This is a genomic window from Yoonia maritima (genome assembly GCF_043641945.1).
Taxonomy (GTDB): Bacteria; Pseudomonadota; Alphaproteobacteria; order Rhodobacterales; family Rhodobacteraceae; genus Yoonia; species Yoonia maritima_B.
On record NZ_JBHZRX010000002.1, the window covers coordinates 1 to 57,393 of the forward strand.

A 57,393-nucleotide genomic window follows, 5' to 3' on the forward strand; every position below is an offset into this window, starting at 1 on the left:
GCGGCGGCCACATTGGTTAACGTATCCGCTGTGCTGCCAGAGTTCGTCGCATCCGTCAGCGCCAGATCCGCAGGGGCAGCATTGGCGCTATCAACGGTCAGCGTCAGTGGCGTTGATGGGGCCGATGTATTGCCCGCCGCATCGGTTGCGGTTGTGGTGATTGCGTTGTCGCCCGCGGCCAGATTGCCCGCCGCGAAGGGGAATTCCCACGCGCCTGTGCTTGGATCAGCGGTCACCGTGCCAACGGATACACCGCCAACAAAGACCTCGATCACCGCACCGGGTTCGCCCACACCCGCGATGGTCGGGGTCGCATTGCTGGTTAACGTATCATCCGTCGCGCCGGTGTTCGTCGCATCCGTCAGATCAATCCCAGATGGCGCATCAGGGGCTATGCCGTCTGTCGTTATCGCATTACTTGTGGTTCGTGTGTCGCTCTGCAACGGTACAACTTGGCCTGTTGGACCCGTGAAATCGTAAACTGAGGTGACCTCAAACGTGTATTCCTGTTCGTTGGTTAGCCCAGTAATAATCACTGGGCTACCAATCTCGGACGCGAGGACGATTGTTTCTGCGCCGCCCGGTTGGGTCGTCACAATATAGCTAGTTGGCGTATTCCCCGACAAAGGCGGAGAAATGATTAAGGAAGCGCTTCCGTTTCCGGCAGTTGCAACAACGCTTTCAGGTGCCTCCGGTAAGTTGGGGTTATCTACACCGCCTTGAACGTCCACCTTAAAGTCAACGGTCGTCCCATATTGATACGTACCGCACAGTGCGGGATTTGCGTTGAATTGCATGATAACTCGACCATACATTTCGCCGTTATAGGCAGTTGCAGGCAAACTCCCTAGACCAGAAAAAAGTGCGCCCGGTTCGTCAACCACAAAATCCTGTTGAAAGACTCTTTCATTAAGGTCGTCGATGTTTCCATCTTGGTTTAGATCCAGCCACACAATAACGTATTCTCTGTAAGGTGCGTAAATTCCCTTAAGATCAATTCCGACATCAACCTCGACACCAAATGTTTGCCCTGCTGTGGCAGTCGCTATTGAGTTCCCAGATCCGTCAAAATATCCGGTCTTGGCTGGAACGGCGATATCATTTCCGTCGACCCCTAGACGCGTCACCCATTCAAATGTGCTGTCAGTGCCTTCCGATGCACAAAGCACAGATTGGGCATGTGATACCGATGGCGACGCAACCGTAAGTGTAACGGTTGATATTGCGGCAATCGAACTTGTACTCAGGTATTTCCCTGATTTTGAACGCGTCGACATAGTTTATTTCCCCTACTCATGACCAGCCCGCGTATGGCGGGCAACTTGTTGACTGATAAAAACTTAACGAAATAAACTGCGTCGGTGCAGTGTGGGAAACGGCTATGTCGCTATTCAAAAGTACTAAAACACTCCCCAAAAACTAACTTACAAATCCGCAAGCTCAATCTTTGGGTGTATTGGTGAAATCAGGAAAATACGACTAAAAGTTGACAGAAATTTGAAAGCTAACTTTAGTACAGGACTCAACCTGTACCCTTATTACCTCACACAAAACAATTTTAGAGAGCGCGCTCCACCGTAATTATTAAAATTTCAAAAAGAGTTATCACGGGACGCCTATCACCATAAGCTATTGTTTAATTTAACTTAATATCCATCAAAACATGCCAAGCGAAGAAAATAAACCCGACTTCACTTCAACAGCAGCGAATTGATCAACTCATAACACCAGCCATTCATCAACCGACAGACGTGCAATGCAGGGCGACGAAATTAGATGAAAATAATTCTTAATACCCCGCAAAAACCGCGATCTAACTCTTCAAATTTGTTGTCGATATCGTGCATTTGCCACAAAGCGCTAATGCCCCGACTAAACCCCATGACCTACTATTGGGGATGTCGAATGTTAATCGCTCAGTATTGCGACAGACATGGCACCACCGACCAGTTTCTGTTTAAAATTTCAGATCAAACACAATGCATAGTAAACACAACTATAGGCTGATTAAATAAGACCTGACCATCAAGGCCCACCGAATTCAGATACTACTCGGTCAGCTTTGTTCGACCAGAATTGCTAAAAAGACTTACTCAAACTCGCTTTGGTCCAGGTGCTCAAACGAACCGCACTAAATTGTTCGTCATCAATTCGTTTATTTCACTTTCGCCTGTACAAAACAGGACTTGGCACTGGCAGTCCTGGCAACCTCGGGCAGCAAATCAGCCCGATCCATAACATTATCGGATCCGTGTAAGTGCCAGTCGCTGATGTTGATAGCAGCCTTATTGCTATGGTTTTATCAACGCCGTGACGCTCGGTCACAACTCTTGCTTTTTATCGGCCGTTGATTGCAGGAAGTCATGCGAAATAGACTGCCCCAAAAGGCTAAAAAAACCTTACAGGACTGAAAATATACAATATTTCATGTATAAAATACCGCCATTAGGGCAGTTTAGTGGCGGACAGACAGGGCGTCGACATTGCTCAACTCACGTCACGACAAGTCATTTATATCAAATAATTACATGAACCTTCCGCAATTTTCGTTGTGCGAGACATGCGGGATTTCATGAGGGAATGCTTAGTATGACATATCCACTTTTTCTCTCAGTATTTTTAACTTTGCGACGAAGTTAATAAAGACGCCTTTGTCTTCGTATCTGACCACGCGCAGGTCGTCTGATAGGCTGCGTGTATAGTATTCCACCCCCACTCTTAAGTTATCGCCGACGTGGCGGTCGGCAGCTGTATTGGGTGGTACCTCTATGTCTTCATCGTGCAGTGCCTGCCCTTCGACTAGTAGGTCACAGTTGTGCACGACCTGATAGCGGACGTTCAGCAGTGCCTCATTGCCAAAGAAAGAATCGTCGATGGCGGTTGATTCAGATATCCGGTCACCGTGTTATTTCGCCAATGTCCATTCGGTAGAAGGGTCATCGTTCACGCTAAAGATACCACTCCCGAAGCCGCGTTGAGACAAAGATGCATTGTTTGAAATTACTTGCTCAGAGCCTCTCGGCACGAGGCTTTGACCGGCAGGGAGCGGAGATCCAGATCCGCGCCGCGATCCTCAATGGCTTCATCGCACTCGGAATCCCGAAAACCGTGACGGCAGGGTAAATCCGTCTTGGGTAAGGGTAAGCACGACATTCAACTTATTTGTGAAACAAAGCCGTATGCAGGAACTCGTGCGGGATTAGGCCTAATTGCCTGAAGACAAAAAAGGTTTTGTGTATTGCATTACTTTGAGAAATGCGACGGCACTTGATTGAAACTTTATTTCACGAATTAATATAGACTGATAATATGACGTTTCATATAGAAACGTGTAGCGTATAGCATAGCTAGTTCTTTCATCATTGTGCAACAATGACGTCGTGGCCGAAATACATCAACCGCTCAGACTATTACATCTACCCTTATTAAGTCTTACAAAGCCTTCGCCAATTTGCCGCGCTTTGTGCTCCTAGGGTTGATACTAGGTTTGGTTGTTTCCATGGTGGGTTTGTTTCGTTGCTTGCGCTGATCAGTTGATCCCGCCAGCTTGCAGCGGAGTGATGTTTAACCAATCTGGCGCCAAGCACCTCGTGATCTTGTAAACCGTCAACATCGCTACAGATTACCACCCGTCCGCTGCTAATCGCTTCGATTGCGACAAGGCCATAGGCCTCCCAACGTGATGGCATGACGACTGCGTCAACCAATTCGTAAGCTTCGGTTGGTGATGCGACGAAACCCATGAAAACGATCCGATCATCGCCTTTTGCAAGTTCGCGTAGTTTTGGCTCTTCCTCTCCGGCTCCGAAAAAGAGCAGTTGTAACTCTGGATCGGTGGTCATGCGGAAAGCCTTGATCAAAGTGTCGAAGCCCTTTTGTCGATCCATGCGGCCAATCGCGCCAAATACGCTTGTTTTGCCTGATCTTCGCGGCACAGATTCGAAGGGCTTTAGGTCCACATATGAACGGATCACGGTGAGTTTCTCATCAGAAACCAGACCTTCGCTTTTTAGCCATGCGCCTTGCGCTTCGCTGACGGCGACGACCTTGTCAAATCGCTTAAACGCGGTCCGAAGCAATCTGTAAAACCTAGAAACCTGCGGGACATTATTGCGTACAAAAGCTTCGGTATAGCTATGCTCGACGTGAACAAGCTTTTTGCGCGGATAACGCAGGCGCAAAGCAATAAGTGACGGCAGTGTTCGCCAACTGATGGAAATATGTGACACGATCACATCCGCATCGATCCGTTCTCCCCAGATTGCACCACGTGGCACACATCGCACATCGTGATCCGCGTCTTTGGCCAGCTCTTTTGAGTTCGTGAGGTGGTCAAGCACGCGCATCACACCGCCAGCGGTCGTGTCATCAATCAGGTGCATAACCTTTGTTTTATGGCTTACTGGCATCATGCACGCCCAGTACGCAGTACACGTAGACCTTCAAGCGTCCGTGCTCCTACGATCCGAAGCCCGATTACTGCGGCATAGGTCGTGAACGATTTGCGTGGTTCCTCAAAAAACGGCCGCCATGATGCATGTGTCCAAGAGGCTGCAAGCGCGCATGCCTGCTGCACATCTAGGCTACTGATCGCCCGGCGGCAAAGGTAACGCAGCTGATATGCACGCGCTGAATCAACATGTTCTGCAAAGAACTCTGGGGCCATCGGTGTCAGTTTAGCTACCATTCTCTCCCATGCCTCCAGTTGATTGTCAGTTCCTGCCGAAAGGCCTTCGCCGTTGACACGGTAGCGCGTTAGCAGGCCAGGTACACCTTCCATACGCCATGGTGTCGTCAAAACGATGCGCAACCAGCACTCGATATCTTCTGACTGGCGGAAGGTTTCGTCAAAATACCAGTCGCGAACAGTCTCATGGGTTGGGCTATATGCGATGTCTTCGAATACTTCGCGACGGATCACAGCAGCAGAACCGTTACCAATCGGGTTGCGCTTTAGCACGTGGCTGGCGTCGATGTTGCGCAGACGGGGGCGTTGCGCAGTTGTCATCAGTTTACCATCGTCGGTGATCAATCGTGAGCCAGCGAAACTAATGCCAACATCAGCGTTATTCTCTAGGTGTTTTACATGTGCAGCAAGCTTATCGCGCTCCCAGACGTCATCGCTATCGCAAAACCCGATGAATGAACCGCGCGCCTCGGCAATTCCGGTATTGCGCGCACCAGCCAGACCCCGATTGCTTTGCTGGATGATCCGAAGGCGTGGATCATCTGCAAAAGACTGTGCGATCTCTAGGGTGTCATCGGTTGAACCGTCATCAACGACGATAATCTCGAACTGTGCGTATGTCTGCTTAAACAGTCCACGTAGGGTCTCGGCCAGAGTGCGGGATACGTTGAACGCGGGAACTACAATTGAAACAAGTGTCATAACAAGACCTTTCGTTACTGAGAGAAGAGCATGCGCGAACAAACGCGAGGCAGGATTAGGTTGGCGAGCGCACCGACAAAAGTCAGCGCACCACGCCGAGGAGGGTTCAAGAAGCCAGCGGGGCTTTGACGCAAACCAGCAAATGCCAGTTTCAGGGCCAATGTCCGGCCATAGTCAAAACGCAAAGCGCGTCTTGCAAGGTAACGTAAATGCACAGCGTTTGATGCAGGCTGCGGTGTCACGCCATAGCTTGCTGCTGTGGCAAGAGCATATTCGCGGCCAGCACGCATCGCGGTCAAATCCGAGGAAAGCCCACCTGCACTGCTGCGATACCAAACGTGCAAAGACTTTAGCCCAACGATGCGGCCACCCTGCCCCACGATCCGAATGAGCCATTCTAGATCTTCGTTATGCACGATTGATGGATCAAAGCCGCCAAAGCGAACAAAGATGCCTTTGCGAATGCTGAGGTTGGACATTGTGCAAACTGGGTTTTCACCCAAAAGCGTTTCGATTGTGAGCACATCGTCAGGCACAGTCGAGAACACTTTGGCGCTTGCCGGATCAGCCTTAAAGAAAGCGATTTGTCCGTAGACAGCGTCAATTTCTTTGTCAGCGAATGCAGTCTGCAGTTCTTCGAGCTTGTATGGTGCCCAAACGTCGTCGGCGTCACAAAAGGCGATGATTTTGCCTTTTGACAGTTCGCTGGCACCAAAGTTACGAGCGATGCTAGGACCTTTGCCAACGTTGCGAGCCAGCCGAATGCGAGCGTCGTTCTTTGCGGCAGCAACAACGATTTCACGTGTCTCATCTGTTGAACCGTCGTCAACGCAGATAACTTCCCAGTCGTCACAGGTTTGCGCGATGATGCTGTCTAGCGTCTCTGTCAGGGTGTTTTGCGCATTAAAGCAAGGGATCACAATCGAGAAGAGTGGCATGATTATACCCTTTCCAGTTTTGGGTTTGCGTTTTCGACGATCACCGGCAGTGACGCCATGATCATGAGGACGAAGCTGACAATGGTGTATCCGGTGGCGACAGCCATCAGCCCGTGTGGGGCAAGGATTGCGGTGCTTAGTGTTAGGCCTACGGTCAGTCCTACCGTGCTCCAAAGCTCTGTCTGGGGGCGGTTTTCACTGCGCAACCAACCAGCGGCAGCTGACCAAAGTGTCGTTGGGATGGCGACAAGGCAAAGGATCGAAACAACTGCTGATACGTCTTCCCACTTATCGCCCAGCAGAACTGGTACATAAACTGGTGCCAAGGCTGACTGCAGGAACACTGCAGGTGTGATCAGTGCCAGGCCCAGCATCATGCTTTCGCGCAATGCGACGGCTTTGTTTGCGGCTTGGCTTAGATATGGGAACAGCACTTTTGAAAAGGCTGCGGAGAATGCATTTGAAAGGCTTAGCCCCGCATTGAAGGCCATGAAGTATAGGCCCAGTGTTTCTACCCCGATCAATGCCCCCACAATGATCTTGTCTGCGTGAAAGCGTAGAGCCTTGACCACTTCGACACCCAGTACGGCCCAGCCATAGTCAAAGAACGGACGCAAAGGCGCGAAGATAGCACCGCGGTTTGGTGTCCAAGGATTCAAGCGGCGCATCGCAATGAGCCAGATTGGTGCGGCCAACAAGCGTGGCAACACAAGCGCAAAGGCTGCAGGCCAAATCAGAACAAGGACAACTGACATCAGGTTCGCACCAACCAACTGCATGCCAGCGATGGCAGCGGTTGAGCGCAACTTGCCTGCGCGCATTGCCAATGCGTTCTGAACAAGGCCAGCGGGCATAAACAGATACTCAGCTGCCAGAACAGCGATCAGCGCAAACAACATGGCGCTGCCGCCTGCCAGATAGATCGTGGCGCCGATGGCGATCTGCAAAGTGAACAGTGCCAACGACCAGCCCCAAAAGATCCGATGTGCTGTCGCGCAGGTCGCATCCAATTCATCATCTGTTGCTGAGATGATCCGTTGTCCAACACCGTTCTCGTTGACAGCCTTTAGGATATCACCTGCAGCCAGTGCCGCTGCAGCTAGACCAATCTCAGCCAGCTCCAATGTGCGCGCAACGGCAACGACCACCAGCAAACGCGACGCTTTCGCTGCGATTTCTGATGCGCCATATGCAAAAAGGTTCTGCGCGAGTGTTTTTGTATTCCAAGACATCGAAGTGGCTTTCCAACTGATCTGCCACGAAACTATCGATGTCTTGCAAGGGCGTCGCCGTCCTATTAGCTCTATCAGCCAGAGCAATGGTGTGGTCCTATATCCTATCGGGTATACTTCCAATCTGACAGCACGGTAGACGCTGTTCGTATGTTAGCTTAACAAGAACAAAGCCCTCAATACTGGCGGAGAAATATATGGCCGTTCGATCAGCAACTGCGTACTGCGCAACCCTTTTTATGCTTGCTTCGGGCTGCGCGAATTATGATGTTCCAGATAACCTGGAGCCGGTCGAAGTTGGTGATGGCTATCAGGCGCAATACCGCGCTATCGATGTTTCCCGACAGAACAATGAATTTCTGCGCTCCGCACGTATCAACGAAAGCAAATGCTTGCCCTACGGCGGTGGTGAAGGCGGTGCGGGTGGTGGTAAAGGTGCTGGGCTTGCGTCATTTGCGCTAGGCGGTGAACGTCTTACGCGTAACGATCTTGTTAATATTCGCGTCGGTGACGACGAAACCTTTAACGCAGACTATGTGATCTCGCGGGATGGAACGCTGAAACTCCCGTTTTTGCGCCCTATCGCCGCGCAGGGCCGTACGACCGATGAAATAGAAGACGAAATCGCTCGCCAGCTGTTGGCCGACGAATTCTATGCTGACCGTCCGCGGATTTCGGTGCGCGTTGCCGACTTTGCATCAGTGATTGTCGGTGTTTCTGGCGCAGTCTTTGAACCCCATTCGGTCGAGATTGGCGGCGTACCCGGCGACCGAATAGATTCGCGCCGGCAAGAGGCCATCGGCTCATCCAGCGAATCCCGCAATCTCTCGGTCGCTTTGCGTGCCACTGGTGGCGTCCGTCCTGATGCCGATATTTCCGCGATCGAAGTACGTCGCGGCTCTGAAGTTTATAAAATTGATATGCGCGGCGTCTTTGAAGGGCAAAACGTCGTCGACATCATGCTGTTGACCGGCGATGAGATCCGCGTGCCAAGTCGCCAGTGTTTTCAAGAAGACCTGATGCGCCCGAGCCCAATCAGCCCTCCGGGGATCAGTCTGTTCCTGTCAAACCTGACGCAGCCTTCGCCAAGCAACGCGTCATCCGCGATTGAACGCAGTGTTCGCGAAGTCCCCTATGGCACGCGCTATATTCAGGCAGTCGTTGATAGCAACTGTGTTGGTGGCGCGCGCGCGACCAGCGCAAACCGATCATCTGTTCTGTTTTCACGCAACCCAATCACCAAAGTGTCTGTCGTGATCGAGCGTGACATCGAAGACTTGTTGCGCCGTGCGGATCGTGATGATTATGACCCCTATCTTCTGCCGGGCGACGCCCTAGCCTGCTATGATAGTGCTATCACAAACGTCACCGAAATCGGCCGCGCGCTTGGCGTCATTGGCACAACGATCTTATTAGCCAAGTGACGCCGACACAGAAGTGTTAAGAACGCTAGTTCGGTCTTAGGCGCGTAGTGCCACGATCTCTGTGCGTTCTTGCAAGAACTTTTGATAGCCTTGCTGCAATTCAGGGCGATCCAAAGCGAATGCTGTGGTTGCTTGCACGAAACCTTGGACCGAACCACAGTCGAACCGCTCGCCTGCGAACCGGTAGCCGACGACGCCAGCGTCTGCCACATCGGCATTAATCGCGTCCGTTAGCTGAAGCTCTCCACCTGCACCGGGGCCTTGGATTGCCAGTTTATCAAAGATCGAAGGTTGCAGGATATAACGGCCAACCACAGCTAGCGTCGAAGGCGCGATATCGGGACGGGGTTTTTCGACCAAACCACGTGCTTGCGCGATACGACCCTTTTTAGATTCGATATCAAGGATACCGTAAGAGGATGTCTGTTTCTGAGGCACATCCATCGTCGCAACCATGTGCCCGCCAATCTGGGCGTGCGCATCAACCATCTGCGCTAGAACGCCACGCGGTGCACGGATCACATCATCGGGCAAAAGCACTGCAAATGGTTCGTCTCCAACTGCACGACGCGCGAGTTTCACTGCGTGCCCCAAACCACGAGGTTGGTCCTGACGGATAAAGCTAAGGGTTCCTTCGCGCATCCGTGTATCTTCTAGCGCGGCAAGTGCCTCTTTCTTGCCCTTCATTTCCAGATGATGCTCTAAGGCTGCAGCCGTATCAAAATAGTCTTCTAGCGGGCCTTTTCCAGCTGCGGTCACAAAGATGAACTCTTCGATGCCAGCCTGACGCGCTTCGTCAACGGCGTATTGAATAAGCGGACGATCAACCAGAGTGAGCATCTCTTTGGGGATGGATTTTGTTGCAGGGAGAAAGCGCGTACCAAGCCCAGCGACAGGAAAAACTGCTTTACGGATATGTGCCATGTGATTGTCCTTTCTTTGCAGAGAATTAAGTTATTAGTAAGCGCCGCGACCTGAAACGACTGCGCGGAAGGTCATGAGAACGATGACAAGGTCAAGCAACACAGTGCGTGTTGACGCGTAAACCAAGTCCATCTCAACCATCTGCTCAAAGCTCACATCTGCGCGACCTGAAACCTGCCAAATGCCTGTGATACCTGGCTTTACGGCCAAACGACCGTATGCGTGGGCCGGGTATCTTGCGACTTCGCAAGGAAGAGCAGGACGTGGGCCCACAATCGACATTTCGCCCTTAAGTACATTGATGATTTGTGGAAGCTCATCAATTGAAGCGCGGCGGATAAAACGACCGACCCGTGTGATGCGCGGATCACGGCGTGACTTAAAGCAAACTCCAGCACGGTCTGAATTTGCCTCTAGCGCGGCGCGCATCTTTTCAGCGTCCTGATGCATTGAACGGAACTTGTACATTGAGAAATGTTCACCGTTGCGGCCAACCCGTGTCTGGCGGAACAGCACAGGGCCTTTTGATTCCAGCCGAACAGCAAGAGCGGTGCCAATTAGGATTGGAGACAAGCAGACCAGCGCCAATGAAGAGATTGAAACATCCAATGCGCGGCAAGCGATCAAACGTGTTGGTGTCTGCTTGATTGCGTTCTTTGCAGCACGTGCAAGGAATGTCAGGTTACCGGCCAAATAGCGCTTTGCCATCCGCTTTGGCTCCATGGCCAGACGCCACATCCATTCCATCTTAGCCTTGCGAATGGGCTTAGGAGCCCGCGCAACATTTCCAGCAAGGAAATCAAGCGAAGCACCCACACCCAAGCACAGTGATGCACCAAGACGGTCGGCGTAACGGTCGATCCAAAGCTCCTGAATTGGAACACCGGTCGCAACAATTACAATGTCGGCACCGCTGATGTTGATGTCGGCGATAACTGCGTTTGGATCTTCAGCACCTGCGAAACCGTCACGTGTGCCGGCGATTTTCAGACCTGGCGTTGCGTCTGTTAGTGCTTTCGCCGCAGCCTCGGCTGTGCCCGGCGCACCACCGAACAGGTAGATAGAACGCCCAAGTTCAGCAGCGCGTTCAGCCAATGCTGGAACCAGATCAGTTCCGTTCAGGTTTGCGGTCAGCGTTTGGCCAGTCATCTTGCCAGCCAGTTCAACACCTATACCGTCGGGCAGTAGAGCGTCAGCATCACGTACGGCGTCTGCATATGCTGGATACTTAGCCATAACATTGCAGCAATGCGCGTTAATAAAGAATGCACGACGACGACCTGGGGCTAGCAACGCTTCAATCGCTGTGGCCTGATCTGCATCTACCAGCGAAAGGCCGATAGCGGGTAGGTAAGATGATTTCACGCCGCGAAGGGATTTGATTGGCGTTGCGCTGTTAAAGGCGATGTCGGCGTGTTTCATATCAGGGCTCCTGAAGTTCGTATTCGATTTCCTTCTTGATGGTGAAAGTCAGCATTCAACTCAACGAAGCACACGCACAGGTAGGTGGAACAGAAGAAGGCAAATTTGAACGAACGCGCTAATCAGATGATCAATTTGAACGCCGCCATATCCTTGCGGGTAGGTGATCTCTCCAAAATCGACGCTGATTCCAGACGCAAAACAGGGACTTCAGGCCCTCATTATCTATTTTTCATATTTATTTTCAGCATGTTAAATAACATCAAAAATCCAAATAGCGCTTTCCACCCTACCCATTAGGTTAGAGCATGTAGCGTTTGGACTTTGCTCCAAAGCTTTTGCGCGGATGAATGTCTCGGATTGGCTTGGTAATGTCTGCTCGCAAGGAGAAAGCAAAATGACCGCAGCGACACAACCATTAATTGAAGTTGAGACAGCCCGTAGAGCAAAGGGTTGGATCCGGCGTGCTATCATGGGTGGCCGGCTTAGCGACCTGGGCCGCCTGCCCCGATATCTTGCTTTCGCGTTGCTGAATGGTGTCGCGATATGGGGTCCGATCACCGGTTACCTCAAGACGGCACCTCTTACTTTCAAGTCATCGACTTCGCTCATCCTACCTGGTTCTGGCGCTTCGGCTTCAATGAACCTGAACGGTATCGGACAGGCCTCTTCATTTGCGAACTCTGCTTTCTCCAGCAACTCTGTCAGCCCGACTGAAACATACAAACGGCTGTTGAATGCGGACCGTATTCTTGATGCAGCCGCGCAAAGCCTTGGCGTTACGCGTAATGAACTTGGCAAGCCACGGGTCAACTTGGTGGACCAAACCAGCCTTATCCACTTCGAATTGACAGGTGGGACCCCCGTCGAGGCACAGCAACGTGGCGACGCAATCCTGACTGCGTTTTTTGACGAATTGAATGCGCTACGTGCAGATGAACAAAAAACACGCGAAGACAGCAGTTTCTTGGCTATCAACGACTACCGCGACTCTGTTGCGAACACGCGTGCAGACATCGAACGTTTGCAGTCGGAAACAGGCCTGATTTCGGTCGCGCAATATGACGCTCTTTTGGCCCAGCAAAGTGTACTGGATGCAGAAGTTCGCGGACAGCAGGCAAAAGTTGACGAAAGCCTTCATGCTGTTTCGACACTGGAAACAAGCCTTGGCATCACAGCGAATAACGCCGCAACGACGCTAAAGCTATTTGCGGACGAAGGTTATGGAAATTTGCTGGCGCAAGCAGCGACCCAGAAAGCTGCCCTTGCCCAAGCAAGCGCCCAATTCGGCGGACAGCACCCAAAGGTCCAAGAAGCGCGCCGTGCCCAAACGCAGGCAGAGCAAGCCGCCATCAACCTTGCGACAGAGCTAACTGGCTTGGATGCAGTACAACTTACAACGCTTGATGTTGCCCCGAACGGACAGCGCGCAGCTTTGCTCGCAGAGTTGGTCGAAATGCACGCCAAAAGCTTTGGTGCAGCCCAACAACTGGACACGTTAAAGCGCCAAGCTGAGGTTCAAGCAGAACGCCTGAGAGAAATGGCACCAGCAGCGGCCAAGTTGCAGGATTTGCAGCGCGACTTCTCGGTTGCAGAGGCCGTCTTTGCGTCAGCAATCGCACGTACCCAATCAACAAAGACAGACGTCTATGCGTCGTACCCACTTGTTCAGGTTCTTGAGAATCCATCTCTTGCAGAAAAGCCATCCTCACCAAATCGCAAGCTGGCAATCGCAGCAGGCGGCGCGGCGACATTCATGATGTTTATCGGCCTACTGTTGGGTTGGTCACGCTCTGCGATCATTACGACGCTCATCCGCAAGACAACGGGCAGCACAAAATGAACCCGGCCGAACGCCTCGTTTACAAAACTCTTGTTCTGACCTGGCCCTTTTACGCTGTCGGTGCGCTCTACCTCGTTGGTCCTGTCATCGCATGGCTTTTGGGTGGGTTGGCAGTGCTGTCGCTGTACCTTGGCCCAGCCATGCGCAAAGACCTTCGGGTAACCGGTACAATCCCACCAGTTATCTGGGCTTGGATTTTGGGAATGTTCGTTATGCTAGTTGCCCTATGGGTCGGCCACTTGAATTGGTCGATGGGCATGAAGTCGACGATCAAGTCTTCAATCGGCTGGGCCAAGGGATGGGCCCTCATGGCGCTATTCCCACTTGCTGGGGCTCTCTTGCCAATCCGGCGCGAAGTTCTTGTTCGAGGGCAATGTGTTATTGGGATGGGAACCTTGGTTCTTGCTCCCATTATGCTAGTGGCGCCCTTTATCGGCCTGCCCGAGAAAATTCTGACCTCGCCGCTAAAGGCAGTTGGCGGCCCTGGTCCAGAATACTTTAGCGTCTATTTCTTTACATACGATCCGTCGAACTGGACGCCGCGTTGGCAGTTCTATGCACCTTGGTCACCCTTTGCCGCGCTATTGGGCGTCGTCATGGTGCTGTTTGCCCTTGAGGAAAAAACAGCAAAATGGCGCCGGATTGGCATTGCAGCTGGTGTACTGATGATCCTTGCATCCAAATCGCGTATGGGCATCGTTGGCCTTACGGCATGCACCGTTGGACCACGTATGTTGCCGCTGATCTTTCGTGGTTGGATGTGGCAGATAGGCGCACTCGCGACGGCATCACTGGCGGTTACCGGACCAGCATTGGTTCAAGGCGCAACAGATGCCATCTCAGCGTTCAAAAACGCGCGCGCAGATAGTTCGCGGGTTCGTGCCGCGCTTCAGCGGATCGCGGGTGAGCGTTGGATCAACGAAGCATACTGGTTCGGACATGGGCGCGTGCAGCCTGGGTCTCATGCCGTTGAATACATGCCAATCGGCAGTCACCACACATGGTGGGGGCTCCTGTTTGTGAAAGGTGTTGTTGGCATGCTTGCGCTTCTTATCCCCTTCGTTTGGCAAACGCTGATCGCCCTTGTCGATGCAGCAAAGGGGCCGCGCGGACGGTTGCCGCTGGGCATTATGATGACACTCACACTGCTTTCCTTCGGCGAGAACGTCGAGATCGAAGCCTATCTCTTATGGCCCGGACTTGTGATCCTTGGGATACACGCAAGGGAACTTCACGACGAAAAAACAGGTGTGGTTGCCGCCTCAGCTTAATGCGCGCAGCCCCACCTACCTAAAAGAATACGCGATAACACCAATAGCCAAGCGACCTATCCCAGCACGCCCTCGCTTGTGCATGCAAATAGAACGATAGTTTCCAACATGATACACACGCAATTACAATCCGCCCCTCACTTCTATATTGTTGGCGCTGCAAAGGCAGGGACAACCGCAGTTTGGACGTGGCTACAAAGCCACCCAGACGTGTTCCTTCCCGACGTCAAAGAACCCGGTTTCTTTGCATTCGAAGGTGAAAATGCCACGCCGCATAATGGGCCATACGACCCCAATTATGTGTCCGAAGTCACCACTGATGCCCAAACCTATCAGGATATCTATTCGGGCGCAGGCGATCGCATTTGCGGTGACGTCTCGCCCGTCTACCTAATCGCGGAACACGCAGCTGCGCGCATCGCAGCTGCACGCCCCGACGCACGCGTCGTGATATTGCTACGCGACCCAGTCAAACGTGCCTTTTCACAATACCTGCATCATGTCCGCGATTGCCTAGAACCCAGCATGACATTCGAGGCGGCTCTTGATGCAGAAAACGAACGGCTTGCCCAAGGCTGGAGCTGGGGTCACGGTTACGCAACACACGGACACTATGCCCGCCAGATCGAACGCTACCTCGATGTTTTCCCGCGCGAGCAGATCCTGTTTTTGACACATGAAGATAGTCAGTCAGATCCGGAAAAATGCTGGCACCTGCTGTGCGATCACCTGCAACTTGCCGCCTGCCCAATGCCAAACAACGAACGCGTCAACGAAACTGCGAACCTATCAAGCGTCAGCTCACGCGCAGGTATCTCACGTGCATTGCGGCATCCCGGCGCGATCCAAACAGCAGTTAAACGCATGATCCCAAAATTTGTCAGATCACGACTGCGCAAAACGCTCGAGGGCGCGGGACGCCCCGTACCACAGCTCCGCACAGGAACACGCGCCAAACTAAGCAAACAGTACATGCCAGAGCGATCAACCCTAGAAAAGCTGACTGGTCTGTCACTTGGGCATTGGACCTGAGACCCGACCTTATCTGATTTGCGACTACTTTGAGGGAACATGACGCCTGTGTAAGAAAGTCATGTGAAGACACACGATACTTAGGTTCGACAGTCATCGGGAACACTTCGTATGTGCCAACGACAAGGGTCATGTGCGACCTACCCTAGGTGCTCGGTATCATTGTTAGGTGGCGGACAGACAGGGATTCGAACCCTGGAGACGGTCTCCCGCCTACACACTTTCCAGGCGTGCGCCTTCGACCACTCGGCCACCTGTCCGTGGGGCGCGGTTTAGCCCTATCCGCCCCCCCTTTGCAAGACCAAATAGATATGTTTTTGCGGGTGTTTACGATGGCGCGATCTGGACCCTATAGTGCACTAACGTTAACGGCGAACTTCATCCTATTATGCACCACGACCCTCAACCGACTGGCATCAGCGAGAAACGCGATTCAAATAGGCTTCAGACTGGTGCCGTTGTGGTTATCGCCTTTGCTGTCGTACTATTTTTATTGGTGCAGGCGCGGTTTATGCTGATCTCACTTGCGACCGCAATTATTCTATTTAGCCTCACAAGTGACGTCATTACGTTTATCGCACGCCAGCGCATTGGCCCTTTTCGCATCCCGAATGCGTTAGCCAGTCTTGTCGCGATGGTTCTTATTGCCACGGCATTGTTGATGCTTACATCGATTTTGCTGGCCCAAGTAAATACCGTCTTAGTCACCACCCTATCCTACACAGAACGTGCCCCTTCGGCGATTGCGTCGCTATTTTCGTGGATGGGCGAAGACAGCGAGCTTGCCGTGCTCAACGCGCTGCGGTCCGTGGACGTGTCGAGCTATTTGCGCAGTGCAGCGGGGCAAGCCAGTGGCATAATGCAGGCCACAGTTCTGGTGATCTTGTTCGTGGGTTTCTTGTTTGCTGAACGAATTTGGTTTCAGACAAAGCTGAATAATTTTGTTGGCAATGAGGCCCAAGCCGCCCGTGTTGGTAGAATCATTCAATCGATCATTCACCGGGTGAACTATTACCTACTGGTCAAAACGTTGATCAGTGCGATCACAGGGGCGATGGTGTTTGTTCTGGCACGTGCGTTTGGATTGGATTTGGCGTCATCCATTGGCATCATTACCTTTGTTCTTAACTTCATCCCCAATATCGGCTCCATTGTTGCGACGATGCTGATCGCCCTGATCGCGCATGTTCAAATTGGTGATTCTGGAACCACGCTTGCGATTTTTTCGATCTCGACTGTCATTCAATTTGTGAACGGTAGCATCATTGACCCAATGCTGATGGGACGCGCTCTGCGCCTATCATCGTTTGGGATCATCTTGTCGCTTGCCTTCTGGGGCGCTGTTTGGGGCGTACCAGGCATGTTCCTGTCCGTACCCATCATGGTGATGATGTTGGTCGTCTGCAGCTATGTGCCGGGCCTACGCCCCATTGCTATTCTACTATCGCGCGAAGGATTGCCCGAGACAGAGCAAATGCTTGACCAACCCATCGAGCACGACTTGTTTGGGCATGAGCGCAGACAGTAGTCGCTCAGTCAGCAAGATGCGCTGGCGGAGGTTTCCCGGTCACGAGTTGCCGCGCGTAATAGGTGACATCCTCGGTGTAGTATTGATAGCTATCGGCGTTATCGATAGCGCGGCGCACATCGTTGGCCGCCATGGCGGTGCAAGCGCTGCGTGAATAGCAATGATCATCGGTGCCAGCGACCCGCAAGAAATGGGATAGCTCGTGCACGATAGTCCCTTCGCGCGTACCATTATCACTGCGTCGCGCGCCGGGTTCTAACGCAGTTAGCGGCGGCAGTGTAAAAAACGGCGGGCAAAGGTGCATAAGGTACGGCTCGTTGGGATAGACCCACGCGTATTCCCCACCGTCGCAACCAATCTGAGTAATCTGATCGCATTGCGCCGTCACGTTACCGCTTCGGATTGCTCCGACAACGGACTTCAAGTTCGCGCGGACGTCCTCAGCACTTGCCCGACTATATTCACCAAACCAGCGTTCATATTCAGGCGTGTCTCCGACCGAAGTCGCAGCCTTAAGAGTCAGCGCTTTGGCGTTTCGAAATGCACTGTCGACGACATGTATCTGTTCTTTGTTGCAACCGGCAAAGTTTTCGGCAACAGCAGGCCCCGCCCACAGCATCATCATGGCAAGGCAGAAACGCTTCATTGATTACTCCAGATGCAGATAGACCCGCCGGTTTTGACGACCCTTCTTTTCGATCTTACCCAATCGCACGCGTCCAATCTCTTGGGTGTTGGCAACGTGTGTGCCTCCGCAAGGTTGAAGATCAGCAGTCTCATTGCCGACCCCGATACGAACCAAACGGATTTTTCCGCTGCCTCGTGGCGGTTGTACCGACATCGTTTTGACTAAATCCGGCTGGGCATCCAGCTCTTCGTCGGTAATCCATTCGGTACTGACACCCATATCACATGCGATTAAACGATTCAGGTCGTTTTCAAGGCTTTCTTTATCTTCAGGCGCCTCGGGCATATCAAAATCAAGTCGGCCCTTGTCAGCTGCGATAGAGCCGCCGGAAACGGGCAAAGGGATGACTACGGACAAAAGGTGCAGCGCGGTATGCACGCGCATTAACCGGTGACGTCGATCCCAATTGATGGCCTGCGTCACAACCAAACCAGAGCTTGGAAGAGCGGCTGGTTCCGCCGGGATCAAGACAACAGTATCATCCGGCCCCTTCACGGTCGTCGCGATGTCAATCGCGCCACCATCCCAAGTAAGCGTTCCGCTGTCACCCGGCTGGCCACCAGAGGTTGGATAGAACACAGTCTGGTCCAAGACAATTCCACCCTCGGAGGTAATGTTAACCACCCTACCCTTTGCTTCGCGTAAATACGCATCATCGCGAAATAGTAGGTCGGTCATTCATTTCCTCCATGTAGCACTTCGGGGTTACGCAGCCAGATATCGCGCTGTGCGAATGGGATTTCGATACCCTCTTCCGCGAACTTCTTGGCGATAGCTTGGTTCATGTCTGATCTTGTCACATGCATTTGGCTAACATCCCGTAGGATCGCACGAATTTCAAAATCGAGTGAATCTGCGCCAAAAGCCATGAAAAAGACATTCGGCGGCGGCGTCATAATCACCAGCGGGTGCGCTTCGGCAATTTCACGCAATATTTTTAAGACTTTTTCGATATCTGTACCATATGCGACGCCAACAGGGATAATCACACGACCGACAAGGTTCCCGTGTGTCCAGTTTGTAACCTGCCCACTGACCAGATCAGCATTCGGAATGATGACATCTGTCCGGTCAAACGTCTCAATCCGGGTAGACCTGACCGAGATCGCACGCACATATCCCATTTGCCCGCCAACTTCGATCCAGTCGCCTTCACTGACCGGACGCTCGATCAACAGAATAATCCCAGAAACAAAGTTCGACACGATGTTCTGAAGGCCAAAACCAATACCAACAGACAAAGCACCTGCAACAATCGCAAGATTGGATAGATCGATGCCCGCGCTCGTGATCGCAATTACCGCGGCCAAGATGATACCGACATAACCAAAACCGGCCACGACCGCGTTCTGGCCGCCAAGGTCTAGCCGTGTTCGTGGCAAAACCGTCTTGCGGAGCGTCCCCTGGATCGTCCGCGTCAGCAAATAACCAAGGCCAAACACCATAGCAAAGGTTATGAAATCGGTTGGTGAAATCCGGCTCTCGCCGATGGCAAACCCCTCGCGGAAGCGGGCCCAAACCTCGATCAGGTCATCGACACGTGCGCCCCAGATCAAAGCAATAATCGGCATGCTCGCCATATAAAGGCAAAGGTTGATCAAAACAGGCATCAACGCCAGCGCGCCAGTCTTTGGCGCATCGGCTTCGTTCGATGGCGTGCTAAGGTCGTGAACAAGGCGCTGAAGTATCAAAACAACACCAATCACACCAAGTGTCAGCAGCCACGACAGCATTAGACTGCGCCCTGCACCATACCCAGCAGCGACCATGAGCGGGGTCACAACGGCGACCAAGATACTGAGTTTCCCAACGACACCACGCACGCGCCCTTGTGAAATTGTCTGCCCTTCAATGACGAGTGGCTTTGTGGTGATCACTGCCCCAAACCGCCACAACAACAGTCCCAGAACGACCATTACAGGCAGCTCGATCGCGGCAACGATACCCTCGCCCACGTCCATCGTATTGATGGCTGCGTCAAACAGCGACGCAAGCGCAACAATCCACGCGATTGCCAACCCATATCTGCGGCCAGCCGACCGCGTTTCAATATCGTAGGCAAGATATCCGTGCCGTTCGCCGACAGGAAAAACAAGACGGCTTAGCCACCACGCGAACACAACAACCAGGCCAGCCCATGGCAACGCGTTTGCAACAGCCGTACCCATCACACCAAATACATCTAGTGTCTCAAGTCCGGCTGTCAGCGCATAAAGCCCAACGACAGGAACAATAATTTGCACGAGCGAAAGAAGAAACAACCAAAGCGGCATCAGTCGCCGTTCTGTTTGTGCAAGATGTGACCGCCAAGCGGTAACCTTGCGCCGACCCGTCCCAAGAAGAGCGACTGCGGCAACCAAGAACAAGACGGCCCGCGGCAAATTTGCTAGCAAATTGCCTTGTTCGTTCTGAATGCTGATACCCGCCTTGGTTTCGACTACAAGCGTCCGCAACACTTCCCAAACAGCGTTAATGCCCGGCGCGATGTACGACGGATTAAGCGGAGTTTTCCCCCGTTCGGTCAGCGCTTCGGTCTGCTGCTGCAAAACTTGCGCATCAAATTCGCTGATTAATCCGTTTGCACGGGCATAGGCTTCTTGTGCCAAAAGCCTTGGAGCAACTAGTTCTTGTCTTTGCTTAATAAGCGCAGTGCGACGTTCAGCAACGTTAGGTGCTTCGTCTCCTGTTTCAGGTATGGGCCCCAACGCTGACAACTGCGCATCAACCGTTGCAATCCGCCCAGAGTTAACAGTTGTACGCGCCAGAAAATGGTCACGCCAGATCACCAGCTCAGCACGAAGACGGTTCATCGAAAAGCGCGAAATGTCCTCGCGGCTTGCGAGGCTCTCGGCGCGTGTTGCGACCTGTTCCCACGAATCTATATCCGTATGGGAAGTATCTTGCGCCGTGGCCGAAAGTGGCCAAATCAGCGCGAAGCAAACGATCAGGCAAAAGCGACGGATCATGCGTTTTCGAATACCGTTGGAAGGTCCACTGTAGTCTCAAGCCAGCCGGGAACTGGCAGTCCCTTGTCGCGCAAGAACGCTGGGTTAAACAGCTTTGACTGATAGCGCGTTCCATAATCGCAAAGAACGGTCACAATCGTATGACCCGGTCCCATTTCGCGGGCAAGCCGCATAGCGCCAGCGATGTTGACACCTGTCGAACCGCCCATGCATAGACCTTCGTCCTGCAGCAGATCAAAGACAATAGGAAGCGCCTCTGCGTCTGGCACACGGTATGTGTAATCAGGTGTAAACCCCTCGAGGTTCGCAGTGATCCGCCCCTGCCCGATCCCTTCTGTGATCGAGTTCCCGGGGTTCTCTTCTCCGGTGTAGATTTTGAACAACCCAGCACCTTCTGGATCAGCAAGACCGATTTTCACGCCTTTAGGCTGCAGCGCCATACCAACACCAGCCAGTGTACCGCCAGAACCAACTGCGCAGATAAAGCCATCGACTTTTCCGCCTGTTTGTTCCCAAATCTCGGGGCCTGTGGTTTCAATATGGGCTTGGCGATTGGCGACGTTGTCGAATTGGTTCGCCCAGATTGCACCGTTCGGCAGATTGTCTTTTAAGGCTTCAGCCAGACGACCAGAATAGCGGACATAGTTGTTGGGATCACGATAAGGAACTGCTGGCACTTCGACCAACTGCGCGCCAGCAAGCCGCAACATGTCTTTCTTTTCTTGGCTTTGCGTTTCGGGAATCACAATCACCGTTTTGAAACCCATTGACGAGCCAACCAAAGCAAGACCAATTCCGGTGTTGCCTGCCGTCCCTTCAACAATGGTACCGCCGGGTTTTAGCTCACCACGTGCAATCGCGTCTTTAATGATAAACAGCGCCGCACGGTCCTTAACCGACTGACCGGGGTTCAAAAACTCGGCCTTCCCCAAAATGGTACATCCAGTTGCCTCGGATGCAGCCCGCAGTTTGATCAGTGGCGTGTTGCCCACAGCTTCGGCAAGGTCATTTCGGATGGTCATAGCGGCGCCTTTCATTACGTCCTACCTGTGTAGAACTGCGCTCGCATGAACTCAAGCCATGGCGCGTATCCTGTCACGATGTCTTGCTAGCCAATTTAGCATCATGAGAAGCGGTCCAACTTGAATCTCGCCGCTGTCTGCAAGCCCTAATGCACGCGAAAAACTCATGGGATGAAGGCGTATATCTTCGCCCTCAGAGGCAAGACCACCCAAATAGCTTTCATTTTGGGGTAGATCGCAAAGTCCAACGTAAGTGTAAAAATAATCTGTCGTTGATCCGGGTGACGCATAAAACTCCGCCACCGGTTCAAGGTGCCGCAACGAAAGCCCTGCTTCTTCTTCTGCCTCGCGATGCGCGGCCTCTTGCGGTGTCTCACGCGCGTCAACGATTCCCGCAACCGGCTCAAGCATCCACGGGTTTGGATCCCGCCGGACCGCTGGCCCGAACCGCACCTGCTCGACCAAGACCACTTTGTCACGGAGTGGGTCGTAGGGCAAAACCATCGCGGCATCGACAGCGATAAATATCTCGCGGTTCAAGGTATCAGACCGTACACCCGCGAATGTTCGATGGTGGACATCAATTGTCTGCATCCGGAAAAAGTCCCCGGCCGGCGGCCCGGCAGAAGCGATCGTAACATCATCGGCGCGCGCCGCATGGCGCACTGATGCAGGCGCGAACTCTGCCCTATGCTTTGCCCAAGCACGCGATTCCATCATGGGCCACATACGACGAAGCGCATCAGGGTCAGGCAACGGATCGTGTGAATATAGTTCGTGAGCAGCAAACAATGCTGGCGCGAGGTGTTGTGCTTCCCAACCCTCAAGCGTCCACGGCTCATCGGAACCGATTATACCATCAGGTGGTATATAACAGTTCGCCTGAAGGTCGCTCTCAGCAGCCGCAACCGTTACGGTTTGCGTGTTATATCCGAATGCACGTTCATAAAGATTCAGCCGGGCAATTTGTTCTGCGGTCAGGTTGCGCCAAACCACGCCTTCAACCTGCTCACCCAATGCAGCCTCGATAAAGGGCACGACATTTCCAGCAACCAGTCGGCGCGCAAACCCGCGTAATTGCGCCGCAACTGGATCTGCAACGGCTCCACCAGCGACTGCTTGAAACAAGTCCGGCGACATCAATGTGCCGTAAACAAAAAGGTTCATGGTTTAGGGATATCTTTTCGCGAAATACTCAGTGCCCCAACCGCATAGCACGCCACCGATCAAAACCGATGCGATCATTGTCCCGTTGAAAAAATAAGTCGCGACTTCACCAGTCTCTGAAAACGAAGCAAGTATCGCCTCCATCGGCCCGCCGTAGTGATGACGCATCGCCTGCTTCATCATCTGCATGAAGCCCATGACGTAAAGGATACTAAACGAAAAAACCGCAGCTACGGTAAGGCCTTGCCCAGTCGCAGCACTATAGCCGAGCCCAGCATTTGCACCGCACATTCTCCAGCCCAAAAATATGCCTAAGCCGACACACACAGGGATCAAATACCCCGGCGCGTTACCTTCTGGAAAAAATGGGATAGAAATGCCAGCGATGTACCAGCCATAAAGAGCGAAAAATATGGCAGCAGCAAGCCGTCCAGCGGTGGGCATGGGCAATCGTCCTTGTCTTAGTCGGCTTCAGCTACCTACTAGCCAAGAAGCGCATCTTTCGCGACAGTTTCTGTGATGATCGCGTTCCACGCAAGTGCCCAATGGAAACTATCGCAGCACTTGAACAGAATCTGCCCACCTAAAGAATGTTTAGATGTCTGCTGCAACAACCCTCAACCTAAACATCGAATTAAAATATTTGATATCAATAGATTACAAGTCATAGCTACACACCAACCTAACCACCAATACGCCTAACGAATGTGTTGCGACTTTGCCGTTCTTCACTTGCTTTATCGTGTTTTATACGCGTGCAAAGCGCGTTCTCGCCCATCTTTGATATCAACAATCGGTGCGGGATAGTCGTCAGAGACGGATAATCCCCAGTGTTTTGGGACCATATCGAAATAAGATCGCGCCGTTTCCGTTGGCTGCTTTTTACCTTCTGCGATCCAGCGATCCGCATAGCTGCGCTTTGGGTCAAATTTATCGAGCTGACTAACGGGGTTGAACACCCGAAAATATGGTGCCGCGTCTGGGCCAGAGCCTGCCGCCCATTGCCAGCCCATCGCATTGCTGCATGGGTCCCAATCGATAAGGCAGTCCGCGAACCAATTCAGTCCAATTTTCCAATCGGTTAGAAGGTGTTTTGTTAGGTATGAAGCAACAATCATCCGGCCGCGGTTATGCATAACACCCGTGACGTACAATTCGCGCATCGCGGCATCAACGAATGGAACACCTGTTCTACCTTGCTTCCACGCCTCAACTTTATGATTTTCTTCTTTATTCCAAGGAAATGAATCCCATTCCGACTTCCAGTTGCCGGTCAATAGATGGGGCGTATGGTGCGCCAGATGGTAGGCAAATTCGCGCCAGACGAGTTCGCGCAAGAATGTTTCGGCACCCGACTTTCCATTGTGCAGCGCTTGCCATCCAGCATGCCAGCATTGGCGCGGGCTTATTTCGCCGTACGTTAGGTTCTCAGACAGTCCTGACGTCCCATCGACACCCGGAATGTCACGGTTTTTGACGTAACTGTCGATCTTATCTTCTAGAAATTCATCTAACCGGTCGCGCGCAGCTAGCTCTCCTACCACGCAATATTGCGTCAAAATCTCAGCGCCGCGTTGCATCGGTGCGGCCATTTTCCAGTCATTTAAGTTTTCGGATCTGGGCCAATCGGCGGGCGTCGGCATTGTGCCCGGCGCTGGCAATGTCATCGGCAAAGCCCGGTCGCGGACGGTTTTCCACATTGGCGTGAAGACTTTGTAAAATCCTCCGGTCTTTGTTTCGACCGTCCACGGTTCGAAAAGAAGCTGCCCGGTAAAGCTTTGGACCTCTACTCCATTATCTTTAAGCGCCGCTTTGATCTGGATGTCGCGCGTTTTATTCGCGGGATCATACAGACGAGACCAATACACAGCCCCCGCCCCAGTTTCCCCAATCAGTTTGCGCAAGACAGTCAAAGCATCGCCGCTACGCAAGATCAATTTGCTGCCTTGCTTCGCGAGCTCGGCACCAAAATGTTCAATACCAAGCCCCATCCGCAACTTCGCAGCTGCGCCCAGCTCATCGAGCAGTGGATCACGTATAAATACCGGAATGATCGGCCTGCCCGTTCTGACTGCCGCGCTAAGTGCTTCGTGATCGGTCAAGCGTAGATCGCGCCGAAACCAAAGAATGATCGGAGAGTTTGTCATAGTTCCTACTGTGCAACGTCAGAGCCTAGCCCAACACAGGTAAGCTAGAGCCCCGACGTGTAAATCAAGGTTGGGTTATGCGTTTACATCGACCACAACGCGGCCTTTTATTTGCCCCTTAAGGATATCGCTCCCCAAAGCGGGCAAATCTGACAACGTCGCAGGCTGAATCATCGCATCAAGCTTGCCCATTGGCAGGTCTTTGGCGATCCGTTCCCACGCGCGCAGGCGGTTGTCATAGGGCTGCATAACACTGTCGATACCCAGCAAATTCACACCCCGTAGCAAAAACGGGATGACAGTCGCAGGCAAATCGGCACCGCCAGCAAGCCCAACAGCCGCAACCGACGCGCCGTATTTCATTTGCCCCAATACACGCGCCAACATCGCGCTGCCAACGGCATCGATACATCCGCCCCATGTCTCAGCCTCAAGCGGCCGCTTGGTCGTTTCGTTGATCTCTTCACGTGCGACGATCTGTGTCGCGCCCAAGGATTTTAGATAGTCAGCGGTTTCAGGGCGGCCAGTCACTGCGGCAACCTCGTGGCCAAGGTTTGCCAGAATCGCAGTGGCCACTGATCCAACGCCACCCGCCGCACCAGTCACAAGGATCGGGCCATCTTTAATCCCGTGATCCTCTAGCGCCATCACAGCTAGCATAGCAGTAAAGCCTGCCGTACCCACAGCCATCGCATGGCGCGTATCAATGCCCTTCGGTAACGGAACCAGCCAATCAGCCTTAACGCGGGCCTTTTGTGAATAGCCGCCCCAATGCGCCTCACCTACGCGCCAGCCTGTCAAAACTACCTTGTCACCTATGGCATAGCGCGGATCATCCGATGCTTCGACGGTTCCTGCAAAATCAATACCGGGAACGTGAGGGTAGTTCCGCACCAGACCACCGCCGGGACCGATGCATAGACCATCTTTATAATTAACGGTCGAATATTCGACGGCTACGGTCACCTCACCTGCTGGCAGCTGATCCAAGCCGATCTGCTGTACGCCCGCTGTCGTTTTGCCATCTTCGTCTTTTTCGACGACCAAAGCATTGAACATATTCGCCTCCCTCATTGCGTTAGCGTCAGAGGATCAGTTTTCGGGCATAAAGGGAAGATCGGTATCGTTAGGTTTTTCGCCCGCGGCAGTCAGCATGGCATGGACTTGGCCGCGGTGGTGGGTTTGATGATTAAACAATTGCATTACACACACGCTCACTGGCTTTTCAAATTCGCGGCTAAGCGCCACTGAATGCCAACGCAATTTCCCAACCAAATCAATCGCGTGCACCTGTTCAGCCCAACGTGATATCCGTGCGTCCATGCGAAATCGCTCTGCGGCCCAAGTTGCGGGCGTCGGCATGAACTCTGTACTTTCTTTGATCGAATGATCCGGGCCTTGACCACCGTCAAAACGACTGATCCACAAAGTGTCTGCCCACAGCAAGTGGTTTAACGTCGCCAAGATAGAACCGAAGAAGGCACCACGATCTTTAGTTAATTTTTCGAGCGGCATACGCTGAACGATCTCGCGCAGCCCATCGTTTTGCCATTTGCTATAGGCAGCCATCGTACGGCAGTATTCAGGATTAATCATCAGACGACTCCTTGCTCTTCAAACAATGATTGGTTCTTTTAATGTTGTTAGAAAAGCAGGTTAACAAAGACTGTCAAGAAATAGCCTTGCACATTCAAAGACCAACTCCCGCCACGAACGCCTAATGCTGCGCCGTTAGACCAAGGTCGCGCCCTGCGATCAAATCTCTCTTGCCGCACCCCGTCTGCGGACCTAATCTACTTTTCAGAGTTTAATCGGGAGTACGATTTATGAAATCTGCAACACTACTGAGCGCCGTTTCACTTGCCGCTCTGACAACTGCCGCTGCGGCGCAAGACGCAGACTTACTGGTTTTTGATTATTCCGGGTTCGAAGACCCCGCTTTCCATAGCGCCTATGTTGAACAGCACGGCGACGGTCCGACCTTCGCTTTCTTTGGGGATGAAGACGAAGCGTTCCAAAAGATTCGTTCCGGCTTTCAGGCAGACGTTGCACACATCTGCGCAGGCTCTGTCAGCAAATGGACCGAAAGCGGAATCATTGATGCTTGGGATATCAGCAAGGTGACGGCTTATGGCGACCTTGATGGTAACCTGACAGGTACTGATGTTGCTGCTGGTGATGCGGTCTATTTTATCCCGACCGATTTTGGCTCAACCGCGATTGCCTATAACCCTGAACAGGTTCCAGCCGAAGACGTGGCGAGCCTACAGGTGTTTAAGAACCCAGCATACGCTGGTCGCCTTACGCTACCAGACAACGTCGATGACGCGTATGCGCTGGCTTATCTAGCGACTGGTGTCGACAACTGGACCAACGCGACAGACGAACAGTTCGAAGCCGCATCAAACTGGCTGCGTGAAGTACACCCAAACCTACGCACCTATTGGACGGACCCTGCTGAATTGGCGCAGCTACTGTCTTCTGGCGAAATCCTTGTTAGCTGGGCGTGGAATGAAACCTATCCCACAATGGTCGAAGAAGAGCGCCCAATCGCATTCCAGCGTGAAGCGTCTGAGGGATCATCACTGTGGCTTTGTGGCTATGTAAAGCTGGCAGATGCGCCCGGCGTTGATGACAAAGCATATGACTACATCAATGCGATGCTATCCGAAGCGTCAGTCGTACCATTGCTGGACGAAGGCTATGGCTCTGCCAACGCGGTAGCACTGACTGCACAGGTGAGTGAAGAAGACTTGGTTGCCTCTGGCCTTGGCCATATCGAGGTTCCAGTTCTTGCCCAACTTCCGATGAGCAACGCGATGCGTGAACGTCAGGCAGAGACATTCGAGCTCATCAAAGCTGGCTTCTAATAACCTGATAACAATAATGAAAGTGGCGGCAGTTAAACTGCCGCCATTTTTGTTTTACGTAGGGTGGATCTTGATCCACCACCCCCTGCGACGGTTTAGCCTTTGTATATCATCGGCTTATCACCTAAATCACTGTCATGATTAAACGCGGACTCATATCATTTATCTTAATGATCGCCTTGGCCCTTGTTGGCTTTGGGCACCGTTCGCTTGCACCAGCTGCAGATGCTCAAGCGACGGCTTATGTTCTGGCTGGCGGCGATTGGTCAGATATTTGTGGTCAAAGTGGCGATCCACGCCATGCTCAAGCCGACCAATGCCTAGCTTGTGTTATATCGCACAGCTGCGTCACGCCTGAACCTGCTTATGCCCCTGCACTTACAATCACTGCGGCCACAATTTGGGCAGCACCAGCACACCGTATCTATCGTCTTTCTAGCCTTGATTGGTCCTATCCGGCCCGTGCGCCGCCGCTGGCCTAACGCCCTTCACAATCCAATCAATACTACCCGTCCGACCAGATGGTCCGGACTACTCAGAAAGACTGACTATGAAACTGAACACACTCGTCACGACCGCTTTGCTGACCCTTACTGCACCCGCAGCTTGGGCTGAATCCATTATCACCGTGATGAAACCGACTGCGTTTGAAACCGCTGCCACCGCAATGGCTGGCGGTGGCTTTATGCACATCACGAATGACGGCGATACAGACGACACGCTACTTGGCGTCAAAGCCGATTTTCCGCGCGTCGAACTCCACACCACCGAATTCACCGATGGTATCGCCAAGATGATGCACGTTGATGCAATCCCTGTTCCTGCGGGCGGCATGGTCGCGTTGGAACCCGGCGGCTATCACGTGATGTTCATGGGGCTTCGCGGTGACCCACTCGAGATTGGCGAGACTATTCCCGCCACCTTGATATTCGAGCACGCTGGTGAAATCGAAATCTCGTTCGAGGTCGTCGAACGCACGATGCGACACAAGCACTAAATCCCTGTCACGCGCCTTCGGCCATGTCGAAGGCGCAAACCCAAAGGAGACGGCCATGAAAGCTGTCATTATTGGAACGGTAACCATCGCCGCGGCTGCCGCACTTGGTCTTTACACATGGTCTGTTTCTCAAGAAACAGCCGCAATCCCATGCGGTGATACAGCCGTCGCAACAAGCGCCATCGGCGGCCCGTTTGAGCTGGTCTCAGAAACGGGTGAAACGGTGACGGATGCCGATGTCATAACCAAACCGACCTTAGTCTATTTTGGTTACACGTTTTGTCCTGACGTCTGCCCGCTTGATAGCGCGCGCAACGCGCAGGCTGCCTATATGCTCCAAGACGAAGGCTATGATGTCGGGACGATCTTTATCTCGATCGATCCCGCCCGTGACACACCCGAAGTCGTGCGCGATTACACGGATAACTTTCACGAGGATATGATTGGTCTGACCGGTTCCCCCGAGCAGGTTGATGTCGCATCAAAAGCGTATCGTACCTACTATCGCAAGCAAGAAGGCGACGACGAATATTATCTGGTCGACCATTCGACACAGACCTATCTGATGATGCCAGACACAGGTTTCGCGACATTCTTTAAGCGTGCGCACACCCCCGAAGAGATTGCCGAAACCACAGCCTGCTTTATCGACGCACGAAGCTAAAACCGCTGCATCATTTGATCTAGCGCAAAGACCAAGGTGCGTGGGCATGCGATTGGGCGGCATGGATAACATTGCACGCCTCCGCCAACGCGGGTTGTTTGACGCCCGCGTGCCCCGCTACACAAGCTACCCTCCTGCGACGGCCTTTTCGGCGCAGGTGGGTCCTGACTTTCAGTCCGAGTGCTTGCGCAGCCTTGATCCCGAAACCCCAGTTTCGATCTACGTCCACATCCCGTTTTGTGAACGGCTATGCTGGTTTTGCGCCTGTCGGACCCAGGGGACAAGTACGTTAAAACCGGTAGAAAGCTATCTGACCTACCTAAAGGCAGAATTGGATATGCTGCGCGACACCCTGCCCGCCGATATCCGCATGGGGCAACTGCATTGGGGTGGCGGCACTCCGACGATCCTATCGCCCGACATGATCAAAGACTTGGGCAAAGCGATCAAAGATGTCATTCCCCCCGCCCCTGATTTTCAGTTTTCGGTCGAGATTGATCCGACGCTCGTCGATGCAGCTAAGATCGTGGCGCTCGCCGACATCGGCATGACACGCGCCAGCATCGGCATTCAGGATTTTGCGACGGATGTGCAGGCGGCCATTGGGCGCGAGCAAAGCTTTGAAACGACCCGTGCTTGCGTCGATAGCCTGCGGGCTGCTGGGATCATGTCGTTGAACGCCGACTTGGTTTATGGGCTTCCTTACCAGACCCCCAGCAAACTCGCTGATACAATTACAAAGGTTCGCGACCTTAACCCTGACCGTATTGCGCTGTTTGGCTATGCGCATGTGCCAGATTTTGCAAAACGTCAAAAGCTGATCCCAAACATTGCACTGCCTAATGAGGAATCTCGCTATCAGCTTGCCCAATTGGCGGCGCAGGCATTTGTCGCGGACGGATATACGCCGATTGGTATCGACCACTTTGCAAAGCCCAATGATAGCTTGGCCCGTGCGCATCACAGCGGGCATATCAAACGCAATTTCCAAGGATACACAGATGATACCTGCCCCACACTGATCGGGCTCGGCGCATCCTCTATTTCCCAATTTGATCGAGGTTACGTTCAAAACGCAGCGGCCACCGCTGCTTATACCCAGCGGATCAGCACTGGAAATCTTGCCGGTCATCGCGGTTATGCCCTCACAGATGACGACAAGCTACGCGCCGCCGCGATCAATATGCTGATGTGTAACTTCAAGATCGACTTGGATGCGTTAAGTGCATTCGCTGGGGCCGAACCCCTCGGCGCAACACACGACGCCGTAGCCCATGAATTCAACGGGCACGTTATTATGGATGGTGATACTCTACGGATCACCGAAGACGGAAAGCCACTAACGCGTATTATCGCACAACGTTACGATGGGTTTAGTGATATTGCCGCGCAATATTCCCAAGCGTCGTGATCAGAAGCTATATGAAACTGCTGCGGATACAGCCAAACCTGTGTCCGCAGCACGGACCATAGCGAATTCCGCAGTAACCCCGCGACCGAAGTCATGTTCAACGCCTGCCCCAACCATAAACTCTTGCCCTTCGGACTTTCGCAGTTGGCCAGTCAATTCTGCATCTTTGAAGATATCAAATTGCGCAAATAATTCTGCCGTGCGCGCGGCACCATTGGCATCTGCCGCGAAGATATTGGCGCCTATGCGCCAATCCTCAAACTCTTTGCGCACTTGGGCTTTTGCGTTCCATTCGTGCTGTGCATCCTCTGACACTGCTTCCGCAGCCAAATCGACGGTCCATGCCCCAGCTTCAAACGTCGCGCCAGCGCCGAAAATCACAATATCCGTGTCAGGCACGCCGTGAAGTGACATGCTTGCCCGCGCGTTCTTTTCGCGACGACTGTAAACCGCGCCATAGGGCAAAAATTCGGATTCTGTCATGACACCTGCAGTTGCCCGGCTTCGGCTTGTACTAATGGATGACAAAGCAAGCCGTGGCATAAGCTGCGTTAACCCCGACACCGCATAACGGTCATAGGCAGGCTGAGGGAAGCCCAATTCAACCTTATGCCCCTCACGCGTCCAAATCGCCGAGGCATAGGTTTCATGTAACCGCCCGACGACACCGAACATCCCTAATTCAGCACCCCAGTCGCCTTCGGCTACGCTTAGAACAAAATCTCCAAACAGATACCCGCCTCTGAACGCGTCTGTCTCTAAGTGCCCAAGCGATATTTCACCGCTTGTATCGGCCAATGCCACATGAGGCAGAACGGCAATCGCTATTGTCGCCGCGCCAGTGGCCGCAGCGGTGCTGAGTTTGAACATTTGACTTATTTACTCTCGAATTTTGGATAACGCGTAGCTTTTCAACCTCGGCATCGCCACCCCAAACCATTATAAAATAGCCATAAATGCCACGAACTAACTTACTTGTGATCAGACAGTTTCAACGACGAAGTTGCTATGCCTACTTGCACAGCCCTTTGTGAAGACCTATCTATGATCTGTCCTTCGGGACTATGAACATAAACGCGCTCGTAATAAGCGGATCGGACCAGGGGGCGGTACCCTGCGTCTCCACCAAAAACTGCTCATTTGGCAGCCATGGGGACGAAATAGGATCGACGAACGTCTAAAGGGGTTTGCTTTGTTTCGGTGAGACACCACCGTTATCGGTTCATCAAAGCTAGTTGCAAATGACAACAAAGCACCGATGGCTCTCGCAGCGTAAGCTGTGCGAAATATCGAAAACTTAAGTCCATAGGCTCGCAGCTTATGGCGGGGTTCGCAGGTACCTGGCAACAGAAACCTGCACCTAACTCTCCTCACTTCAATATATTTGCAATTGTCGGCGGCAATGGCATGCTAAGCTTATGCGAAATGCTTTGTTTGCCTTTGTTGCCCTGATAGCCCAACCAGTAGCGGCCTGCGATACAGCTCTTGTTCTCAGTATAGACGTATCAAACTCTATCGACGTTGCAGAGTATCGACTGCAAACCGATGGAATGGCAGACGCATTGCGTGACCCTAAAATCGTTGCTGCAATGGTCGAAGGCGAAGTCGCAATCGCGGTCATGCAATGGTCGGGGTCGGACAAACAGCAGCTTTCGATACCTTGGACAACCATTCGTACATCATTAGACGCAAATCTGCTGGCTGATCGCGCCCGATTGATGGAACGCGCCTTTATCCTATCAGACACCGCGCCTGCCGAAGCGATCCACTTTGCGCTAGGGCTTTTTGACAGCGCGCCAGATTGCGAGCGTCAGGTGATCGACATTTCAGGTGACGGTACGCCGAATGGTGGCAGCGACGTCAATCGTGCCCGCCAAGCCGCGGAACGCTCCGATGTGACCATCAACGCCATTGCAATTGAATCCATGGGGCTAGCCATCACGAATTTCTATCGTGGTGCCGTTATTACCCGCGACGGTTTTGCTATGACAGCACGCACACACCGCAATTACCCCGAAGCCATCCGAGCAAAGATCCTGCGCGAACTTAGTAAAGTTATTGGATAGTATTGACCTAACTGGTTTCATTTCGCATCAATGCAGCATGGGGTCCGCGAACACCCCGTAAGGTTCAGGCCAAAGCGTCGCATCCACTGACCACTTTTCAGAAAGGATGCACATGGCTGCTTTGAACGAAATTTCACCCGCGAACTTGATGCGCTTAATCGGCACACCGCAATGTCCCGTGCTGATTGACGTATGCATTGATCCCGACTTTGCCGATGATCCCTACCTTATCCCAACCGCGCAGCGACACCCGCATACTGACGTCGACGGAATTGTCGCGCGGTCTGCAGGCAAACAGACAATTGTTATCTGCCAAAAGGGTTTAAAGCTTTCGCATGGCGTTGCTGCCCGACTGCGTAACCGGAGTATCGACGCACAGGCATTGGAAGGCGGAAATATTGCTTGGAAAAATGCACAGCTTCCCCGCGTTCCCGCCGCAAAAGTCCCCGGATCGCTCTGGGTGACCCGTCATCGCCCCAAGATCGACCGCATTGCATGCCCTTGGCTGATTAGGCGCTTTGTTGATCCTTTTGCAGAGTTCATGTTCGTCCCTCCCGCCCAAGTCATAGATGTCGCTGATCGTTTCGACGCCACGTCATTTGATATTACAGATACCCATTGGGGCCACAGGGACGATAAATGCACCTTTGACACCATGTTGGACGAATTCGCGTTGCATACCCCTGCCCTAGACACATTGGCGACGGTGGTGCGGGCTGCAGATACAAACCAGCATGCACTTGCCCCACAGGCAGCGGGATTGCTTGCAATATCTGTCGGGCTTTCGCGTATGTATCGCAATGACGACGCGCAGCTAATCGCTGGAATGGAAATATATGACGCGCTTTATCGCTGGGCACGTGATGCGCAGGATGAAACCCATGATTTCTGAACTTATTCGCGTATTTGGCCGTATCGGCTTGCTGTCCTTCGGTGGGCCAGCAGCCCAGATTGCATTGATGCACAAAGAACTGGTCGAGGATCGTCCTTGGCTCTCTGAGGATGAATACCTCAAGGCGCTCTCGTTTTGCATGCTTCTTCCCGGGCCAGAGGCGATGCAATTGGCAACCTATGCTGGCTGGAAACGCGCTGGCATTCTCGGTGGTCTCATTGGTGGCGGCCTGTTCGTAATCCCCGGCGCCATCGTCATCACCCTGCTGGCTTTGGCTTACGGTGCCTATGGTGATCTGCCGCTCGTGCAATCGCTATTCGTGGGGGTCAAAGCCTGTGTTGTCGTAATTGTGATCCAAGCCCTGATTAAGATCGCAAAGCGCGCTTTGAAACAGCCAGCACATAACATCATCGCTATCGCCGCGTTTGTCGCGCTTTTCTTTTTTGCCACGCCTTTTCCGCTGGTTGTTCTAAGTGCGGGGCTGATTGGTGCATTTTTTCAAGCCCCTACAACAAACAATTTAGACGTCAAATTACCCAGCCTACGGAAGACTATCACTACGATCATGATCGGCCTCGCTGTGTGGGCCGCACCCCTGATTTTTGTCGTCATAACCCAACAAAAGTTCCTTTTGGAAGTTGGCAAGTTCTTTTCTGTCTTGGCGGTCGTCACCTTTGGCGGTGCATATGCTGTACTGGCTTACATGACCCAAGAGGTCGTCATTTCTTATCAATGGCTTAACACCGATCAAATGATGGATGCGCTGGGTCTCGCAGAGACAACACCGGGGCCATTGATCCTTGTCACCCAGTTTGTTGGCATGATCGCAGGCTTGGCGCAGGGCGGAACAGCTTTGGCGTTTGCGGCTGGAGCGTTAACCCTTTGGGTGACCTTTGTCCCTTGTTTTATTTGGATATTTGCAGGGGCACCGCTAATTGACTGGCTTGATAGCCGGCCGCGGCTTCGTGGGGCGCTCACCGCGATCACAGCGGCCGTGGTTGGGGTCATCGCGAACCTATCTCTCTGGTTTGCGCTTCAAGTATTTTTTGACCAAATCACCACCCACGACTGGGGTGTGTTTTCTTTGATTTGGCCAAGCTTTGCATCGATCCAGCCTGCAGCTGTGGCACTTGCGGTATTATCGGGATTTCTACTACTTGGAAAAAACTGGTCCTTACCACTTGTTTTACTGATCTCGGCACTCGCGGGGCTAATCATCGGCGCATTCTGAAACCGCCCCCTTTTCACTCGCCAAAAACCACGTATGCTAAGGGTAAGAAATGTGGGGAAATGCCAGTGACCAGCACCATCGACTATGGAAACCTAATGCACCGCGCAATGCGGAGCCTGATCCAAAATGTGCTGACTGATATCGCCAAGGATGGCCTTCCTGGCGAACACCATTTCTTTGTCACCTTTGACACAATGCACCCCGATGTTGAGATCGCTGATTGGCTATCAGACCGTTACCCCGGCGACATGACCGTCGTGATCCAGCACTGGTTTGCGGACCTTGACGTCACTGATGAAGGTTTCGGAATCACGCTTAACTTTGGCGACAGCCCTGAACGACTATATATCCCTTACGACGCTATTCGCACCTTCGTTGACCCTTCTGTTGAGTTCGGCCTGCGCTTTGAAAGCCCCGAAGATGAGGAAGAAGACGCCGATATCCTTGATATCGAAGAAGCGCCGATGGAAGAAATGGTCGAGCCCGAGGCAGAGCCAGAAGAGCGTAAAGAAGCTGAAGTGGTTAGCTTGGATCAATTCCGTAAGTAACGCTGCGATCTTGCGATCCTGCGGGCTGCAGCTTAAACCCTGTTTTGAAATTATTTCAAAAGGGGTTCATCCATGACCGAGACACGCACAGAAACCGATAGTTTTGGCCCACTTGAGGTCCAAGCGGACCGCTATTGGGGTGCGCAAACCCAGCGTTCTTTGATGAACTTCCCAATTGGTTGGGAAAAGCAGCCAGTTGCAATCGTTCGTGCGCTTGGTGTGATTAAACAAGCCTGCGCAATGGCGAACAAAGAACGTGGCAAATTGGACGCTGACAAAGCAGACGCCATGATTGCAGCAGCCTCCGAAGTCGTCGCCGGCAAACTGGACGATCACTTTCCGCTGGTCGTATGGCAGACAGGTTCCGGCACGCAGTCAAACATGAACGCCAACGAAGTGATCAGCAACCGCGCGATCGAATTGATGGGTGGCGTGATCGGATCCAAAGACCCGGTCCACCCCAACGATCACTGCAACATGGGTCAGTCTTCTAACGACACTTTCCCAACCGCTATGCACATCGCGGTCGCGACAACTGCACGTGACGTTCTGATCCCCGGCCTTGAAAAACTGCATGCAGCACTGATTGCGAAACAAGAAGAATTCGCTGACATCATCAAGATCGGTCGCACGCACACAATGGACGCGACCCCGCTCACTCTGGGTCAAGAATTCAGCGGTTACAGCCATCAGGTCGCAATGGGCCTGCGCCGCATCAAAGCCGCCCTGCCCGCGATCTATGAATTGGCGCAAGGTGGTACAGCCGTGGGCACTGGCCTGAACACGCCCAAAGGATGGGGCGAGACAGTTGCCGCGAACATGGCAGAAATCACTGGACTACCGTTTGTCACAGCACCCAACAAATTCGAAGCACTGGCTGCACATGACGCATTGGTCGAAATGTCCGGCGCGCTGAAAACTGTTGCTGCGAGCCTTTACAAAATCGCCTGTGATATTCGTATGCTGGGTTCTGGCCCACGTTGTGGCCTGGGCGAACTGATGCTGCCAGAGAATGAGCCAGGTTCATCCATCATGCCGGGCAAAGTAAACCCAACGCAAGTTGAGGCGATCACGCAGGTTTGTGCGCATGTCATGGGTAACGACGCCGCTGTCGGTTTCGCCGGTTCACAAGGTCACTTTGAACTGAACGTAATGAAGCCAATGATGGCCTATAACGTATTGCAATCTATGCAGCTTTTGGGTGATGCGTCCTCGGCGTTCACTGACAACTGTGTTGTTGGCGTCCGTGCGGATCGTACGCGTATCGAAAAGCTGATGCGCGAAAGCCTGATGCTCGTCACAGCGCTGGCGCCTACCATTGGGTACGACAACGCGACAACCGTTGCGAAGACTGCGCACAAGAATGGCACCACCCTGAAAGAAGAAGCAATCAAACTGGGCTTTGTGGACGAAGCAACCTTTGACAAGGTCGTGCGCCCCGAAGACATGATCGGTCCTAAGTGAAGCCAATCAACCTAAACCAGGCCCGTAAAGCGCGTAATCGCGCCGAGGCCAAAGCCAAAGCGGACGAAAATGCTGTCCGCTTTGGCCGCACCAAGGCCGAACAGCTATTGGATGCAGCCCGCGACAAACAGACAAATGATCGGTTGTCACAACTGAAATTCGAAGATGACTGAGCATGCGCGCCCTGTAAAACGGTCACTCACCCTGCGTGGTCACCGGACAAGCGTGTCGCTTGAAGATATCTTTTGGGATCAGTTTCGGAAAATCGCGGACCAAGATGGCAAAACAATCAATGGCTTAGCCGCTGAAATAGACGAAGGCCGAGGAGACATTGGTCTCGCATCGGCCTTGCGTGTCTACGTGTTAGAGCGCGCGCTTACGCGCAATCAGTCTTTCGAGTAGAGTGCGCCACGAAGGCTACCAAGACGTTCACGGTCTCGTTTCTCTACATCGTTCAGTTTTGTTGGCTTAACTGTCTTTGTTGCAGCGGCTTCCTTGTTGAACATCTTCGCAACTTGTTGCGGTGTCAGCTGCTTTTCAGCAGTAGGAGCCTTCTTTTCAGCCTTGGATTTACGCCCGAATAATCCACCGATACCTTTTTTAGACGAACCTGGTAGTGCAATGGTCATGTCAGTTCTCGTTTCGTTAAGTGGTTTCGAATTTCCCGATGGCGGCGGATGATTCTCATCGAAACATTGCTGCCTTGAATTCATGTTACATCTTGTTCTGGCCATGTGTCGACAAAAACACTGCGTTCAAGCAACTGTGAGCGAGATGCCGCACAATTCAACACATTGCCGGCAAGCTTCTGCCCCATTCTCGGCAAGGTTCACTACGCGCCGCCCATTTTTTTATCTTTTGATTAAATATGGCGGTCATTTCGTTTGTTGATTCGCAACCATATCCCGTTTTTTGCCCGAACGGTCAGATAGGCCACAGGTACTGGCTCGCGCCCATCAACAACCTTAAACTCGTAATCACGCAACAAGGCCGCGATCAGCGCCACCCCTTCGATCATCGCAAATCCAGCACCGGTGCATACCCTTGGGCCGCTCGAAAACGGCATATATGCATCCCTAGCGCAGGTCTTGCCGTTTTCTGTGGACCATCGGCTCGGGTCAAAACCATCTGGATTTTCCCAGAGCCGAGTGTGGCGATGCAGATGCCATGGTGACAGAACAATTTGTGCGCCACGTTTGATCACCCGTTCACGGAACACTGTTGGTGTGGTCGCTTCTCGCACCATCATGGGTACGGGTGGATACAGCCGTAATGCCTCGCGGAATACGTCACGCGTGACCTTGAGCGTCGACAGGTTTGCAAAGGTACCGTCAAAACTCGCTGCCTCGGTTGCGACCTTGTCCTGCCATTCGGGATAGAGCGCCAAAAGATACAGTGTCCACGCCAAGGCCGATGCGCTTGTTTCGTGCCCTGCCAAAAAGAAGATCGCGACCTGATCGACCATCTCTTCGACGGTGAAAGTGTCACCGGTCTGAGGGTCAGGCGTTGTCATGATTTTGGTGGACAAATCATCAGGTGCCGTGCCCGCTGCGATCATCGCCAACCGATCCGAGGTAAGTTGCGTTATCAAAGCCCGGATATTCCGCGCGGTCTGTCGTGTTTCGGATCGAAAAAAGCGCGGCATCCAGCGTGGCCCCGGCACGAACGCAGCAAGGTTCAGGATCGGTTGCGAACGTTGGTATTGGCGAAACTCGTGAAATACCTTCTGGGCAGTCTCGTCCTCGATGGGTAATGAAAACAACGTCCGAAATATAACGTCGGCAGCGGCGTGGCTGGTTAGCGCCTCTATTTCCTGCGGCGAATCATCAGCAACAGCCGCAAGCCGGTCAGCCGCCGCCTGCCCCGCCGACATGATCCCGGAAAAGGTATCACGTAACCTGCCGCCTTCGAACGCAGGGTCGATGATCCGGCGCTGTCGTTTCCATGTCTCACCATTGGTTAAGAATACGCTATCCCCTAAAAGCGGGCGTAATCCTGCACCGATCCGCTCTGACTTGGGGAAATCATCCGGTCGGGCCTTTAGGACTTCGTGGATCAGCTTTGGGTCATTGATCAGGTAGCTGCGAAAAAACGGGGTGCGAAATTCGGCCATCCACGCGCGATATAGTTTGGCAGGTTGCGCCGACAGTATATCGCGCCGGAACAAGCGCAAATATCGGATCAGTGAAACACGTTCTGGCCGTGCAGCAGGCTTAGGCGGTAGCCGCGTCATAAAGGCATGACCGACGTATATTTCGAGGCCGCAACATCAATACGCGATTTCGATGGCGGCCGATCGGCATAGCGATCCTGCAATGTGACAGGCCCAGCCGTGATCTGGAAATAGTCATAGTCCTTTGGTTGATCAAAGGCGCAGAGATATTGAAAATGGAGCCGAAAGAAACGCCAGCGCAAGGCCTTCCAGCGAGCGGGCGTCAGGCTTTGGGTAAATGCAGCCGAGATCACAAGCGGCCAGTGTTTACCGGGTGGTGATACACCAGTAACGCCGACAGGATCACATAACGCGAAACAACAGCCGTCACCGGGTGCGGTAACATCGACCCAAGTCAGAAGGTTCTGCGTCGATAGAAACGCAAGATCCGTCCGCAAACGCCGGGCACGTGGAAGGAATGACACCATAGGGACAACTTGGCCCAATGACAAAAACGCGAGCTTGGGTCCATCCGCCGGCACGCGCCCTTCACGGATCAAATCGGCCAAGACAGAGACCGCCAAATGTGCACCCGAGGAATGTCCGACAACGAGAACCTCATCAACGTTGCCCGAAAACGCCTCGGCGATGGTATCGCCAAACTCTTTCATGCGCCCCTCAAGCGCGGGAGGAATAGCACCATATGACCTCGCCGAAAATGCGTAGTCATGCATAAGGTAATACGCAAAGAGCTTGTTGTCTTTTTTCTTGAACCAACGCAGCAGCGCAATCGTAATTCCAGCCCAAAGCAAATACTTTGGCCCCCAAGCCACCCAGCCGATGACCTCAGCGATTAGCCCGGTACCCGTCAGTGCCCCAAGCCATAGCAAAGCACCTTGGGCTGCACCACCAATCACACGTCCAATAACGACAGCTGCAAACAATTGCAGCAGCAGCATCCCAACCGGGTATAGCGCGGCGATAACCGGCCCTTTACGCATCCACATCAGACGGCGCAGTGTTCCCGTCGAAATATAGATCCATGCGGTTTGGACTAATTGCCAGTAGGTCGCTGGAATTGACTGCGCCATGCTATCGCGCACGATGTCGGACCAGACCAATACGTCGACCCGCGCAGCCACATCCGCCCCATCAATATTGGCATTAACCGTCCAGCCAAATGTCTTGTCTGACGATCGCGCCTGCACGTCGATCTCATAGCCGCTAATCACGGCCTGCGCAGCACTCTCAGTTCGATATAGCTCTCTATAACGTCTTGGATGGATCGGATCATAACCCGGAATGTGAAACACCCGGCGTCTTTTGACCTGCGTGGTTTGGTCAGTCATTTCCGATCCTTGTTGATCCTGTCCCGCGACAGGTTAGCGGATCAAACACAAAAACATAAGTCTTATCCTACGACAGCCAGCGCAGGGAAATGTTCAAGGAGCCAATAGCTTATCGCGGCAAACTGCCCCGTTATCATCATCAAGCCGACAGTCCACAAAAGCAGCCCCGAGGTACGCTCAATCTGGCTCATGTGGCGTTTCATCCACCCCATGACACCCTTGAGGCGTGGAAAGAATGCTGCAACCAGTAGGAATGGGATGCCAAGACCAATGGCATAAACTGCAAGCAGGACGGTTCCGCGACCAACGCTCGCCTCTGATGCTGCAAGGCTAAGGATCGCGCCAAGGATCGGGCCAAGGCAAGGCGTCCACCCAAATGCAAATGCAAGGCCTAACAGATACGCCCCAAAGGCAGAGCCGCCTTTGTCGCCCGCGTCCAAACGCATTTCGCGATCCAGAAAACCGATGCGATAGACGCCAACAAAATGCGCACCCAGCACCATCACGACGATCCCTGCGACCGTGCTAAAATAGTCCTGATATTGTAGAAGCGCTCGGCCCATTGTCGAGAATGCCAAGCCCAACAGCACAAAAACTGTCGATAGACCAAGCACAAAGAACACAGCGGCAAGCAACACCCGACGGCGTGCCGTGGTTTGTTCTTCCATCTCGCTGACAGATACCCCGCCCATATACGCCAAATACGGTGGTACCACTGGCAGAACGCAGGGGCTAAGAAACGACAGCACACCCGCCGCTATCGCCACGATCATTGCAGGCATCAAAGCTGCGTCAAAGATTGTCGTTGTTTCGAACATAAGTAACCTCTTGCAGCCCTTCCTATGCGACCAATCCGGTCAGGTCACCTGCCGTTTTGTCACATCTTAGTGGACATGTTGAAACATCCGCCCTAATCGAAACATATGACCCATGATGCTGATCTTGATGCCCGGGGCCTGCTGTGCCCCCTACCCGTTCTCAAAGCACGCAAGCGCTTGCAGGCGCTCAGCAGTGGACAAATATTGCGGATGCTCGCCGATGACCCCGCGGCGGTGATCGACGTGCCCCATTTTTGTGCTGAGGCAGGACACCGACTGATCCAAACAAGTGAAGCCGAAGATGGGCAAATTTATCTGATACAAAAAGGCTAGGTAACGCAAAACGCCGCCCCAAGGGGCGGCGTTTGCTTTTACAATCAGCTGATATTTAGCGGCCTAGCGACCACCAACCTTTGCGCTTTGGCTTCGCTGGTTCGTCCGGTGCCTCTGCCGCCACAGGCTCGGGTGTGGGTTCCGCAACTGGTGCTGGTTCTGCAGATGGCGCTGGCTCTGGTTCTGCAACCACTTCGGGCGTAGCCTCCACTTTCGGCGCAGGTGCTTCAGCGGCTGGCGCTTCTTCCACGGCAACCTCGGGCGCTGCTTCAGCGACAACTTCGGTCTCGGGCTCAGCGGCAACCTTTGGCTTTGCACGGCTACGGCGCTTTGGCTTTGGCTTTTCTTCAGCGACAGCTTCTGCTTCAGGCTTTGCCTCAGCGGTTGCTTCTTGCGCTTCATCAGCCTTCGCTGGCTCGGCCTTTTTACGGGTCCGGGTCCGCTTTTTCGGTACAGGCTTTTCTTCCGCCTCTGGCTTGGTTTCCTCTGCAGCCTCAACTGCCTCAGTCGGCTCATCTGCCTTTGGTGCAGCTTTACGGGTACGTGAACGTGTCCGCTTTGGCTTTTCTTCAGCAGCAGGCGCTTCCGCATCTGCTTCTACAGGAGCAGCATCGGCTTTTTCCGAAGCGGCCTCTGCGTCAGCTGGAGCCTCTTGTGCCGCGTCTTCGCCTTCCCCGTTAGTATCAGCGGAATCGGCCTGCTGGTTCTCACCATTGCCATTTCCACCACGACGGCGGCGACGACGACGACGCTTGCGCTTTGGCTTATCTTCACCATCACCGTTTTCACCGTTAGCGACCGCTTCGTTTTCCTCGGCTTCGACCTCGGAGACGATATCATCGTCGTCATCCATAATGACAGTCGTCGTCACAACTGGGGCGGCTTCTGGGATCACGCGGGTCGCAGTCTTGAATTTCTCAATCGCAAAGTCAGGCGACACAAGCGTTGGGTCGCACTCGATACGTACAGACAATCCATAACGTGCTTCGATCTCGCCGATATGTTCGCGTTTGCCATTCATCAGGAAGTTGGCGATAGCAATTGGTGCTTTAACCAGTACTTCTTTGGAACGACCGCGCACGCCTTCTTCTTCCAGCTGACGTAGGATCGAAAGTGATACGTTATCGTCAGAACGCAGCAGACCCGTGCCGTGACAATGCGAACACATCTGTGTTGTCGCCTCGAGCATGCCGGGGCGTAGACGCTGACGTGACATTTCCAACAGGCCAAAGCCCGAGATGCGACCGACCTGAATACGGGCACGATCAGTCTTGAGCTTGTCTTTGAAACGCTTCTCAACGGCGCTGTTATTCTTACGCTCGTCCATATCGATAAAGTCGATCACGATCAGACCGGCCAAATCGCGCAGGCGCAATTGGCGCGCAACTTCATCAGCCGCCTCAAGGTTAGTCTTTAGCGCGGTTTGCTCAATTGAACCCTCTTTCGTGGCACGGCCAGAGTTCACGTCAATCGCGACAAGCGCTTCGGTGATGCCGATCACGATATAGCCACCCGAAGGCAGTTGAACGGTTGGGTTGAACATACCACCCAAATAGCCTTCGACCTGATAGCGGGCGTAAAGCGGCAGCTGTTCCGTGTAGTATTTTACGTTTTTGGCATGAGACGGCATGATCATTTTCATGAAGTCTTTGGCGGTGCGGTAACCCGCCTCGCCCGCGACGATCACTTCGTCGATCTCTTTTGAATAAAGATCGCGGATCGAGCGCTTGATCAGATCGCCTTCTTCGTAAATCTTCGCCGGAGCGACAGATTTCAAAGTCAGTTCGCGGATCTGTTCCCACATACGCTGCAGATATTCGTAGTCGCGCTTGATCTCTGCCTTGGTACGCTGCGCGCCGGCCGTGCGAATGATAAGACCAGCGCCATCAGGCACAGTCATTTCGCCAGCGATTTCTTTCAGCTTTTTACGGTCAGCTGCATTTGTGATCTTACGGCTGATACCGCCACCGCGCGCGGTGTTCGGCATAAGTACGCAATAACGACCAGCCAGCGACAGGTAAGTCGTTAGCGCCGCGCCTTTGTTGCCGCGTTCTTCTTTGACAACTTGAATCAAAAGGACCTGACGGACCTTGATGACCTCTTGGATTTTGTAGCGCTTCGGGCGTGGTTTACGCACTGGGCGCACTTCATCGGTGTCATCCTCTTCGGCGACACTTTCGATGCTGTCATCCTTGCTGCGTGCGTCCAGCTGTGGCTGTTCGTCATCCGCATCGTCGGCAGACGGTGTTTCAACCGGCGTATCCGCGACCAAAACCATGGGCGAGTCGCCCTCTTCGTCATCGTCGCCCAGATCAATCGTTTCCATGCCAGCGATGTCACCGGATGTCTGTTCTTCTGGCGTCTCGACTTTGGGCGCATCAGCGTCAGTTGTTGGTGCGTCTTCTTCCGGTGTGACTTCGGCGGTTACGACCGCGTCTTCGGTTTCAACCGACGCTGGCTTTGGCTTCGCACGGCTACGACGACGTTTAGGTTTTTCTTCCTCGGCTTCTGCTTCGGCTTTCAGGCTTTCAGCATAGGCTTTTTCTTCCGCGATCAGCGCCTCACGGTCGGCAACCGGAATTTGGTAATAATCGGGGTGGATTTCCGAAAAGGCCAAAAACCCGTGGCGATTTCCACCGTAGTCTACAAATGCAGCCTGCAGGGATGGTTCGACGCGCGTAACCTTAGCGAGATAGATGTTGCCAGCTAGCTGGCGTTTGAATTGGCTTTCAAAATCAAATTCTTCGACCTTGTTGCCGTCGACGACTACAACGCGGGTTTCTTCCGCGTGTGTCGCATCGATTAACATTTTCTTTGGCATATTGTCCGTTCGCACATAACCCAAAATGCACCCCTGGGGGTGCCATTGTTCGCGTTACATGTCTGATTAAGGCGATCTGCGCGCGGGCAAATACGGGGCCCCTCAGGGCCACTGCATCCTTGCCTATATACGTCGCGCGTTGCATCGCGTTTCTTCTCCGACCTTAGATCAAGTCCAAGGCCCATTCAGGGCCCGGTCGGCGTCTTTAATCGCGCGACCAGAGCGTTCTTCTGATCCCTTGGGATCAAATCAGCTGCTATCAATATGTGTACACCACTCTTGATGCAGAGAATCTTTCAAAGGTGCGGGACAGTTCCGCGTCACCCGTCCCTCATACATAAGGGAGGACAGTGATAGATTACAATCGGAAACTGTTTCTTTTCCGTTCACATGACAACGCAATTAGCTTCAATAAGAATAAAAACACACCCAAAGCCGTGATCACGGCGGACCTTGCGTAAACAAAAGGCAGAAATGACTATTCATTCCTGCCTTTATTCAGTTCGTAATACGACACTGGCCTTAACCGCCCAGATAATCCGAACGCTGCAAACCGTATTTCGCCATTTTCTCATTCAATGTCCGGCGCGGAAGGCAAAGTTCCTCCATCACAGATACGATCGACCCACGATGACGACGCATAGTGTTATCGATCAGCATCCGCTCGAATGCTTCAACGAATTCCTTCAGCGGTTTGCCTTCCGTCGTCATGGCTGGCTTCATTTCTTCGGTGTCAGCCATCAACAGTGATGCGATAGATCCTGAACCACGACGATTTTGAAGCACAGCACGTTCGGCAACGTTGAATAGCTGACGAACATTGCCCGGCCAAGGCGCTTGCAGCAGTTGTGCCGCCTCTTGAGCGCTGACTTCTGGGGCATCGCAGCCGTATTCATCTGCGAATTGCTCGCTCAAGCGCGCAAACAGCGTCAAGATATCTTCGCCACGTTGGCGCAGCGGTGGCACAGTAATGCGAAGCGCGGCGAGGCGATAAAACAGGTCTGGGCGCAATACGCTTTCGCAGGTTTTATCTTGTTCTTGCAGGTTACAAATCGCGACGATGCGCGTTTCTGCAGGTGTCCCCTGCTCGTTGATTGCAGTCAGCAACCGCGCCTGCAATGCGTGGCTTAAGGCTTCAATATCCTCAAGAACCAGCGTACCACCCCGTGCTTCTTCAATCGCAGGGATTGGCTCATCATCACGTGCAGGGCCAAAGATAACGCGACCCAGCGTTTCTTCGTCATAGGCTGAACAGCTAAGCAAAACGAACTTTTTGGACGCACGTGCGCCAACGGCATGCAAGGCGTGCGCTACAAGCGTCTTACCGGTACCGGTTTCGCCTTCGATCAGAACGTGACCGTCAGCCTGCCCCAGATCTAAGATATCTTCTTTCAGGCGTTCCATTGGCGGGGACTGCCCGATCAGCTTTTTGATCAGTGCTGAACCGTCAGACAATTCTTTACGAAGCGCACGGTTATCTAGGGTCAATCGACGGGCTTGAGTTGCCTTCTTAGCCAATTCCGTCATGCGGTCTGGATTGAAGGGCTTTTCAAGAAAATCAAACGCGCCAACGCGCATGGCCTCCACGGCCATTGGCACATCGCCATGACCTGTGATCATGATCACAGGAAGCGTGCTGTCGATCCCTTTCAGCTTTTTAAGGAACTGCATCCCATCCATGCCCGGCATTCTTACGTCGGACACCACGATGCCCGGATAATCGGCGCCAACTCCCTTCAACGCATCCTCTGCAGATGCAAAGGCCTCGGTCTCAAAGCCAGATAATGTCAGCCATTGGCTGATCGATTGACGCATATCGGTTTCGTCATCGACGATTGCAATTTTCATGGCCTTGTTCATGCTCATTCTTCTTTCCTACTCCGCCGCAGCGACGTCTTCTTTCAAGCGAGGCAGCTGAACCTCAAATATAGCACCACCATCAACAGCATTACGTGCCATTAAACGCCCACCAAGGTCGCTCACAATTCCTGATGAAATTGCCAGCCCAAGCCCAGTGCCCTCACCGGGTTGTTTGGTCGTGTAAAACGGCTCGAACAGTTGATCGAGGTTTTCAATACCTTCACCGTTATCCCGGATTTGTAGACTAACTGTATCACCAGCTGCGAGCAAAATTTCAACCGTTGGGTTACTTGCCCCCTGCGTAGCGTCCAAAGCGTTGCGCAACAAGTTCACAATCACCTGCTCTAGCCGCAGTCTGTCACCGATGATCATCACCGGTTCATTGGGCAAAGATCGAACGATATTTACGTCGCGAATTTTTAGCTGGGGCTCCATCATAGCCAGCGCCGTAGACACTGCGGCACGGATATCCATTGGTTCGAATGCGTCAGCACCTTTTCGTGCGTATGACTTCAGCTGACGTGTAATTGCGCCCATACGTTCAAGCAAATCGTCGATACGCTGGAATGACGACATCGCTTCTTCAGGGCGCTCTCGTTGCAGCAACAAGCGCGCCCCAGCGAGGTAGGTTTTCATCGCTGCCAGCGGCTGATTCAACTCGTGACTAACGGCCGCTGACATCTCGCCCAAAGCGGCAAGTTTAGACGATTGCGCAATGGTTTGCTCTGCGACCTGCAGGGTCTGTTCGACCTTTTCACGTTCGGCAATTTCTCTCTGAAGTCGGCGGTTTAGCGCACGAAGCTCAGCCGACTCGCGCTGAAAAAACACAAGTCGAGACGCGGTTTTGCGTGACATGAACCAAAACATCACGGCCAAAAGAATCGCAAAGCCCATGACCTCGATCGCGAGAATGCCGTTCACGCGTTCGCGGACAGATGCATAGGCTGTAAAGCTGACCATCTTCCAACCTTGGTGCGGCATACGTGCTTCGCGGCGCAGAACGGCCTCGCCACGCAGATAAGCATCTGCTGGCAATCCAATGAAACCACGGAAGCTGCGTTGCGCTTGATCCCAAAACGTAAGCTGGCGACTGTCGCTAAGGGCCTGCTCTTCGGTTAGGCCGCGCCAGCGTGGTTCTGACGACATGATGATCGTGCCTTCGCCATCAAGAACCAGAACCGCCTCAGAGCCACCGACCCAGCCCGCCTGCAGCAGTGCAGAATTGACCTCTACTGCGATGACACCGCGCAACTGCCCAAAGACTTCAATCTTGCGGGCAAACACGTAAGTATAGTTGCCTTCGTCATCACGCGACGTGGCATAAACCGTCTGATTGCTATTCAAGGCGTTTGTGAAATACGCCTCTTCAGTATGAAGCTTACCGATTTCATCGGCATTGGTCGCCGCGACTGTCTGCCCGATGCGATCAAGCAGCAGCAAAGAAGAAGAGCCGATTTCAGAGACGTACGAGACCAGATGCTCTGACGATCCAGAAAAGTCGCGGCTCTCCAGCGCGCGGATCAGCTCTGGGTCTCGTGCCAATAGCTGCGGAACAACTGACGTTCGCTGCAGCTCGCTCGTCACATTAGTAACGTATAGCGCAAGGCGCACCTCTGAGCTGTCGCTAATAGTTGTCGTAAAGCGTTTCGTTAAAAACTGGTTGGATACGTAGACAACGATAAGAGCAAATAGGCAAACGACCAGAATAGAAAGACGCAGAAACCATCTGCCCTGACCACTTCGCCTATTTGTCGTCTGTGTCCTACTCATACATGCAGTCTATGGCCGCGGCATCGCCGCAGCAAGGACACAACTTATGCCGATGCCATTTGATCCAACAGTCCGCGGAAAAGCGCCTGCCCGTCTATTCCACCGTGACCTTGGTCAACGGCACGTTCAGGGTGCGGCATCATACCCAAGACACGACGGTTTTCTGACAATACACCAGCGATATCAGCAACCGAACCGTTCGGATTTTCAACATAGCGGAACGCAACGCGATCTTCTGCTTCGATCTGCTTAAGACCTTCAGCATCGATGGAATAGTTCCCATCATGGTGCGCGACAGGATAGCTAACGACATCACCTGCGCTATATCCAGCGGTAAACGCAGAATTCGATGTTTCCACTTTAAGATCAACAGACTTGCAGATGAACTTCAGGTTCGAATTGCGCATCAATGCACCCGGCAACAGCCCGGTTTCAGTCAACACCTGAAAGCCGTTGCAGACCCCAAGAACGTAGCCACCACGGTTTGCGTGAGCAACGACAGCCTTACTAATTGGCGATTGCGCCGCGATAGCACCGCATCGCAGGTAGTCACCAAAAGAGAAACCACCCGGAACAGCAATCAGATCAATGTTGTCTGGCAGCGTCGCATCTTTGTGCCACACCATGCTGACGTCCGCGCCAGCGGCCTTTAGGGCCACCGCCATGTCACGGTCGCAGTTCGACCCAGGGAAAACAACGACAGCAGCGCGCATCAAAGCACCTCGATCCGGTAGCTTTCAATCACAGTGTTCGCGAGCAGCTTTTCGCACATCTGCTCAACAGTCGCTTCTGTCGTGCCATCAGCCAGATCAAGCTCGATCACCTTGCCCTGACGTACGCCTTCGACGCCATCAAAGCCAAGACTACCAAGCGCGTGACGCACGGCCTCGCCCTGCGGGTCAAGTACGCCGTTTTTCAACATTACATATACGCGGGCTTTCATCAGTGGCTTTCCCTTGTCTCGCTTAGTTTAAAGTAGTCAAAAACCAACACTAGTTGATTAATGTTGGCTTTGGCCGATGGGTGACGTTCGACGGCATCACACCTAGGCGTTTTGCAACCTCGGTGTAGGCATCCGTCAGGTTACCCAGATCGCGGCGGAACACATCTTTGTCCAGCTTCTGACCGCTTTCGATATCCCACAAACGGCAGCTATCTGGGCTGATTTCATCAGCAAGCAACAACCGAGGGAATTCATTGTCCCAAACACGACCAATTTCAATTTTGAAATCGACCAGTTTGATACCAACGCCGAACATAACACCAGACATCCAATCATTCACACGCAATGCGAGGCTAATGATGTCGTCTAGGTCCTGCTGGCTCGCCCATCCGAACGCAACGATGTATTCTTCAGGGACCAGCGGGTCACCCAATGCATCGTCTTTGTAAGAAAACTCGACAATCGGACGCGGAAGAGCAGTACCCTCTTCCATTCCAAGCCGTTTCGCCATCGAACCAGCAGCAAAGTTACGCACGATGACCTCAAGCGGAATAATCTCCACTTGGCGGATCAACTGCTCGCGCATGTTCAGACGCTTAATAAAATGTGTCGGGATGCCAATTTGGCTTAGACCGGTCATAAAGAACTCGGACAGGCGGTTATTCAACACGCCTTTACCCTCGATCACAGCTTTCTTTTCAGCGTTAAAAGCGGTCGCATCGTCCTTAAAATATTGAACAAGCGTCCCCGGCTCAGGACCTTCATATAAGATCTTTGCCTTGCCTTCGTAAATCTTCTTGCGGCGTGCCATGCTCACCTCTTTGCCCGTGCGCACACCCGCCCTGGGCCGCGTCATACGCGCGTCATAGTGCAAGGACACCTTGCGAGCAAGCACCTGCGAAACCATATATTATATATCTGTTCAACAAAGCCACGAGGTTACTATGAACACGTTTAATGATCGCGAGCGCGCCTTTGAGGCCAAATTCGCCCATGATGCTGAAATGCAGTTTAAAGCCATCGCAAGGCGCAACCGTCTGCTAGGCCAATGGGCAGCAGCATTGTTGAAGAAAACACCAGAGGAATCGGCGGCCTACGCCACGGAGGTCGTAAAGGCCGACATGGAAGAACCAGGTGATGATGATGTTTTACGCAAATTGCTAAGCGACCTCGGCGACATCGCCGATGAAAAAACAATCAGGGCACAAATGAAGGTATTGTTGCTGGAAGCCAAGGAACAAATACTGTCCGAGTTTTAAGTTACCCCCTTAAAACATCAGGTAACCGCATCATGCGCGTATTTTTCTACTCGCATTAAGCTACGATTTACCACATATGCCTACTCCGAAATCGGCAACCCGGAGCAGGCATGTTTCAATCCAAGACCACAGCCCCCCGTTTCGTGATCGCGAAAGGGTTAAAATTTGCTGTGCCGATCTTTGTGCTTGGCATTTGTGGTGCTATCTTGTGGAACAAGATCGCCGCAATGGACATTGTCGCGATTACGAACGCCTTGGCGGGGATGAGCCTCGAAGCCTGCGGCATTGCCGTTATTGCAACTTGGCTAAGCCTGCGCGCTGTCGGGCAGTACGATGCGATTTGGCATCAAATCTTGCGTACTGGCATTGCGCCACATGCGGCCGCACGGGCGGGAACGATTTCGGTTGCGATTGCGCAAACGCTTGGCTTTGGGGCCATTACCGCAAGCCTTGCCCGTCTTAGGGCACTCCAACAACTCACACTCTGGCAGGTCACCCAGCTTTCGGCAGCGGTATCACTAACGTTCATGACGTGCTGGGCGCTATTCGCTCTAATAGCAGCATGGTGGCTAGGTGCGAAAACGGGGCTCTCTCCGATTTGGATCGCGGTCATCGCCTTCACCTCAGTCGGAATGATCGCAGCTGTCATCTGGGGACGCGATCGCTTTGTGGGGCGTCTAACAACCACCCGATTGCTACAACTGATGGGTTGGACCTGTGTCGATATGGTATGCGCCGCTATCGCGCTATATGCCTTGCTACCTGCGGGCGTTGACGTTCCACTTTCGACGCTTATTGCAGCCTACATCATCGCACTTGGTGCAGGGTTACTATCTAACAGCCCTGGCGGCGCGGGCGCATTTGACCTGACGCTTCTAACCTTACTTTCAGGCCAAGAAGAAATGGTCGCCGGGCTAATCGCATTCCGCCTTATCTATTATGTGATCCCCGCCATTCTGGCATCCATTGCGATCATCGCACCATCGAAACCTGCCACCGATCGCGACCAGTCCCCTGCACTCTGGAGTCTTGCGCACCAAACCGGCGATCTCCTCCACATTGAAGGTCGCAATTGGTTCATGGGCAAACTCGGTTTTTTTCACTGTAGCATTGGCCCGCACAGGCAAAACCCCGGTGAAGTGGTCGACGTTTGCGCCGTTCGACGCGCCACGAAACGACGCGGGAAATGCGGAGTCTTTTATAACTGCTCGCCTCGATTGGCCGCCTCGGCGTATCGCGCGGGCTGGTATGTGCGTCGCATCGCGATCGAGGCCGTCATTCGCCCGACCGACTGGTCGTTAGAAGGACGCCGGTTACAAACACTTCGTCGGAAACTCCGCCACGCTGAAATGGCGGGAATTCAGATCAGCGAAGTCGATGACGCTCATACGCTGCCTGTGCTCAATAAAATTGCACGTAAATGGACGATCCAGCAGGGCGGCGAAATGGGTTTTTCTATGGGACGTTTCTGCCCTGACCTTATTGCAAAACAGCGTGTTTTCCTGATTGCTCAAGATAATGAAACTATTGGTTTCATTACATTTTGTGTCGGCTCCGAGGATTGGCACCTTGACCTTATACGCTATGATGGGTGCCTTCCTGACGGCGCAATTCATGCTGCAATCGTCGCCGCGATTAAAGCCGCGGCAAAAGAAAACGTGCCTCTTGTTTCGCTCGCGACAGTGCCCGATCCCGGCCACACGCCCGCCTATTGGTCCAACCGCAAAAGCGGCCTAATCCAATTCAAACGTAGCTTTTCCCCAATTTGGTTACCGCGCTATCATGCAGCGCCAAACAAGTTGATGTTTTGGATGAGCGGCGCGGCGATTGCCTTTGCAATCCACCGTCCGCTGCAAAATTTACCTTGGAAAGCGCTGCAACTGATCAAAATGACCGCTTTGGAATTGAAACTAACCCCAAGACATGACAAGCGACTAGTCAAACAAAACGGGAGCCCCGAGAGATCATGACGAACGTCCTTTCAGAACTGCTTGAAACACGCGATTGGCTGATGGCTGACGGCGCGACCGGCACGAACCTGTTCAATATGGGGCTTATGTCCGGCGACGCGCCTGAAATGTGGAACGTCGAAGAGACAGCCAAGATCAAAGCGCTCTACAAAGGTGCGGCTGACGCGGGTAGTGATATCTTCCTGACCAACAGCTTTGGCGCGAACGCATCACGCCTGAAACTGCACGGTGCCGAAGGCCGCGTTCGCGAATTGAACAAAGCCGCCGCTGAACTGGGACGCGAGATTGCCGATGCATCCGGTCGCAAGATCGTCGTGGCGGGTTCTGTTGGACCAACCGGTGAGATCATGGCCCCTATGGGTAGCCTGACACATGAACGCGCCGTTGAAATGTTCCATGAACAGGCCGAAGGCCTGAAAGAAGGCGGCGCAGACGTGCTTTGGGTTGAAACCATTAGTGCAGCCGAAGAATTTGATGCCGCCGCCGAAGCATTCGCGCTAGCCGGCATGCCGTGGTGTGGCACCATGAGCTTTGACACTGCCGGGCGCACAATGATGGGTCTGACATCGGCGGACATGGTAAAGAAGGTCGGCAAGATCGCGAACCAACCGCTGGCATTTGGCGCGAACTGCGGTGTAGGTGCATCTGATCTGCTGCGCACTGTTCTTGGCTTTACTGCTGCAGGCGCAACCACGCCAATCATCGCCAAGGGCAACGCAGGCATCCCAAAATATCACGATGGGCACATCCACTATGATGGTACGCCTGAGCTGATGGGTGATTACGCTGTTTTGGCCCGCGATTGCGGTGCGACGATCATCGGTGGCTGCTGCGGAACAACACCTGAGCACCTGCGCGCCATGCGCGAAGCGCTTGAAACTCGTCCACGCGGTGAACGCCCGACACTAGAACAGATTTCAGAAAGCTTGGGCGGCTTTTCTTCTGCATCTGACGGCACCGATGGTGCAGGCCCAGAGGCCGCACCACGCCGCGGTCGTCGCCGCAAATAAACCTAAAGAAACGAAAGCTGGTCCCCGCGCTGCGGGGGCCGCTCAAACAGGTCAGTCCGCAAAGCGGGCAATGACCGATCAAGCCCAAGCTTGCGCGTCGCGAGCTTAAACCGCTGCTTGATCATCAAAGCCCATTCCCCCTGCCCGGTCATTCGTTTTCCAAATTCAGGATCGTATTCTTTACCGCCGTGCAATTCGCGTACGCGACCCATCACGCGGTCGGCGCGATCAGGGTATTGATCGCGTAGCCAATCCTGAAACAGACCAGCGACCTCTCTTGGCAGCCGAAGAACAATTGAAGACGCGGCAACGGCACCTGCCTTTGCGCAGGCCGCTAGGATTGCTTCTAGCTCGTGATCTGTCAGCGCGGGAACGACCGGTGAAACCATTGCACGTATCGGCACCCCAGCCTCGGTTAGCCGTGAGATCGTGCGAAGGCGCGCAGCGGGTGAAGGCACACGCGGCTCCATTGCCCGCGATGTTTTTGGATCAAGCGTTGTCACTGAAATCCCAACACGTAGCAGCCCCTTTGCAGCCATCGGTGCCAGAATATCAATGTCGCGTTCAATCAGCGTCCCCTTTGTGACAATCGCAACCGGATGATTGAAATCCGATAAGACCTTCAAGATCTCGCGCATAATGCCCCGTGTTTTTTCGATGGGCTGATACGGGTCGGTATTTGTCCCAATCGCAATCGTTGCCGGGACATATCGCGGGCTCAAAAGTTCTTTTCGTAGTTGTTCGGCTGCATTTGGGCGGGCAATCAGCTTTGTTTCGAAATCAAGCCCCGGTGACAGCCCAAGAAACGCATGGCTTGGCCGCGCAAAGCAATAGATGCAGCCATGTTCGCACCCCCGGTAAGGATTGATTGACCTGTCGAATGATAAGTCAGGCGACGTATTGCGTGTGATGACCTTGCGCGCAATTTCATCACTTACCTCTGTCCGCAGCACCGGTAATTCATCGTCCTGATACCAGCCATCATCCACCGCCCGCGTCGTATAGCGGTCAAAACGCACGTCAGGATTAGACGCTGCTGCCCGACCGGGCGTCCTATTGTGTCGCTGGGTTAGGTCATTGGTCATTGCACTAAATTAGAACAAATAACGAACATCAGCAAGCGCTGGTCGGTCTTGAATTTCTGAATGTCGCAATTCACTGGCTGGTCAAATCAATAAAGGCGCATTACGTAAGGACGAAATGCAATAGAGGTGCCAAATGTCCGACGAAGAAGATGACATCATCCTGTCCGAACTGAATGACGAGGATCTCGTCGCGCAGATGTTTGACGACCTTTACGACGGTATGAAGGAAGAGATCGAAGAGGGTGTGAACATCCTGATCGAACGCGGCTGGGCCCCGTATAAGGTTCTGACCGAGGCCTTGGTTGGCGGCATGACGATTGTCGGACACGACTTCCGTGATGGCATCCTGTTCGTCCCCGAAGTTCTGCTGGCAGCGAATGCGATGAAGGGTGGCATGGCCATCCTGAAACCATTGCTGATCGCGACCGGCGCGCCGCGCATGGGCAAGATGGTTATCGGAACGGTCAAAGGCGACATCCACGACATTGGCAAGAACCTTGTCGCGATGATGATGGAAGGCGCAGGTTTCGAAGTCACCGACCTTGGCATCAACAACGCAGTAGAGGCTTATATCGAAGCCATCGTAGCCGAAGATGCTGATATCTTGGGTATGTCTGCCCTGCTGACGACCACCATGCCTTATATGAAGGTTGTGATCGACACGATGGTCGAAAAAGGCATGCGCGATGATTATATCGTCCTTGTCGGTGGTGCGCCCCTGAACGAAGAGTTTGGCAAAGCCATTGGCGCCGACGCATATTGCCGTGATGCGGCCGTTGCTGTGGAAACTGCCAAAGCGCTTGTTGCGCGTAAACATAATCAGGGTGCATCGACCTAACCCAACTCGGTCGCGGCATCTGTTCGAAAGAATAAGGACTTAAGATGCCGCGCACGACTTTTGCTTTGCTTTTGCTTTGCGTCATCGCATTTGCCGCGTTCACAATTTGGCTCGCGACCGCCTTTGGTGCGACCTTTGGTGCTGTCAGCGTCTTTGTCATTATCAGCGTCGCATTATGTGCACGTTTCATCATCGCCAGAAACCAATGACCAGCGACGCGACCCTCACCAGTGACGGACTGGCACCTGATGGGCGTGGGCAGGTTCTGCTGATCGCCTGCGGTGCATTGGCCCGCGAGATTATCGCGCTGCGTTCAGGTAATGGCTGGGACCATCTGGACCTGCAGTGCCTGCCCGCAATCTATCACGCCAGACCCGAGAAAATTGTTCCCGCTGTCCGCGCCGCTGTTGAAAAACACCGTTCGGATTACGACCGCATATTTGTCGTCTACGCTGACTGTGGCACTGGCGGCGCATTAGAAGCCGCCTGTGCTGAATTGGGCGTCAAGATGATCGCTGGCCCCCATTGCTATTCGTTTTTTGAAGGCAACGCGGCCTTTGATGCACTTGATGAAGTCACATCATTCTATCTGACTGATTTTCTGGTGCGCCAGTTTGATGCCTTCGTCTGGGAGCCACTTGGGCTAGACAAGCATCCAGAGCTGCGCGACATGTACTTTGGCAACTACGAAAAGCTGGTCTATCAGGGGCAAACTGAAAACCCGGAACTAGTTGAAAAAGCCCGCGAATGTGCTGATCGCTTAGGTTTACAGTTCGAATATAGGTTTACCGGTTACGGCGATCTAACCGCAGCGTTGCGATCAGCCTAAGCAGCCGCAGCAGTTTCGCGGATACGTTCGACCATGGCACGCAATCCATTCGAACGCTGCGCTGACAAGTGATCGTTCAAGCCAAGTCGTGCCAATTCCGCAGGCGCATCAATGCGCGCAACCTCTGCCACTGGTTGGTTATTATAAAGCGTCAGTAGTATCGCAATCAGCCCCTGCACGATCATCGCGTCGCTTGCCCCGCGAAAGGTAAACACACCATCTTTAATCTGTGGAACAAGCCAAACTTGGCTGGCACAGCCATCAACCTTCGTCGCCGGAACGCGCAACGCATCCTCGAGCGGCTCCATCGCTTTGCCCATTTCAATCACGTGACGATAGCGATCTTCCCAATCGTCAAGAAACTCAAAGGTTTCAACAAGTTCTTCAAAGTCAGGGTTTGCCATTGCAGTACCTTTTGCGTGCCTGTCACTCATGTAGGGGCGCTGCCCCCGCTGGTCCAGATCAAAGCGTGACGGTGACGACTTTCTGTCCCTTTACAGCCAGACCAACAAGCCCATCACACATACGTAACGCGTCATGGCCAAAGACCTCGCGACGCCATCCCTTTAGGGCGGGCACATTGCGTTGCCCACCTGCCAATGCATCCAGATCGGCAGAGGTAGCGATCAGCTTTTGCGCGACGCCTTCCTGATCCGTCTTTGCCTTCAGCAAGACGCGCAACATATCGGCCAGCGCAGGATTCACCTGTAGCTTTGCACGTGGGTTTTCGACGACCGGCATATCTTCAGGTTTTACGTCCAATCCGTCTTTCACGGACTTCAGAATGCCTTGGGCGATGTCACCTTTACGTGCTTCGCGCAGCAAAAGCCGCGAACGCCCCAAATCCTGTTCGTTTTGCGGCTTGGTCGAGGCAAGTTCGACCAGTGCATCATCCTTAAACACACGGCTACGCGGGATATTGCGTTCTTGGGCGTATGTCTCGCGGAAGCGGGCCAATTCGCGCACGATTGCAAGGAAACGCCCAGACTGCGTACGGGTTTTCACGCGCTTCCATGCATCATCAGGATCGGCTTGATAAGTCGCGGGGTCCTCAAGAACCGCCATCTCTTCGGCGACCCATTTTTTACGGCCTGATTTATCCAATTGAGCCGACAAGAATTCATAGATATCGCGCAGGTGTGTTACATCAGCCAAAGCATATTTCGCCTGCGCGTCCGTCAACGGACGGCGTGACCAATCCGTAAAGCGTGAAGACTTGT

General features: G+C 53.2%; 54 protein-coding genes, 1 tRNA gene, 1 other RNA gene and 1 pseudogene (1 of these 57 only partly in view). 26 read left to right on the top strand and 31 right to left on the bottom strand.

Annotated elements, in window-relative coordinates:
* Positions 1-1,277 (bottom strand): Ig-like domain-containing protein (locus ACHUEV_RS03580; RefSeq protein ID WP_394177694.1); only part of this gene is annotated, 1,277 nt, incomplete at its 3' end.
* 1,678 nt (positions 1,278-2,955) lie between these two features.
* On the opposite strand from ACHUEV_RS03580, the pseudogene ACHUEV_RS03585 reads away from it, so the two are divergent.
* Positions 2,956-3,123, top strand: a pseudogene (locus tag ACHUEV_RS03585) (IS5/IS1182 family transposase); the annotation flags it as partial.
* Positions 3,124-3,425: 302 nt separating this feature from the next.
* Here the strand turns inward: ACHUEV_RS03585 and ACHUEV_RS03590 are convergent.
* From ACHUEV_RS03590 to ACHUEV_RS03605, 4 genes are read right to left on the bottom strand one after another with little or no spacing between them, the layout of a single operon-like run.
* The gene (locus tag ACHUEV_RS03590; RefSeq protein ID WP_394177695.1) at positions 3,426-4,409 is read right to left on the bottom strand and encodes a glycosyltransferase family 4 protein; all 984 of its coding nucleotides are present in this window, start codon (positions 4,407-4,409) and stop codon (positions 3,426-3,428) included.
* Complete coding sequence (locus ACHUEV_RS03595) at positions 4,409-5,389, bottom strand: glycosyltransferase family 2 protein (protein WP_394177696.1); 981 nt, start codon at positions 5,387-5,389, stop codon at positions 4,409-4,411. Before ACHUEV_RS03595 ends, ACHUEV_RS03590 begins: the two co-directional genes overlap by 1 nt.
* Before the next feature lie 14 nt (positions 5,390-5,403).
* The gene (locus ACHUEV_RS03600; RefSeq protein ID WP_394177697.1) at positions 5,404-6,327 is read right to left on the bottom strand and encodes a glycosyltransferase family 2 protein; all 924 of its coding nucleotides are present in this window, start codon (positions 6,325-6,327) and stop codon (positions 5,404-5,406) included.
* Between the two features lie 2 nt (positions 6,328-6,329).
* Complete coding sequence (locus ACHUEV_RS03605; protein WP_394177699.1) at positions 6,330-7,559, bottom strand: oligosaccharide flippase family protein; 1,230 nt, start codon at positions 7,557-7,559, stop codon at positions 6,330-6,332.
* Between the two features lie 197 nt (positions 7,560-7,756).
* Between ACHUEV_RS03605 and ACHUEV_RS03610 the strand changes: the two genes are divergently transcribed.
* Positions 7,757-8,983 (top strand): polysaccharide biosynthesis/export family protein, encoded by a 1,227-nt coding sequence (locus tag ACHUEV_RS03610; RefSeq protein WP_394177700.1) that lies wholly within the window; start codon positions 7,757-7,759, stop codon positions 8,981-8,983.
* A 36-nt stretch (positions 8,984-9,019) separates the two neighbouring features.
* On the opposite strand, the gene ACHUEV_RS03615 is transcribed toward ACHUEV_RS03610, so the two are convergent.
* Both ACHUEV_RS03615 and ACHUEV_RS03620 read right to left on the bottom strand, forming a co-directional pair.
* Positions 9,020-9,907 (bottom strand): UTP--glucose-1-phosphate uridylyltransferase, encoded by an 888-nt coding sequence (locus tag ACHUEV_RS03615; protein ID WP_394177701.1) that lies wholly within the window; start codon positions 9,905-9,907, stop codon positions 9,020-9,022.
* 33 nt (positions 9,908-9,940) lie between these two features.
* Complete coding sequence (locus tag ACHUEV_RS03620) at positions 9,941-11,329, bottom strand: sugar transferase (protein ID WP_394177702.1); 1,389 nt, start codon at positions 11,327-11,329, stop codon at positions 9,941-9,943.
* Between the two features lie 397 nt (positions 11,330-11,726).
* On the opposite strand from ACHUEV_RS03620, the gene ACHUEV_RS03625 reads away from it, so the two are divergent.
* The 3 genes from ACHUEV_RS03625 (at position 11,727) to ACHUEV_RS03635 (ending at position 15,475) form a co-directional block, all read left to right on the top strand.
* Complete coding sequence (locus ACHUEV_RS03625) at positions 11,727-13,172, top strand: GumC family protein (protein ID WP_394177703.1); 1,446 nt, start codon at positions 11,727-11,729, stop codon at positions 13,170-13,172.
* Complete coding sequence (locus tag ACHUEV_RS03630; RefSeq protein ID WP_394177704.1) at positions 13,169-14,443, top strand: O-antigen ligase domain-containing protein; 1,275 nt, start codon at positions 13,169-13,171, stop codon at positions 14,441-14,443. Before ACHUEV_RS03625 ends, ACHUEV_RS03630 begins: the two co-directional genes overlap by 4 nt.
* A gap of 108 nt (positions 14,444-14,551) precedes the next feature.
* A complete protein-coding gene (locus ACHUEV_RS03635; RefSeq protein WP_394177705.1) occupies positions 14,552-15,475 on the top strand; it encodes a sulfotransferase in 924 nt (307 codons plus the stop codon).
* A 170-nt stretch (positions 15,476-15,645) separates the two neighbouring features.
* Here ACHUEV_RS03635 and ACHUEV_RS03640 read toward each other — a convergent pair.
* Positions 15,646-15,735, bottom strand: a tRNA-Ser gene (locus ACHUEV_RS03640).
* 128 nt (positions 15,736-15,863) lie between these two features.
* Here ACHUEV_RS03640 and ACHUEV_RS03645 point away from each other — a divergent pair.
* Positions 15,864-17,003 (top strand): AI-2E family transporter, encoded by a 1,140-nt coding sequence (locus tag ACHUEV_RS03645; protein ID WP_394177706.1) that lies wholly within the window; start codon positions 15,864-15,866, stop codon positions 17,001-17,003.
* A 4-nt stretch (positions 17,004-17,007) separates the two neighbouring features.
* On the opposite strand, the gene ACHUEV_RS03650 is transcribed toward ACHUEV_RS03645, so the two are convergent.
* From ACHUEV_RS03650 to ACHUEV_RS03690, 9 genes are all read right to left on the bottom strand, one after another.
* The gene (locus tag ACHUEV_RS03650) at positions 17,008-17,649 is read right to left on the bottom strand and encodes a M35 family metalloendopeptidase (RefSeq protein WP_394177707.1); all 642 of its coding nucleotides are present in this window, start codon (positions 17,647-17,649) and stop codon (positions 17,008-17,010) included.
* A gap of 3 nt (positions 17,650-17,652) precedes the next feature.
* Positions 17,653-18,369, bottom strand: coding sequence for an alanyl-tRNA editing protein (locus ACHUEV_RS03655; RefSeq protein WP_394177708.1), 717 nt, complete (start codon positions 18,367-18,369; stop codon positions 17,653-17,655).
* A complete protein-coding gene (locus ACHUEV_RS03660) occupies positions 18,366-20,657 on the bottom strand; it encodes a DUF3772 domain-containing protein (RefSeq protein WP_394177710.1) in 2,292 nt (763 codons plus the stop codon). Before ACHUEV_RS03660 ends, ACHUEV_RS03655 begins: the two co-directional genes overlap by 4 nt.
* Positions 20,654-21,679, bottom strand: coding sequence for a cysteine synthase A (locus ACHUEV_RS03665; RefSeq protein WP_394177711.1), 1,026 nt, complete (start codon positions 21,677-21,679; stop codon positions 20,654-20,656). The genes ACHUEV_RS03660 and ACHUEV_RS03665 overlap by 4 nt, the downstream gene beginning before the upstream one ends.
* A gap of 51 nt (positions 21,680-21,730) precedes the next feature.
* Positions 21,731-22,846 (bottom strand): gamma-glutamylcyclotransferase, encoded by a 1,116-nt coding sequence (locus ACHUEV_RS03670; protein WP_394177712.1) that lies wholly within the window; start codon positions 22,844-22,846, stop codon positions 21,731-21,733.
* A 3-nt stretch (positions 22,847-22,849) separates the two neighbouring features.
* On the bottom strand, positions 22,850-23,290 hold the full coding sequence (locus ACHUEV_RS03675) for a TrgA family protein (protein ID WP_394177713.1): 441 nt from the start codon (positions 23,288-23,290) through the stop codon (positions 22,850-22,852).
* A 293-nt stretch (positions 23,291-23,583) separates the two neighbouring features.
* Positions 23,584-24,993 (bottom strand): cryptochrome/photolyase family protein, encoded by a 1,410-nt coding sequence (locus ACHUEV_RS03680; RefSeq protein WP_394177714.1) that lies wholly within the window; start codon positions 24,991-24,993, stop codon positions 23,584-23,586.
* Between the two features lie 75 nt (positions 24,994-25,068).
* Positions 25,069-26,052, bottom strand: a complete 984-nt coding sequence (gene acuI / locus ACHUEV_RS03685) for an acryloyl-CoA reductase (RefSeq protein WP_394177715.1) — start codon at positions 26,050-26,052, stop codon at positions 25,069-25,071.
* A 33-nt stretch (positions 26,053-26,085) separates the two neighbouring features.
* Entirely contained in the window at positions 26,086-26,589 is a 504-nt protein-coding gene (locus ACHUEV_RS03690; RefSeq protein WP_394177716.1) for a DinB family protein, read from the bottom strand.
* 230 nt (positions 26,590-26,819) lie between these two features.
* On the opposite strand from ACHUEV_RS03690, the gene ACHUEV_RS03695 reads away from it, so the two are divergent.
* From ACHUEV_RS03695 to hemN, 5 genes are all read left to right on the top strand, one after another.
* Complete coding sequence (locus ACHUEV_RS03695) at positions 26,820-27,863, top strand: type 2 periplasmic-binding domain-containing protein (protein ID WP_394177717.1); 1,044 nt, start codon at positions 26,820-26,822, stop codon at positions 27,861-27,863.
* Positions 27,864-28,033: 170 nt separating this feature from the next.
* A complete protein-coding gene (locus ACHUEV_RS03700; RefSeq protein WP_394177718.1) occupies positions 28,034-28,345 on the top strand; it encodes a hypothetical protein in 312 nt (103 codons plus the stop codon).
* 68 nt (positions 28,346-28,413) lie between these two features.
* Positions 28,414-28,860 carry a copper chaperone PCu(A)C gene (locus ACHUEV_RS03705; protein WP_394177719.1) on the top strand — a complete coding sequence of 149 codons (447 nt, stop codon included), beginning with the start codon at positions 28,414-28,416 and terminating at the stop codon, positions 28,858-28,860.
* 55 nt (positions 28,861-28,915) lie between these two features.
* The gene (locus ACHUEV_RS03710) at positions 28,916-29,524 is read left to right on the top strand and encodes an SCO family protein (RefSeq protein WP_394177720.1); all 609 of its coding nucleotides are present in this window, start codon (positions 28,916-28,918) and stop codon (positions 29,522-29,524) included.
* A 61-nt stretch (positions 29,525-29,585) separates the two neighbouring features.
* Positions 29,586-30,935 (top strand): oxygen-independent coproporphyrinogen III oxidase, encoded by a 1,350-nt coding sequence (hemN, locus tag ACHUEV_RS03715; protein ID WP_394178268.1) that lies wholly within the window; start codon positions 29,586-29,588, stop codon positions 30,933-30,935.
* Here hemN and ACHUEV_RS03720 read toward each other — a convergent pair whose 3' ends face one another.
* Positions 30,936-31,805, bottom strand: coding sequence for a hypothetical protein (locus ACHUEV_RS03720; RefSeq protein ID WP_394177721.1), 870 nt, complete (start codon positions 31,803-31,805; stop codon positions 30,936-30,938).
* A gap of 142 nt (positions 31,806-31,947) precedes the next feature.
* On the opposite strand from ACHUEV_RS03720, the gene ssrA reads away from it, so the two are divergent.
* From ssrA to ACHUEV_RS03760, 8 genes are all read left to right on the top strand, one after another.
* Positions 31,948-32,296, top strand: a transfer-messenger RNA (tmRNA) gene (gene ssrA, locus ACHUEV_RS03725).
* A gap of 57 nt (positions 32,297-32,353) precedes the next feature.
* A complete protein-coding gene (locus ACHUEV_RS03730; RefSeq protein WP_394177722.1) occupies positions 32,354-33,001 on the top strand; it encodes a DUF1194 domain-containing protein in 648 nt (215 codons plus the stop codon).
* Between the two features lie 112 nt (positions 33,002-33,113).
* The gene (locus ACHUEV_RS03735) at positions 33,114-33,893 is read left to right on the top strand and encodes a chromate resistance protein ChrB domain-containing protein (protein WP_394177723.1); all 780 of its coding nucleotides are present in this window, start codon (positions 33,114-33,116) and stop codon (positions 33,891-33,893) included.
* The gene (gene chrA, locus ACHUEV_RS03740; protein WP_394177724.1) at positions 33,883-35,124 is read left to right on the top strand and encodes a chromate efflux transporter; all 1,242 of its coding nucleotides are present in this window, start codon (positions 33,883-33,885) and stop codon (positions 35,122-35,124) included. Before ACHUEV_RS03735 ends, chrA begins: the two co-directional genes overlap by 11 nt.
* Before the next feature lie 65 nt (positions 35,125-35,189).
* Complete coding sequence (locus tag ACHUEV_RS03745; RefSeq protein WP_394177725.1) at positions 35,190-35,672, top strand: SspB family protein; 483 nt, start codon at positions 35,190-35,192, stop codon at positions 35,670-35,672.
* Positions 35,673-35,744: 72 nt separating this feature from the next.
* On the top strand, positions 35,745-37,136 hold the full coding sequence (fumC, locus tag ACHUEV_RS03750; protein WP_394177726.1) for a class II fumarate hydratase: 1,392 nt from the start codon (positions 35,745-35,747) through the stop codon (positions 37,134-37,136).
* Positions 37,133-37,309, top strand: coding sequence for a DUF4169 family protein (locus tag ACHUEV_RS03755; RefSeq protein WP_394177727.1), 177 nt, complete (start codon positions 37,133-37,135; stop codon positions 37,307-37,309). The genes fumC and ACHUEV_RS03755 overlap by 4 nt, the downstream gene beginning before the upstream one ends.
* Positions 37,302-37,538 (top strand): ribbon-helix-helix domain-containing protein, encoded by a 237-nt coding sequence (locus ACHUEV_RS03760; protein WP_394177728.1) that lies wholly within the window; start codon positions 37,302-37,304, stop codon positions 37,536-37,538. Before ACHUEV_RS03755 ends, ACHUEV_RS03760 begins: the two co-directional genes overlap by 8 nt.
* On the opposite strand, the gene ACHUEV_RS03765 is transcribed toward ACHUEV_RS03760, so the two are convergent.
* From ACHUEV_RS03765 to ACHUEV_RS03780, 4 genes are all read right to left on the bottom strand, one after another.
* A complete protein-coding gene (locus ACHUEV_RS03765) occupies positions 37,523-37,765 on the bottom strand; it encodes a hypothetical protein (protein WP_394177729.1) in 243 nt (80 codons plus the stop codon). The genes ACHUEV_RS03760 and ACHUEV_RS03765 overlap by 16 nt on opposite strands.
* A 233-nt stretch (positions 37,766-37,998) precedes the next feature.
* Positions 37,999-39,369, bottom strand: a complete 1,371-nt coding sequence (locus ACHUEV_RS03770) for a cytochrome P450 (RefSeq protein WP_394177730.1) — start codon at positions 39,367-39,369, stop codon at positions 37,999-38,001.
* Complete coding sequence (locus ACHUEV_RS03775) at positions 39,366-40,637, bottom strand: hypothetical protein (RefSeq protein ID WP_394177731.1); 1,272 nt, start codon at positions 40,635-40,637, stop codon at positions 39,366-39,368. The genes ACHUEV_RS03770 and ACHUEV_RS03775 overlap by 4 nt, the downstream gene beginning before the upstream one ends.
* Before the next feature lie 62 nt (positions 40,638-40,699).
* Positions 40,700-41,455 (bottom strand): cytochrome c biogenesis CcdA family protein, encoded by a 756-nt coding sequence (locus ACHUEV_RS03780; protein ID WP_394177732.1) that lies wholly within the window; start codon positions 41,453-41,455, stop codon positions 40,700-40,702.
* A gap of 105 nt (positions 41,456-41,560) precedes the next feature.
* On the opposite strand from ACHUEV_RS03780, the gene ACHUEV_RS03785 reads away from it, so the two are divergent.
* Entirely contained in the window at positions 41,561-41,788 is a 228-nt protein-coding gene (locus ACHUEV_RS03785; RefSeq protein WP_394177733.1) for a sulfurtransferase TusA family protein, read from the top strand.
* Positions 41,789-41,843: 55 nt separating this feature from the next.
* Here the strand turns inward: ACHUEV_RS03785 and ACHUEV_RS03790 are convergent, their stop codons facing one another.
* From ACHUEV_RS03790 to purC, 6 genes are all read right to left on the bottom strand, one after another.
* Positions 41,844-44,609, bottom strand: a complete 2,766-nt coding sequence (locus ACHUEV_RS03790) for an Rne/Rng family ribonuclease (protein WP_394177734.1) — start codon at positions 44,607-44,609, stop codon at positions 41,844-41,846.
* A 522-nt stretch (positions 44,610-45,131) separates the two neighbouring features.
* A complete protein-coding gene (locus ACHUEV_RS03795) occupies positions 45,132-46,469 on the bottom strand; it encodes a sigma-54-dependent transcriptional regulator (RefSeq protein WP_394178269.1) in 1,338 nt (445 codons plus the stop codon).
* 15 nt (positions 46,470-46,484) lie between these two features.
* Positions 46,485-48,239: a sensor histidine kinase gene (locus ACHUEV_RS03800; protein WP_394177735.1), complete on the bottom strand. Its 1,755-nt coding sequence runs from the start codon at positions 48,237-48,239 to the stop codon at positions 46,485-46,487.
* 44 nt (positions 48,240-48,283) lie between these two features.
* Complete coding sequence (gene purQ / locus ACHUEV_RS03805; RefSeq protein ID WP_394177736.1) at positions 48,284-48,952, bottom strand: phosphoribosylformylglycinamidine synthase subunit PurQ; 669 nt, start codon at positions 48,950-48,952, stop codon at positions 48,284-48,286.
* On the bottom strand, positions 48,952-49,182 hold the full coding sequence (gene purS, locus ACHUEV_RS03810) for a phosphoribosylformylglycinamidine synthase subunit PurS (RefSeq protein WP_394177737.1): 231 nt from the start codon (positions 49,180-49,182) through the stop codon (positions 48,952-48,954). Before purS ends, purQ begins: the two co-directional genes overlap by 1 nt.
* Positions 49,183-49,231: 49 nt before the next feature.
* Entirely contained in the window at positions 49,232-49,993 is a 762-nt protein-coding gene (gene purC / locus ACHUEV_RS03815; protein ID WP_394177738.1) for a phosphoribosylaminoimidazolesuccinocarboxamide synthase, read from the bottom strand.
* 133 nt (positions 49,994-50,126) lie between these two features.
* On the opposite strand from purC, the gene ACHUEV_RS03820 reads away from it, so the two are divergent.
* The 3 genes from ACHUEV_RS03820 to bmt all read left to right on the top strand — a co-directional run bounded on the left by ACHUEV_RS03820 (position 50,127) and on the right by bmt (position 53,421).
* On the top strand, positions 50,127-50,441 hold the full coding sequence (locus ACHUEV_RS03820; protein WP_394177739.1) for a DUF1476 domain-containing protein: 315 nt from the start codon (positions 50,127-50,129) through the stop codon (positions 50,439-50,441).
* Between the two features lie 110 nt (positions 50,442-50,551).
* Entirely contained in the window at positions 50,552-52,411 is a 1,860-nt protein-coding gene (locus ACHUEV_RS03825; protein WP_394177740.1) for a phosphatidylglycerol lysyltransferase domain-containing protein, read from the top strand.
* Positions 52,408-53,421 carry a betaine--homocysteine S-methyltransferase gene (gene bmt / locus ACHUEV_RS03830; RefSeq protein ID WP_394177741.1) on the top strand — a complete coding sequence of 338 codons (1,014 nt, stop codon included), beginning with the start codon at positions 52,408-52,410 and terminating at the stop codon, positions 53,419-53,421. Before ACHUEV_RS03825 ends, bmt begins: the two co-directional genes overlap by 4 nt.
* Positions 53,422-53,423: 2 nt before the next feature.
* On the opposite strand, the gene ACHUEV_RS03835 is transcribed toward bmt, so the two are convergent.
* Positions 53,424-54,506 (bottom strand): PA0069 family radical SAM protein, encoded by a 1,083-nt coding sequence (locus tag ACHUEV_RS03835; protein WP_394177742.1) that lies wholly within the window; start codon positions 54,504-54,506, stop codon positions 53,424-53,426.
* A gap of 133 nt (positions 54,507-54,639) precedes the next feature.
* On the opposite strand from ACHUEV_RS03835, the gene ACHUEV_RS03840 reads away from it, so the two are divergent.
* The 3 genes from ACHUEV_RS03840 to ACHUEV_RS03850 are packed head-to-tail and all read left to right on the top strand — an operon-like array spanning position 54,640 to position 56,173.
* Positions 54,640-55,344, top strand: a complete 705-nt coding sequence (locus ACHUEV_RS03840; RefSeq protein WP_394177743.1) for a corrinoid protein — start codon at positions 54,640-54,642, stop codon at positions 55,342-55,344.
* A 44-nt stretch (positions 55,345-55,388) separates the two neighbouring features.
* Entirely contained in the window at positions 55,389-55,553 is a 165-nt protein-coding gene (locus tag ACHUEV_RS03845; protein WP_162617571.1) for a hypothetical protein, read from the top strand.
* Positions 55,550-56,173, top strand: a complete 624-nt coding sequence (locus ACHUEV_RS03850) for a DUF1638 domain-containing protein (protein WP_394177744.1) — start codon at positions 55,550-55,552, stop codon at positions 56,171-56,173. Before ACHUEV_RS03845 ends, ACHUEV_RS03850 begins: the two co-directional genes overlap by 4 nt.
* Here ACHUEV_RS03850 and ACHUEV_RS03855 read toward each other — a convergent pair.
* Together ACHUEV_RS03855 and rnd are read right to left on the bottom strand one after the other, a co-directional pair.
* Positions 56,170-56,577, bottom strand: a complete 408-nt coding sequence (locus tag ACHUEV_RS03855; protein ID WP_394177745.1) for a SufE family protein — start codon at positions 56,575-56,577, stop codon at positions 56,170-56,172. The genes ACHUEV_RS03850 and ACHUEV_RS03855 overlap by 4 nt on opposite strands.
* 58 nt (positions 56,578-56,635) lie before the next feature.
* A protein-coding gene (gene rnd, locus ACHUEV_RS03860; protein ID WP_394177746.1) for a ribonuclease D crosses the window boundary here: on the bottom strand, positions 56,636-57,393 show its 3' portion. The gene runs 400 nt beyond the window's last position; 758 of the gene's 1,158 nt are visible here — the last part of the coding sequence; its start codon lies beyond the right edge, outside the window — the gene reads right to left on this strand; it ends in the stop codon at positions 56,636-56,638.

Coding starts and splice junctions, on each gene's coding strand:
- purQ (WP_394177736.1), bottom strand. CDS start 48,952: ATGCGCGCTGCTGTCGTTGTTTTCCCTGGGTCGAACTGCGACCGTGAC.
- ACHUEV_RS03635 (WP_394177705.1), top strand. CDS start 14,552: ATGATACACACGCAATTACAATCCGCCCCTCACTTCTATATTGTTGGC.
- ACHUEV_RS03775 (WP_394177731.1), bottom strand. CDS start 40,637: ATGACTGACCAAACCACGCAGGTCAAAAGACGCCGGGTGTTTCACATT.
- ACHUEV_RS03765 (WP_394177729.1), bottom strand. CDS start 37,765: ATGACCATTGCACTACCAGGTTCGTCTAAAAAAGGTATCGGTGGATTA.
- ACHUEV_RS03665 (WP_394177711.1), bottom strand. CDS start 21,679: ATGACCATCCGAAATGACCTTGCCGAAGCTGTGGGCAACACGCCACTG.
- hemN (WP_394178268.1), top strand. CDS start 29,586: ATGGATAACATTGCACGCCTCCGCCAACGCGGGTTGTTTGACGCCCGC.
- ACHUEV_RS03655 (WP_394177708.1), bottom strand. CDS start 18,369: ATGACCGACCTACTATTTCGCGATGATGCGTATTTACGCGAAGCAAAG.
- ACHUEV_RS03825 (WP_394177740.1), top strand. CDS start 50,552: ATGTTTCAATCCAAGACCACAGCCCCCCGTTTCGTGATCGCGAAAGGG.
- ACHUEV_RS03795 (WP_394178269.1), bottom strand. CDS start 46,469: ATGAACAAGGCCATGAAAATTGCAATCGTCGATGACGAAACCGATATG.
- ACHUEV_RS03735 (WP_394177723.1), top strand. CDS start 33,114: ATGGCTGCTTTGAACGAAATTTCACCCGCGAACTTGATGCGCTTAATC.
- ACHUEV_RS03605 (WP_394177699.1), bottom strand. CDS start 7,559: ATGTCTTGGAATACAAAAACACTCGCGCAGAACCTTTTTGCATATGGC.
- ACHUEV_RS03780 (WP_394177732.1), bottom strand. CDS start 41,455: ATGTTCGAAACAACGACAATCTTTGACGCAGCTTTGATGCCTGCAATG.
- ACHUEV_RS03710 (WP_394177720.1), top strand. CDS start 28,916: ATGAAAGCTGTCATTATTGGAACGGTAACCATCGCCGCGGCTGCCGCA.
- chrA (WP_394177724.1), top strand. CDS start 33,883: ATGATTTCTGAACTTATTCGCGTATTTGGCCGTATCGGCTTGCTGTCC.
- ACHUEV_RS03790 (WP_394177734.1), bottom strand. CDS start 44,609: ATGCCAAAGAAAATGTTAATCGATGCGACACACGCGGAAGAAACCCGC.
- purS (WP_394177737.1), bottom strand. CDS start 49,182: ATGAAAGCCCGCGTATATGTAATGTTGAAAAACGGCGTACTTGACCCG.
- acuI (WP_394177715.1), bottom strand. CDS start 26,052: ATGTTCAATGCTTTGGTCGTCGAAAAAGACGAAGATGGCAAAACGACA.
- ACHUEV_RS03770 (WP_394177730.1), bottom strand. CDS start 39,369: ATGACGCGGCTACCGCCTAAGCCTGCTGCACGGCCAGAACGTGTTTCA.
- ACHUEV_RS03680 (WP_394177714.1), bottom strand. CDS start 24,993: ATGACAAACTCTCCGATCATTCTTTGGTTTCGGCGCGATCTACGCTTG.
- ACHUEV_RS03625 (WP_394177703.1), top strand. CDS start 11,727: ATGACCGCAGCGACACAACCATTAATTGAAGTTGAGACAGCCCGTAGA.
- ACHUEV_RS03600 (WP_394177697.1), bottom strand. CDS start 6,327: ATGCCACTCTTCTCGATTGTGATCCCTTGCTTTAATGCGCAAAACACC.
- ACHUEV_RS03760 (WP_394177728.1), top strand. CDS start 37,302: ATGACTGAGCATGCGCGCCCTGTAAAACGGTCACTCACCCTGCGTGGT.
- ACHUEV_RS03615 (WP_394177701.1), bottom strand. CDS start 9,907: ATGGCACATATCCGTAAAGCAGTTTTTCCTGTCGCTGGGCTTGGTACG.
- ACHUEV_RS03730 (WP_394177722.1), top strand. CDS start 32,354: ATGCGAAATGCTTTGTTTGCCTTTGTTGCCCTGATAGCCCAACCAGTA.
- ACHUEV_RS03620 (WP_394177702.1), bottom strand. CDS start 11,329: ATGAAACACGCCGACATCGCCTTTAACAGCGCAACGCCAATCAAATCC.
- ACHUEV_RS03690 (WP_394177716.1), bottom strand. CDS start 26,589: ATGATTAATCCTGAATACTGCCGTACGATGGCTGCCTATAGCAAATGG.
- ACHUEV_RS03700 (WP_394177718.1), top strand. CDS start 28,034: ATGATCGCCTTGGCCCTTGTTGGCTTTGGGCACCGTTCGCTTGCACCA.
- ACHUEV_RS03650 (WP_394177707.1), bottom strand. CDS start 17,649: ATGAAGCGTTTCTGCCTTGCCATGATGATGCTGTGGGCGGGGCCTGCT.
- ACHUEV_RS03595 (WP_394177696.1), bottom strand. CDS start 5,389: ATGACACTTGTTTCAATTGTAGTTCCCGCGTTCAACGTATCCCGCACT.
- ACHUEV_RS03675 (WP_394177713.1), bottom strand. CDS start 23,290: ATGCCCACCGCTGGACGGCTTGCTGCTGCCATATTTTTCGCTCTTTAT.
- bmt (WP_394177741.1), top strand. CDS start 52,408: ATGACGAACGTCCTTTCAGAACTGCTTGAAACACGCGATTGGCTGATG.
- ACHUEV_RS03695 (WP_394177717.1), top strand. CDS start 26,820: ATGAAATCTGCAACACTACTGAGCGCCGTTTCACTTGCCGCTCTGACA.
- ACHUEV_RS03630 (WP_394177704.1), top strand. CDS start 13,169: ATGAACCCGGCCGAACGCCTCGTTTACAAAACTCTTGTTCTGACCTGG.
- ACHUEV_RS03855 (WP_394177745.1), bottom strand. CDS start 56,577: ATGGCAAACCCTGACTTTGAAGAACTTGTTGAAACCTTTGAGTTTCTT.
- ACHUEV_RS03845 (WP_162617571.1), top strand. CDS start 55,389: ATGCCGCGCACGACTTTTGCTTTGCTTTTGCTTTGCGTCATCGCATTT.
- ACHUEV_RS03720 (WP_394177721.1), bottom strand. CDS start 31,805: ATGTTCAAACTCAGCACCGCTGCGGCCACTGGCGCGGCGACAATAGCG.
- ACHUEV_RS03820 (WP_394177739.1), top strand. CDS start 50,127: ATGAACACGTTTAATGATCGCGAGCGCGCCTTTGAGGCCAAATTCGCC.
- ACHUEV_RS03590 (WP_394177695.1), bottom strand. CDS start 4,409: ATGCCAGTAAGCCATAAAACAAAGGTTATGCACCTGATTGATGACACG.
- ACHUEV_RS03800 (WP_394177735.1), bottom strand. CDS start 48,239: ATGAGTAGGACACAGACGACAAATAGGCGAAGTGGTCAGGGCAGATGG.
- ACHUEV_RS03660 (WP_394177710.1), bottom strand. CDS start 20,657: ATGATCCGTCGCTTTTGCCTGATCGTTTGCTTCGCGCTGATTTGGCCA.
- ACHUEV_RS03850 (WP_394177744.1), top strand. CDS start 55,550: ATGACCAGCGACGCGACCCTCACCAGTGACGGACTGGCACCTGATGGG.
- ACHUEV_RS03705 (WP_394177719.1), top strand. CDS start 28,414: ATGAAACTGAACACACTCGTCACGACCGCTTTGCTGACCCTTACTGCA.
- ACHUEV_RS03610 (WP_394177700.1), top strand. CDS start 7,757: ATGGCCGTTCGATCAGCAACTGCGTACTGCGCAACCCTTTTTATGCTT.
- ACHUEV_RS03785 (WP_394177733.1), top strand. CDS start 41,561: ATGACCCATGATGCTGATCTTGATGCCCGGGGCCTGCTGTGCCCCCTA.
- fumC (WP_394177726.1), top strand. CDS start 35,745: ATGACCGAGACACGCACAGAAACCGATAGTTTTGGCCCACTTGAGGTC.
- ACHUEV_RS03645 (WP_394177706.1), top strand. CDS start 15,864: ATGCACCACGACCCTCAACCGACTGGCATCAGCGAGAAACGCGATTCA.
- ACHUEV_RS03840 (WP_394177743.1), top strand. CDS start 54,640: ATGTCCGACGAAGAAGATGACATCATCCTGTCCGAACTGAATGACGAG.
- purC (WP_394177738.1), bottom strand. CDS start 49,993: ATGGCACGCCGCAAGAAGATTTACGAAGGCAAGGCAAAGATCTTATAT.
- ACHUEV_RS03670 (WP_394177712.1), bottom strand. CDS start 22,846: ATGAACCTTTTTGTTTACGGCACATTGATGTCGCCGGACTTGTTTCAA.
- ACHUEV_RS03835 (WP_394177742.1), bottom strand. CDS start 54,506: ATGACCAATGACCTAACCCAGCGACACAATAGGACGCCCGGTCGGGCA.